At 37.4% G+C, this 57671-nt stretch carries 47 protein-coding genes, 1 pseudogene and 1 riboswitch (1 of these 49 running past the window's edge); of the genes and pseudogenes, 14 read left to right on the forward strand and 34 right to left on the reverse strand.

The window, feature by feature from the left end; genetic code table 11:
* Nucleotides 1-120: 120 nt before the first annotated feature.
* Nucleotides 121-227: riboswitch (SAM riboswitch) on the forward strand.
* A gap of 111 nt (nucleotides 228-338) precedes the next feature.
* The 5 genes from proC (at nucleotide 339) to ACFHWD_RS11010 (ending at nucleotide 6526) form a co-directional block, all read left to right on the forward strand.
* Nucleotides 339-1181, forward strand: a complete 843-nt coding sequence (gene proC, locus ACFHWD_RS10990; RefSeq protein ID WP_378061865.1) for a pyrroline-5-carboxylate reductase — start codon at nucleotides 339-341, stop codon at nucleotides 1179-1181.
* 69 nt (nucleotides 1182-1250) lie between these two features.
* Nucleotides 1251-1709: an L-2-amino-thiazoline-4-carboxylic acid hydrolase gene (locus ACFHWD_RS10995; protein WP_378061867.1), complete on the forward strand. Its 459-nt coding sequence runs from the start codon at nucleotides 1251-1253 to the stop codon at nucleotides 1707-1709.
* Between the two features lie 410 nt (nucleotides 1710-2119).
* The gene (locus tag ACFHWD_RS11000; RefSeq protein WP_378061869.1) at nucleotides 2120-4042 is read left to right on the forward strand and encodes a PrkA family serine protein kinase; all 1923 of its coding nucleotides are present in this window, start codon (nucleotides 2120-2122) and stop codon (nucleotides 4040-4042) included.
* A 4-nt stretch (nucleotides 4043-4046) separates the two neighbouring features.
* The gene (yhbH, locus tag ACFHWD_RS11005; RefSeq protein ID WP_378061871.1) at nucleotides 4047-5255 is read left to right on the forward strand and encodes a sporulation protein YhbH; all 1209 of its coding nucleotides are present in this window, start codon (nucleotides 4047-4049) and stop codon (nucleotides 5253-5255) included.
* Nucleotides 5207-6526, forward strand: coding sequence for a SpoVR family protein (locus ACFHWD_RS11010; RefSeq protein WP_150355559.1), 1320 nt, complete (start codon nucleotides 5207-5209; stop codon nucleotides 6524-6526). Before yhbH ends, ACFHWD_RS11010 begins: the two co-directional genes overlap by 49 nt.
* Nucleotides 6527-6573: 47 nt before the next feature.
* Here the strand turns inward: ACFHWD_RS11010 and ACFHWD_RS11015 are convergent, their stop codons facing one another.
* The 3 genes from ACFHWD_RS11015 to ACFHWD_RS11025 all read right to left on the reverse strand — a co-directional run bounded on the left by ACFHWD_RS11015 (nucleotide 6574) and on the right by ACFHWD_RS11025 (nucleotide 9793).
* On the reverse strand, nucleotides 6574-7410 hold the full coding sequence (locus tag ACFHWD_RS11015; protein ID WP_378061873.1) for an HAD family hydrolase: 837 nt from the start codon (nucleotides 7408-7410) through the stop codon (nucleotides 6574-6576).
* Nucleotides 7411-7480: 70 nt separating this feature from the next.
* Entirely contained in the window at nucleotides 7481-8422 is a 942-nt protein-coding gene (locus ACFHWD_RS11020) for a hydroxyacid dehydrogenase (protein WP_378061875.1), read from the reverse strand.
* Nucleotides 8423-8554: 132 nt separating this feature from the next.
* A complete protein-coding gene (locus ACFHWD_RS11025) occupies nucleotides 8555-9793 on the reverse strand; it encodes a dicarboxylate/amino acid:cation symporter (protein ID WP_150355562.1) in 1239 nt (412 codons plus the stop codon).
* 157 nt (nucleotides 9794-9950) lie between these two features.
* Here ACFHWD_RS11025 and ACFHWD_RS11030 point away from each other — a divergent pair, with 157 nt between their 5' ends.
* Complete coding sequence (locus tag ACFHWD_RS11030; protein ID WP_150355563.1) at nucleotides 9951-10802, forward strand: AraC family transcriptional regulator; 852 nt, start codon at nucleotides 9951-9953, stop codon at nucleotides 10800-10802.
* Between the two features lie 72 nt (nucleotides 10803-10874).
* Here the strand turns inward: ACFHWD_RS11030 and arcC are convergent, their stop codons facing one another.
* The 6 genes from arcC to guaD all read right to left on the reverse strand — a co-directional run bounded on the left by arcC (nucleotide 10875) and on the right by guaD (nucleotide 19313).
* A complete protein-coding gene (gene arcC, locus ACFHWD_RS11035) occupies nucleotides 10875-11825 on the reverse strand; it encodes a carbamate kinase (RefSeq protein WP_150355564.1) in 951 nt (316 codons plus the stop codon).
* A gap of 60 nt (nucleotides 11826-11885) precedes the next feature.
* The gene (locus tag ACFHWD_RS11040) at nucleotides 11886-13106 is read right to left on the reverse strand and encodes a YgeY family selenium metabolism-linked hydrolase (RefSeq protein ID WP_378061878.1); all 1221 of its coding nucleotides are present in this window, start codon (nucleotides 13104-13106) and stop codon (nucleotides 11886-11888) included.
* A 126-nt stretch (nucleotides 13107-13232) separates the two neighbouring features.
* Nucleotides 13233-14849 (reverse strand): amidohydrolase family protein, encoded by a 1617-nt coding sequence (locus ACFHWD_RS11045; protein ID WP_378061880.1) that lies wholly within the window; start codon nucleotides 14847-14849, stop codon nucleotides 13233-13235.
* 123 nt (nucleotides 14850-14972) lie between these two features.
* A complete protein-coding gene (locus tag ACFHWD_RS11050; RefSeq protein WP_150355567.1) occupies nucleotides 14973-16502 on the reverse strand; it encodes a methyl-accepting chemotaxis protein in 1530 nt (509 codons plus the stop codon).
* 81 nt (nucleotides 16503-16583) lie between these two features.
* A complete protein-coding gene (locus tag ACFHWD_RS11055) occupies nucleotides 16584-18002 on the reverse strand; it encodes an NCS2 family permease (protein WP_179978477.1) in 1419 nt (472 codons plus the stop codon).
* A gap of 27 nt (nucleotides 18003-18029) precedes the next feature.
* The gene (gene guaD / locus ACFHWD_RS11060; protein WP_229981156.1) at nucleotides 18030-19313 is read right to left on the reverse strand and encodes a guanine deaminase; all 1284 of its coding nucleotides are present in this window, start codon (nucleotides 19311-19313) and stop codon (nucleotides 18030-18032) included.
* Between the two features lie 260 nt (nucleotides 19314-19573).
* On the opposite strand from guaD, the gene ACFHWD_RS11065 reads away from it, so the two are divergent.
* Entirely contained in the window at nucleotides 19574-19873 is a 300-nt protein-coding gene (locus ACFHWD_RS11065) for a hypothetical protein (RefSeq protein WP_150355570.1), read from the forward strand.
* Nucleotides 19874-19951: 78 nt separating this feature from the next.
* The gene (locus ACFHWD_RS11070) at nucleotides 19952-20836 is read left to right on the forward strand and encodes a DNRLRE domain-containing protein (RefSeq protein WP_378061883.1); all 885 of its coding nucleotides are present in this window, start codon (nucleotides 19952-19954) and stop codon (nucleotides 20834-20836) included.
* Nucleotides 20837-20937: 101 nt separating this feature from the next.
* Here the strand turns inward: ACFHWD_RS11070 and ACFHWD_RS11075 are convergent, their stop codons facing one another.
* Nucleotides 20938-21591, reverse strand: coding sequence for an HAD-IA family hydrolase (locus ACFHWD_RS11075; RefSeq protein ID WP_378061885.1), 654 nt, complete (start codon nucleotides 21589-21591; stop codon nucleotides 20938-20940).
* A 238-nt stretch (nucleotides 21592-21829) separates the two neighbouring features.
* On the opposite strand from ACFHWD_RS11075, the gene ACFHWD_RS11080 reads away from it, so the two are divergent.
* Nucleotides 21830-22399 carry a nitroreductase gene (locus ACFHWD_RS11080; RefSeq protein WP_378061887.1) on the forward strand — a complete coding sequence of 190 codons (570 nt, stop codon included), beginning with the start codon at nucleotides 21830-21832 and terminating at the stop codon, nucleotides 22397-22399.
* A 116-nt stretch (nucleotides 22400-22515) separates the two neighbouring features.
* Here the strand turns inward: ACFHWD_RS11080 and ACFHWD_RS11085 are convergent, their stop codons facing one another.
* From ACFHWD_RS11085 to ACFHWD_RS11155, 15 genes are all read right to left on the reverse strand, one after another.
* Nucleotides 22516-23862 (reverse strand): aspartate aminotransferase family protein, encoded by a 1347-nt coding sequence (locus ACFHWD_RS11085; protein ID WP_179978473.1) that lies wholly within the window; start codon nucleotides 23860-23862, stop codon nucleotides 22516-22518.
* 26 nt (nucleotides 23863-23888) lie between these two features.
* A complete protein-coding gene (locus ACFHWD_RS11090; RefSeq protein ID WP_150355575.1) occupies nucleotides 23889-24605 on the reverse strand; it encodes an alanyl-tRNA editing protein in 717 nt (238 codons plus the stop codon).
* Between the two features lie 153 nt (nucleotides 24606-24758).
* Complete coding sequence (locus tag ACFHWD_RS11095; RefSeq protein WP_150355576.1) at nucleotides 24759-25130, reverse strand: P-II family nitrogen regulator; 372 nt, start codon at nucleotides 25128-25130, stop codon at nucleotides 24759-24761.
* Nucleotides 25131-25220: 90 nt separating this feature from the next.
* The gene (locus tag ACFHWD_RS11100) at nucleotides 25221-26450 is read right to left on the reverse strand and encodes an ammonium transporter (RefSeq protein WP_150355577.1); all 1230 of its coding nucleotides are present in this window, start codon (nucleotides 26448-26450) and stop codon (nucleotides 25221-25223) included.
* A gap of 314 nt (nucleotides 26451-26764) precedes the next feature.
* Nucleotides 26765-27250: a ferritin family protein gene (locus tag ACFHWD_RS11105; protein ID WP_150355578.1), complete on the reverse strand. Its 486-nt coding sequence runs from the start codon at nucleotides 27248-27250 to the stop codon at nucleotides 26765-26767.
* 120 nt (nucleotides 27251-27370) lie between these two features.
* Nucleotides 27371-27823, reverse strand: a complete 453-nt coding sequence (locus tag ACFHWD_RS11110) for a hypothetical protein (RefSeq protein ID WP_150355579.1) — start codon at nucleotides 27821-27823, stop codon at nucleotides 27371-27373.
* Nucleotides 27820-28629: a DUF3100 domain-containing protein gene (locus ACFHWD_RS11115; protein ID WP_150355580.1), complete on the reverse strand. Its 810-nt coding sequence runs from the start codon at nucleotides 28627-28629 to the stop codon at nucleotides 27820-27822. Before ACFHWD_RS11115 ends, ACFHWD_RS11110 begins: the two co-directional genes overlap by 4 nt.
* A complete protein-coding gene (locus ACFHWD_RS11120) occupies nucleotides 28623-29960 on the reverse strand; it encodes an amidohydrolase (protein ID WP_150355581.1) in 1338 nt (445 codons plus the stop codon). The genes ACFHWD_RS11115 and ACFHWD_RS11120 overlap by 7 nt, the downstream gene beginning before the upstream one ends.
* A 317-nt stretch (nucleotides 29961-30277) precedes the next feature.
* The gene (locus ACFHWD_RS11125) at nucleotides 30278-32125 is read right to left on the reverse strand and encodes an ABC transporter ATP-binding protein (RefSeq protein WP_378061891.1); all 1848 of its coding nucleotides are present in this window, start codon (nucleotides 32123-32125) and stop codon (nucleotides 30278-30280) included.
* Nucleotides 32122-34347 (reverse strand): ABC transporter ATP-binding protein, encoded by a 2226-nt coding sequence (locus tag ACFHWD_RS11130; RefSeq protein WP_378061893.1) that lies wholly within the window; start codon nucleotides 34345-34347, stop codon nucleotides 32122-32124. Before ACFHWD_RS11130 ends, ACFHWD_RS11125 begins: the two co-directional genes overlap by 4 nt.
* 7 nt (nucleotides 34348-34354) lie before the next feature.
* Entirely contained in the window at nucleotides 34355-34804 is a 450-nt protein-coding gene (locus ACFHWD_RS11135; protein ID WP_378061895.1) for a MarR family winged helix-turn-helix transcriptional regulator, read from the reverse strand.
* Nucleotides 34805-35202: 398 nt separating this feature from the next.
* Nucleotides 35203-38040, reverse strand: a complete 2838-nt coding sequence (locus ACFHWD_RS11140; RefSeq protein ID WP_378061897.1) for a SpaA isopeptide-forming pilin-related protein — start codon at nucleotides 38038-38040, stop codon at nucleotides 35203-35205.
* 260 nt (nucleotides 38041-38300) lie between these two features.
* A complete protein-coding gene (locus tag ACFHWD_RS11145) occupies nucleotides 38301-40271 on the reverse strand; it encodes an Ig-like domain-containing protein (RefSeq protein WP_378061899.1) in 1971 nt (656 codons plus the stop codon).
* 378 nt (nucleotides 40272-40649) lie between these two features.
* The gene (locus ACFHWD_RS11150) at nucleotides 40650-41771 is read right to left on the reverse strand and encodes a response regulator (RefSeq protein ID WP_378061901.1); all 1122 of its coding nucleotides are present in this window, start codon (nucleotides 41769-41771) and stop codon (nucleotides 40650-40652) included.
* Nucleotides 41772-41802: 31 nt separating this feature from the next.
* Nucleotides 41803-44853, reverse strand: coding sequence for an ATP-binding protein (locus tag ACFHWD_RS11155; RefSeq protein WP_378061903.1), 3051 nt, complete (start codon nucleotides 44851-44853; stop codon nucleotides 41803-41805).
* A gap of 312 nt (nucleotides 44854-45165) precedes the next feature.
* Between ACFHWD_RS11155 and ACFHWD_RS11160 the strand changes: the two genes are divergently transcribed.
* The gene (locus tag ACFHWD_RS11160) at nucleotides 45166-45747 is read left to right on the forward strand and encodes a class D sortase (protein WP_150357439.1); all 582 of its coding nucleotides are present in this window, start codon (nucleotides 45166-45168) and stop codon (nucleotides 45745-45747) included.
* A gap of 10 nt (nucleotides 45748-45757) precedes the next feature.
* On the opposite strand, the gene ACFHWD_RS11165 is transcribed toward ACFHWD_RS11160, so the two are convergent.
* A complete protein-coding gene (locus ACFHWD_RS11165; RefSeq protein WP_179978461.1) occupies nucleotides 45758-47761 on the reverse strand; it encodes an FAD-dependent oxidoreductase in 2004 nt (667 codons plus the stop codon).
* Between the two features lie 99 nt (nucleotides 47762-47860).
* Nucleotides 47861-48793, reverse strand: a complete 933-nt coding sequence (locus ACFHWD_RS11170) for a DMT family transporter (RefSeq protein ID WP_150357435.1) — start codon at nucleotides 48791-48793, stop codon at nucleotides 47861-47863.
* Between the two features lie 217 nt (nucleotides 48794-49010).
* Here ACFHWD_RS11170 and ACFHWD_RS11175 point away from each other — a divergent pair, with 217 nt between their 5' ends.
* The 3 genes from ACFHWD_RS11175 (at nucleotide 49011) to ACFHWD_RS11185 (ending at nucleotide 50455) form a co-directional block, all read left to right on the forward strand.
* Nucleotides 49011-49886, forward strand: a complete 876-nt coding sequence (locus ACFHWD_RS11175) for an SDR family oxidoreductase (RefSeq protein WP_229981161.1) — start codon at nucleotides 49011-49013, stop codon at nucleotides 49884-49886.
* A 122-nt stretch (nucleotides 49887-50008) separates the two neighbouring features.
* On the forward strand, nucleotides 50009-50194 hold the full coding sequence (locus ACFHWD_RS11180) for a hypothetical protein (RefSeq protein ID WP_150357431.1): 186 nt from the start codon (nucleotides 50009-50011) through the stop codon (nucleotides 50192-50194).
* Nucleotides 50195-50206: 12 nt separating this feature from the next.
* Nucleotides 50207-50455 (forward strand): spore coat protein, encoded by a 249-nt coding sequence (locus ACFHWD_RS11185; RefSeq protein WP_150357429.1) that lies wholly within the window; start codon nucleotides 50207-50209, stop codon nucleotides 50453-50455.
* A 148-nt stretch (nucleotides 50456-50603) separates the two neighbouring features.
* On the opposite strand, the gene ACFHWD_RS11190 is transcribed toward ACFHWD_RS11185, so the two are convergent.
* From ACFHWD_RS11190 to ACFHWD_RS11220, 7 genes and pseudogenes are all read right to left on the reverse strand, one after another.
* Nucleotides 50604-51362 carry an acyl-CoA dehydratase activase gene (locus ACFHWD_RS11190; RefSeq protein WP_378061906.1) on the reverse strand — a complete coding sequence of 253 codons (759 nt, stop codon included), beginning with the start codon at nucleotides 51360-51362 and terminating at the stop codon, nucleotides 50604-50606.
* A 50-nt stretch (nucleotides 51363-51412) separates the two neighbouring features.
* Nucleotides 51413-51664, reverse strand: a complete 252-nt coding sequence (locus tag ACFHWD_RS11195; protein ID WP_150357425.1) for a DUF3343 domain-containing protein — start codon at nucleotides 51662-51664, stop codon at nucleotides 51413-51415.
* A gap of 243 nt (nucleotides 51665-51907) precedes the next feature.
* Nucleotides 51908-53170, reverse strand: coding sequence for a double-cubane-cluster-containing anaerobic reductase (locus ACFHWD_RS11200; RefSeq protein ID WP_150357423.1), 1263 nt, complete (start codon nucleotides 53168-53170; stop codon nucleotides 51908-51910).
* 327 nt (nucleotides 53171-53497) lie between these two features.
* Nucleotides 53498-54487, reverse strand: a pseudogene (ilvA, locus tag ACFHWD_RS11205) (threonine ammonia-lyase); the annotation flags it as partial.
* A gap of 396 nt (nucleotides 54488-54883) precedes the next feature.
* On the reverse strand, nucleotides 54884-55240 hold the full coding sequence (locus ACFHWD_RS11210; RefSeq protein ID WP_150357419.1) for a hypothetical protein: 357 nt from the start codon (nucleotides 55238-55240) through the stop codon (nucleotides 54884-54886).
* A gap of 79 nt (nucleotides 55241-55319) precedes the next feature.
* The gene (locus ACFHWD_RS11215; RefSeq protein WP_378061909.1) at nucleotides 55320-55787 is read right to left on the reverse strand and encodes a hypothetical protein; all 468 of its coding nucleotides are present in this window, start codon (nucleotides 55785-55787) and stop codon (nucleotides 55320-55322) included.
* Nucleotides 55788-56224: 437 nt separating this feature from the next.
* Nucleotides 56225-57067, reverse strand: a complete 843-nt coding sequence (locus ACFHWD_RS11220) for a glycoside hydrolase family 25 protein (protein ID WP_150357417.1) — start codon at nucleotides 57065-57067, stop codon at nucleotides 56225-56227.
* Nucleotides 57068-57255: 188 nt separating this feature from the next.
* Between ACFHWD_RS11220 and ACFHWD_RS11225 the strand changes: the two genes are divergently transcribed.
* Nucleotides 57256-57671, forward strand: partial view of a hypothetical protein gene (locus ACFHWD_RS11225; RefSeq protein WP_150357415.1) — the 5' portion only. It continues 79 nt past the right edge of the window; 416 of the gene's 495 nt are visible here — the first part of the coding sequence; it begins with the start codon at nucleotides 57256-57258; its stop codon lies off the right edge, out of view.

A 57671-nucleotide genomic window follows, 5' to 3' on the forward strand; every position in this document is an offset into this window, starting at 1 on the left:
TACCTTATTAATCCATTTATGGGGAAGTAGGAAAAAATGCACCCATTGGCACAAACGCCGGTTGACAAAAAATTTATTTGCCGGTATAATTTAAGTTAATATAACTACAATTAAATACTTGCTTTATCAAGAGAGGTGGAGGGACTGGCCCTTTGAAGCCCGGCAACCAGTATTTGTGAATAATGCATTGGTGCTAAATCCTGCAGTATAGAACTGAAAGATGAGGATATTTTGTTTGATTAGCTCAAGATTTCCTTGAGTTTTTGTTTTATCTGGAGACTATCAAATTTAAGATGCAAATATTAATATTAAATAATAAAAATTTCAGGAGGATATATATGGGAACATTGAATAAAAAAATCGGTTTTATCGGAGCTGGACAGATGGGAGAAGCCATAATCAGAGGACTGCTTAAATCCAAACTTTTTTCCCCGGAGGATATCTACGCCATGGACATTTTGGACAGCAGACTGGAATATCTCAAAGAAAATTTTGGCGTGACCAATTCCAGCAGTGACAAAAGTACCGGTTATGATTACCTGGTTGACAATTGTGACATTGTGGTATTGAGCATAAAACCCCAGGTATTAAAAGAAGTTTTAGGGTATATTCAAGGATCCGGATGGAATTGTGAAAAACAATTGGTTATATCAATCGTGGGGGGCATGAATACCTCCGTTATTGAGAAATATCTAACTGAGGTCCCCCTGGTCAGGGTAATACCAAATACTCCAATGTTAGTCAATGCCGGGGCAGCAGGAATTGCACCGGGGAAAAATGCTGAACAAAGGCATACCGAACTGGTAATTAAAATTTTCAAGGAACTTGGTATAACTTTCCTGGTACAGGAAAATCTAATAGATTCCGTAATGGCTATAAGCGGATGCGGCCCTGCATATATTTACATGCTGATTGAAGCCATGGCCGACGGAGGGGTTGAGCTGGGACTTCCAAGAAATATAGCCCAGACACTTGCGGCACAGACAGCTTTAGGGGCAGCTAAGATGGTTCTCGAAACCCATGAGCATCCTGGTGCACTGAAAGACAGAGTCTGTTCTCCGGGCGGATCCACTATAGCAGGTGTCAGAACTCTAGAACAGGGAGGTTTCAGGGGAACTGTGATCAATGCTGTAGAAGTCGGCAAGACCAGCATGGAAAAGGTAGCCAAGAAATCTGAATAAAGCGGTTCTCGGGTTCAGATTCGGATAAATTTTACTTTATCAATATAACTGGAGAGAGGAAGGAAAAACATGGGTAAAATAAAAAGCACTGATGAACCAGTCGGTAGAATGGCAAAGCTTATGGCTGAGCTCCATTATTTTATGGCTGAGGAAATGATAGACAGATTAGGCGAGGAAAAGGGAAAAGAAGCTGTCAGATCCGCCATAAGAAAATTTGGCGAAGCGAGAATAGAGAGCATGCTGGAAGAAGTCCATGAAAATGGTCTCGAAATAAGTCCGGAAACTTATGCCAGAGTAAAGGACATGCCTTCCATTTCCTGGGAAAATGATCCTGACAATTCCTGTGATATAACCTACTGCCCTATGTACGACATGTGGCATCAGCTGGGCGCAGAAGACATAGGAGCACTGTATTGTGAAATAGACAGTGTAATGTACGATAAATTCGGAATAGATTTTGAAAGACCCCTGTGCAAAACCAAAGGAGATAATTGCTGTAGATTTTTAGTCAGGGACAAAAAACATTAAAATTCTTGAACATTTGAAAATACTTTATCATAAGATCTCATAAAGACAGCAACATTATAGTTTGGAAACCTGGCTCATATTCTCACAGCCGAGTTTTCAAACCATATTTTACATCTTTAACCTGAATTCACAATATACTGTGTATTGACAAAATTGAATTAAGACAATATAATAAATTGCAATAACTAAAATTAAAGCATCCCCATCATATAGTGATACCCTCTACTAATGCTTAAACCTCAACTGCTCTTCAAAATATCTTCTTAAAATTTCAAGCATACTCTTCTGAGTATTACTCAAAATTTAGTACATATTACTTTATCCCTCTAAGTCGCAGCATTTTCAACTATTATACATAATAATAATTCATCCTGCGTAAGTATTTAATATAAGTTAAAGGAGAGATAACTATGAATTTTAAGGAAATAATTGAAAGAGATAGAGAAGTTCGAAAAAAGCATGAGTTTGAAGGTACTTTTCTCGAATACCTGCAAATTGTAAAAGACAATCCCCATATAGTGAAACTGGCACACAAAAGAATGTACGACATCATAATAAACAAAGGCTATGAGGTATTGAAACCCGAAAAAAATCCAAGGATCAAAAAACTATATGGCAATGAACCAATCAGAAAATACAATTTTTTCAAAGATGACTTTTTTGGAATTGACAAGGTGATAATGAAGCTTGTAAATTACTTCCACTCTGCAGCAATGAAAGGTGAAGAATCAAGGCAGGTGCTTTATCTTGTAGGCCCCGTAGGAGCAGGCAAATCCTCTCTGGTGGAATCAATCAAAAAGGCTCTGGAAACCTCAGAACCAATTTATTCTCTAAAGGGCTGCCCCATGAGGGAGGAACCTCTTCACCTGATACCAAACCATCTAAAACCTGATTTTGAAAAAATGCTGGGTGTGGAAATTGAGGGTGACCTGTGCCCCGTATGCAAATACAGGCTAAAACACGAATACAAGGGAGAATATGAAAGATTTCCCGTTGTAACCAGTGATTTTTCCATCCGGTCGAGAAAGGGAATTGGAGTAGTACCTCCAGTTGATCCGAACAACCAGGATACGTCAGTCCTCACAGGTTCTATCGATATATCAAAAATGGATATGTATCCTGAAGACGATCCAAGAATATTTTCACTAAACGGTGCATTTAACGTTGGAAACAGGGGACTCGTAGAATTTATAGAAGTTTTTAAAAATGATGTGGAATATCTCCACACAATTATTACGGCCACCCAGGAAAAATCCGTTCCATCTCCGGGAAAAGGATCAATGATTTATTTCGATGGAATTATTCTAGCTCATTCAAATGAATCGGAGTGGAACAAGTTTAAGTCCGACCACACCAATGAAGCAATACTCGATAGAATAGTAAAAATTGAAGTACCCTATTGTATGGAATTAAATGAAGAAGTCAAGATATATAAAAAAATACTCGGCAAGAGCCAGTTCAACGCCCATATAGCTCCCCACACTATTGAAACTGCAGCTATGTTCGCAATTCTCTCAAGGCTTTCTCCTTCCAACAAGGTGGATCCTGTGACAAAATTAAAGATCTACAATGGGGAGGATATAGTTGAAAAGGGAAGCACTAAAAAAATCGACTTTGCGGAATTAAAGGAAGAAGCAGGCATGAGAGAGGGCATGACTGGAATTTCCACAAGATTTATCATCAAGGCTCTGGATGATGCACTTTCCAATTCCGAATACAACTGCATAAACCCGCTGAGCGTAATGGAGAGCCTGATAAAATCGGTAAAGGAGCTGGATATAGCCGAGGACGATAAAAAAAGATATTTGACATTTTTAAAGGATTCTATCAGAAAAGAATACAACAAGATACTTGAAAAGGAAGTGACCAAGGCATTTATACACAGCTTCAAGGAACAGGCAGAAAGTCTTTTCGACAATTACCTGGATCATGCTGAAGCCTATGTAAACAGGAACAAAATCAAGGATCGCTCTACAGGTGAAGAGCTTGAACCAGACGAGGTGTTTATGAGATCCATAGAGGAACACATAGGCATTCCTGAAAGTTCTGCAAAGGGGTTTAGAACAGATGTTACCTCATATATGTTCTACGTTATAAGAAACGGCGGCAAAATCGACTACACCTCCTATGAGCCTCTTAAAGAAGCTATTGAGAAAAAGCTCACTGTATCTGTAAAAGAACTGTCAAGAATTATAACCAAATCCAAAGTAAGGGACAAGGATCAGGATGAAAAATACAACTCAATGGTGGAGGAAATGAAAGCAAACGGATACTGCGATCACTGCTGCGACGTAATTTTGAAATATGCTGCAAACAATTTGTGGAAGGATTGATATTATGGCTATTTTCAGAGAATTCGATACCGGCGGACATCATGATAGATCCTTAGAAGATAGAAGACGTCACAGACAGCTTGTAGAGAAATCAATTAAAGACAACCTGGCGGATATAATATCGGAAGAAAGTATTATAGGTCAGAGCGGAAACAAAAAAGTGAAAATCCCCATAAAGGGCATTAAAGAATACCAATTTATATATGGAGACAACAGCCAGCAGGGTGTTGGAAGCGGCAACGGCTCCCAGAAAAGAGGAGACAAAGTTGGAAAAGCTTCCGGTAAAAAAGGCTCCGGTGCCGGAAACACAGGAGCCGGAAATGAAGAAGGGGAAGATATCTACGAGACAGAAATAACCATAGAGGATCTCATAAATTACCTTCTGGAAGATCTGGAGCTTCCTTTAATGGACAAGAAAAAATACTCGGATCTGCTGTCAAAACATTCGCTTAAAAAGACTGGCTACCAGAAAAATGGTATAAATCCAAGGCTTGCTAAGAAAAGAACCGTCATCGAAAAGCTTAAAAGACAGCAGAATATAAAAAGGGACCTCAAAGAAGCGGAGGAACAACTTCCGGATACCAAAATACAGGAATATAAAGAGAGGAAGTCAAAATTTCACTTCAGACAGGACGATCTAAGATATTTCAGGGTGAAGGAAAAACCAAAACGCGAATTAAACGCCGCCGTCATCTGTGTGATGGATACCTCGGATTCCATGGACAGTACGAGAAAATTTCTGGCAAGATCTTTTTTCTTCATTTTATATCAGTTCATAAAGATGAAATACAACAACGTGGAAGTAAAGTTCATTGCTCATTCCACTACAGCTAAAGTAGTTACGGAAAGTGAATTTTTCCACAAGGTGGAATCTGGAGGGACTTATATATCGAGCGGACTGCAGAAAGCCCTGGAGACAATCGAGGAAAACTACAATCCTGCCTACTGGAATGTCTATACATTCTATGTAAGTGACGGTGACAATTGGAGTGAGGACAATGCGAGAGCATTAAAATGCGGTGAGGAGCTGTGTAAAATATGTAATCTTTTCAGCTATGCTGAAATCATGCCCAGTTCTTACGGCGGCAATATAAAAGAAATTTTTAAAAATGGAATCAACAACAGTAATTTTACTGTTGTCACCATCAACAAAAAACAGGATTTATGGAAATCCCTAAAAGAAATTCTACAAAAAGATCTGGAAAGAAGGTGATTTCCCTGGAATATACAAATATGGATTTAAAAAATTGGTGCGATATTATAGAAAATGCTGCCAAAAAGCTAGGGCTTGATTTTTATCCCCAGGAATTTGAAATTGTGGATTACAAGGATATGATAGGGTATGAGGCATATTCAGGTATGCCTTCCCGATATCCTCACTGGAGTTTTGGAAAATCCTATGACAAGGCGGATTCACTTTACAAGTACAACATCTCGGGTCTTCCCTATGAAATGGTGATAAATTCAGATCCCTGCCTCGCCTACTTGATGAAGGACAACACCCTGCTGCTGCAGATTCTGACCATGGCCCACGTATACGGGCACAATGATTTTTTTAAGAATAACAGATTGTTTAAAGAAGGAACCAGGGCATCTTACACTATTGAATTTTTTAAAAACAATGCAGATATAATAAGGGAGTATGTAAATGATCCAAGTATAGGGTATGAAGAAGTGGAAAAAGTTTTAAATGCAGCTCATTCCATAAGATTCCAGATAAACAGAACCATCGGCATGGGAAAATCAGATGAAGAATCCAAAGAGGATCTCATAGCTTTTATCATAGAGAAGGGCAAGCTGGAAGAATGGCAAAAAAATATTCTAAATATAGTTAGAAGAGAGACTGCCTATTTCATACCACAGATTGAAACGAAAATCATGAACGAGGGGTGGGCAAGTTACTGGCACTATAAAATTTTAAATTATCTTAAACTTCCGCCTTCCCTTCATCTTGAATTCATTAAAAGACACAATGACGTGATTTCGCCCCTTATGGGAACAATAAACCCATATTACCTTGGTTTCAAGATGTTTGAGGATCTGGAAAAAAGGTACGGAAAGGATAAAATATTTGAAGTAAGAGCTCTTGAACGAGATGAATCCTTTATCAGGAGATATTTAACGGAGGAATTATGCAGTGAGATGAATTTATTTGAATATATAAAGAAAGGTGACGACTATGTTGTAAAGGAAATTTCTGATGAAAGCGGTTGGACTCAGATCAGAAGCACCCTGTGCAGCAACTGCGGTGTCAACATGATTCCCAGCATTGTGGTAGATGATATATCAAAAAAAGACGGTGCTCTTGTATTAAAGCATATTTATGAAGGAAGAGAATTAAATTCAACTTACATGGAGGCAACTTTGAAACACATCTATGATCTTTGGAAACATCCTGTAGAATTAAATACTGTCATATATGAAAATAAAACAAAGGTCTGCTGTGAAGAGGATAAAAAAATTTCCTACACCAATGTAAAGTGATCCAAAATGTAAGCTTAAAAGTGATAGATTGTGCCAATCGCAATCTATCACTTTTTCAGTAAAAAGCCGCGTTTTTGAAGAAATTTAGCCACACCGTCATCATTATTTGAATCTATAATACCTGTGGCTAGATTTTTCAACTTCTCATATGCATTTTTTACCGCATACTTTTCATCTGCAATTCTAAAAAGAGGTTCATCATTTAAATTGTCCCCAAAACAAATCATTTTATCCATTTGCAGATATTTCTTTAAAAATTCAGCTGCCCATCTTTTATTGCCCTGTGGATTCGTAGCCTCCAGCCAGAAAAAACCTCTGGAATATATCTCTTCAGTATAGTGACAGCTTACATCCAGGTTATTTTTAAACAATTCATAGGTATTGTCAAGACATCCCTTTTTTTCTATGGCAAAAATATTTATCACCCTGTAATTCACAAGAGATAAAGGCCCGTCCACCAGGGTAAGTCTTTTATCTTTCTGTGCCCTTCTGGAATCCACATATATTTTCTGGCCGCTGTTAAATATTCCCCTGTAAAATAATTTTTTACTTCCCTCTGAATCCACTGCTGATATAAAAGGGTGTATGCCCTTAGATTCATAGTATTCCAAAATAAATTTCACAGAGGTTTTATCCAGATAATTCCCCACAATATTTCTACCTGAAACAGGATCATATATAAATACTCCATTGTTCAAAATCACAGGCAAATTCAAATTCAAGGGTTTCAATATATTTTTTGAAGCCTCATAGGATCTGGCTGTAGCAACGGTAAATTTCATCCCTGACGCTATAAGATCATTTATAATTGCAGCTGAGCTTTTACTTATAACCTGCTCTGAAGTCAGCAGTGTTCCATCTAGATCCGATATATATAGATTCAAGGTTCTCCTCCTTTTAGACAATACACAGTTTACAATTTACAATGTACAGTTCACAATTAATGTTAATAGGCTACTTTACAGGCCAGGATGGTTTTTTACCACTCAAAACCTGATGTATGCCAAGGGCAGAATGAAGGGACATTCTCTTCACAGCTTCTTCAGTATGAGCTGCAGTATGTGGAGTCACAATAACATTGTCAATTTCAAAAAGCGGGTTATCCTGTGATGGAATTTCCCCGGTAAACACATCAACAGCAGCTCCTGCAATTTTTTTATTCACCAGAGCATCCACCAGGGCACCTTCATCAACCACTTCACCCCTGGCTGTATTTATGAGAAAAGCTCCCGGCTTCATAAGTGAGAATTCCCTCTCTCCTATAATATTTCTGGTAGAATCACTCAAAGGTACATTCAAGCTTACAAAATCAGAATTTTCAAGAACATAATCCAAATTATCCGTAAGTTCAACATCTTCCATCTTCACAGAATCAATGTGCCGTCTAAAGCCTATGACATTCATCCCAAATCCTTTAGATGCCTTGGAAGCGACAAGTTTCCCTATACTGCCTATACCTATGATTCCAAGAACTTTTCCTTCAAGATCCCAGCCGAGAGTCTTTCTTATACCAAAATTTCCATCTCTCAATTCCCTGTCATATACAAAAAACTTTTTAGCCAGTGCCAGAATAAGCCCAAGAGTATACTCCGCCACTGAATTTCTATTTGACTCAGGGGAGTTGGTGATCTGTATCCCCCTTTTAGCTGCAGCTTCAATATCTATATTGTCCACACCAACTCCAAATTTTGATATGACCTTCAATTTAGGTGCAGAATTTATGATATTTTCTGTAATAGAAGCCATGCGGACCAGCACTGCATCACAGTCCCTGACCTCCCTTGCAAGCACCTCCTCCCTTACACTAGAGGCTATCTTTATATCATAGCCGCACTTTTTAAGATATTCTTTGCCTTCACTGCCTATATTTTCAGTCAGCAAAACCTTATAACCCATATTAGTATCACCCCCTTAGACAATTCACAATTTACAATTTACAATTTACAATTCACAATTTACAATTCACAATTCACAATTTACAATTTACAATTCACAATTTACAATTCACAGTGCACAATGTGCATTGAATCAAAGCCACTTTTTTCCCTCTACGAGCCTGGATATCATCATACTTGATACTGTATTCCCCGCAGAATTCAATACAGTAGCCGGTGCATCTATTATAACACTTATAACTGCAATTATGGGAAGCAATTCTGGAGGAAAGCTATATACACTTAAAATGAGCATTTCACCAATCATACCGCCGCTTGGAATAGCCGCCATTACAGCTCCTACCAGAAATGCCACAAAAATTATGGACAATACAGCTGAAGGACTGGTCATGCTTTTTCCAAAAAGTGCGAACAAAAAGGTTATCTTCATGACACCTCCAATGGCAGATCCATCTTTGTGTATATTGGCGCCCATTGGAATTACAGTTTCCGCTACATCATCAGGTACCCCCATTTTTTTTGTGAATTCCAAATTAACCGGAATAGTTGCCGCACTGGAGCAGGTAGCCAGAGCAGTTATAGTGGGTGTTATCACGTTTTTCCAGAATATATTGATTGCCTTTTTTCCACCGGACATAAAAGCATATATGGTAAAGAATCCAAAATAATAGACTACGGCCAGAACCACATAGAGGATGAAAACCCGCAGATAGCCTTGAAGTATTTGAGAGCCAAGAGAGCCTATTACTGCAGCAAAATAACATCCAAGACCTATGGGAGCATAATACATCACTATTTTTACCATTTTCATAGTGACTTCTGAAGCTGCCGTCAAAAACTTTGTTACAGGTTCCGCCTTTTCCCCCAATAAAGCCGTGGAAATTCCAAAAAGTACTGAAAATACAATGAGCTGGAGCATATTGCTCTTGGAAAGCAATGAAGCAAAATCCGAGACAGTAACAGTATTCACAAGCTGTTCCAATATCCCTCCCTGCTTAACCTGCTGTGCTGCATCTCCGCCAGTAGATACGATCTTCTTCAAAGTATTATAATCTATACCTTTAGCTGGATTTACAATAAGTGCGCCTATGAACCCTATTACGGAAGCTATAAGAGCTGTACAAAGGAAAATAAAAAACGTACTGGCCATGATCTTCCCAAGTCTTTTCATTCCCTTCATATTGGCTATGGCAGAAGTAACGCTGAAAAACACCAGCGGTATTATTATCATGAACATCAGATTTAAAAATAAGTCCCCAAAAGGTTTTAATACCACAGCTTTAGGTCCACCCAAAATGCCTACCACTGCACCTAAAATTATTGAACCAAGCAATAGAGCAGAAAATTTGTAATTTTTCAAAAACGACTTCATCAACTAATACCTCCACAATTTCGTTTATATCGTGAAAACAAAATTCACCTATATTTTATTATATTCTAATTTTTTGCGGTTTTTAGTGCTAAAAATGCTTGAAACATTGCAAAAAATGCTTTAACCTATAATTATAGTAACTGAGGGGAAAGAGTAAATGTGTGAAAATAAAATTCTAAAAATAAAAAAAGGTTATCTCAACAATGATTTTGAAATATTTCATCTAAAGAATAGAGAATCCATTGATTTTGAATTTCATTATCATGAATTCAGCAAGATAGTGATCTTTCTGTCCGGTGATACCACCTATTTAATTGAGGGCAATTCCTACAAATTAAAACCCTGGGATATACTTCTTATAAACAGCAACGACATACACAAGGCCGTAATAGATCCAAATAAAATTTACGAGAGGATAATTTTCTGGATCAACCCGAATTTTCTGGCAAGACACAATGACAAATGCAATCTGTCAAGTTGTTTTGAAATGGCATCGAAGCAGCGTTTCAACCTGCTCAGGCTAGAAAATGCACACCTCGGTAACATAAAAAAATTGCTTTTTAACATGGAATCATCTTTAAAACACAGAGAATTTGGCTATAAATTGCTTGTAGAATGCTTTTTCATACAGTTCATGGTATACGTAAACAGATTGTTCTTAGGTCAAAAAAAACCAATGGAATTACCCGATATAAAATATGACGAAAATATAGGCAATATCTTAAATTATATAAATAAAAACTTAAATGGGAATCTGTCCATAGATTATATTTCCTCTAGATTCTACATGAGCAAATATTATCTAATGCACAAATTTAAGGAACAGACAGGGTATACAATACACAATTATATACTTCAGAAAAGACTTATTATGTCCAACCTGTTGATAAAAAAAGGCATGAGTATAACAGACGCCTGCCTGGAATCGGGCTTCAATGATTACTCAAATTTTCTAAGAGCATTTAAAAAAGTATTCGGCCTCTCTCCCAGAGAATATTATAAAGGCTAAAAAATTTCATGAGACAAAGGATCTTCTTTGTCTCATGAAAACACCATTGAATAATTATGGACTGCATAGGCATTATTTATTTAAAGTGATGATGGTACCTGTTTTATCTTCCAGGGCATCTACTGCCTTGTACAGTGAAGTGATTATCGCCTTATGAGAGGGATTGGCTTTTGCAAACATAACAGCAGCCTCTATTTTAGGCAGCATGGATCCTGCTGCAAAATGACCTTCTCCCATATATTTTTCAGCCTCTGCCACTGTAATATGACCCAGATCAACCTGATTGGGCTTATTAAAATTAATTGCTGCCTTTTCAACCTCTGTCAATATCATGAGTATATCAGCATTCATATCTTCTGCTAATCTTTCAGCTGCCAGATCCTTATCTATAACAGCTGCCACACCCTTTAAAGAGCCATCCTCCTGTTCAACTACAGGAATACCGCCCCCGCCAGCCGCCACACATATGGTTGAATCCCACAGCACCTTGACGGCAGGAAGTTCTACTATCCTCTTCGGAACCGGTGAAGCTACGACCCTTCTCCATCCTCTTCCAGAGTCGTCTTTCATCACATATCCCTTTTCAGTCTTAAGCTTGTCAGCTTCCTCTTTGGTATAAAAGGCTCCTATAGGTTTAGTGGGATTTTTAAAGGCAGGATCATCCTTATCAACTACTGCCTGAGTTATAAGAGTCACTACAGGTACTTTCTTGTTTCTCTTATCAAGTGCCCTTCTCAGGGACTGCTGTATATGATATCCTATATAACCCTGACTCATGGAGCCACATACATCAAAGGGCATAGGCGGTGTGATATTTTCCGCAGCTTTGGAAGCCATGAGAATTCTTCCAACCTGGGGACCATTCCCATGGACTATTGCAATTTCATATCCCTTGCAGCTTATATCTGCAATATATTCACAAGTTTTTTTTACCACTTCCAGTTGTGCCTCAGCTGTGGCAGGAGCCCCGGCTTCCTGAAGTGCATTTCCCCCTAATGCTATAACCAATTTACAAAATCCCATTATACATATTCCTCCACAAATTTTATATTTAAATTAATATGTGTCCTACAAGTTATAATTCTATTTATCAGCAAATTTATTCACATAAGCTACCGGGATAAGTGCATACATGGCAGCACATTTTACCAGTTCATCCTTCCATGTCTTTTCATTTGGTGCATGGGCTTGATCTTCGTGACCAGGTCCAAATCCAATACACGGTATATTATACCTTCCCATTATTGAAACTCCATTTGTAGAAAACGTCCACTTGTCTACTTTTGGTTCGCTTTTAAATAAATCCCTGTAGCAGTTCACCGCATTCTGACATACCTTGTGATCTTCCGGCAGCACCCAGGTCGGGAAGAAACATTCAGTTGGGTATTTAAGCCCCGTATAGGAAGGTCTTTCGTAAGTGTACATTTCTACATCAGCTTTTGCAGCTTTAACAGAGGGCAGCTCCTTGATTTGTTCAATTGCATATTTCCAGGTTTCACCGTTGGTAAGCCTTCTATCTATGGAAATTGTACATCCATCTGCCACAGCACATCTTGAAGGTGAGGAGAAGAAGATTTCAGATACAGTCAAAGTTCCCTTTCCAAGGAATGGATCATCTATAAGCCTTTCATTTAAATCCTTCAATTCATTCAATATAGGAGCCATTTTGAATATTGCATTGTCTCCTCTTTCCGGTGCGGAACCATGACAGCTTACACCGTGGGTAGTAACTTTTATCTCCATTCTTCCCCTGTGACCCCTGTATATATTAGTTGAAGAAGGTTCTGTAAGTACGACAAATTCAGGTTTTACCTTGTCCTCATTGATTATATACTGCCAGCAAAGCCCATCACAATCTTCCTCCTGAACAGTACCTGTTACTATAAGGGTATAGTCATCTTCCAGTCCCAGTTCTTTAATTATTTTTCCCGCATAAACCATGGAGGCCATTCCACCTTCCTGGTCAGACACACCTCTTCCAACTATGATCTTGTCGTCTTCATATCCCTCATAGGGATCGTAGTCCCAAAGATTTCTGTCCCCTATTCCAACCGTATCTATATGGGCATCCATAGCAATAATGTGTTTCCCATGTCCTATATATCCAAGGACATTTCCCATAGGATCTATTTCCACCTTGTCAAATCCTACTTTTTCCATTTCCTCTTTTATTCTGAGTATTACCTTTTTCTCTCCACAGCTCTCACTTGGAATTGCAGCCATGTCCCTCAAGAACCTGGATATTTCAGGCTTATATTTTTCTGCCAGCTTTAATATTTTTTCACTATTTACATTTAAAGCCATATTAAATCTCCCCCATCCATCTATTATATTTTCCAACCTCAGCCTTTACAGGTTTCAGTTAAGAATTATTTTAATAAATTAACTAGTTAATCTAATATTATAATATCATCTTTACTTTGTCAATATTTAAATAAAACATTTACAATGTCTGATAACCCGACCATAATCCCTTTTGCATAAGTTTCCATTTTCTACAGCAACTTTGCCATTCAGTACAACATATTTTATGCCCGCAGGCTCTTTCCTGGAATTGTTATAATCCTCATATCCCTCAATTTCATCAAAATCAAACACAGTTATATCAGCTGTTTTCCCCTCGGCAAGCTTCCCCCTGTCCTTCAATCCCAGGGTCACTGCCGGAAAAAGGGTACATTTATATATCCCCTGCTCAAGACTCAGGACCTTCTTATCCCTTATAAATTTGCCTATGAAGAGGGGATAATTCCCATATAGACGGGGATGGGGCACTCCTGCAGGTATGCTGTCGGATCCCACCATCTGAAGAGGATGTTTTATAAGTTCAAGGGTATCCTCTTCTGAAAATATATTTAAAGTCACTATCCCAACTCCTGCATTTTCTTCAATAATAAGCCCTGCTATAAAGTCCACCGGATGAACATTTAAATCTCTGGAAATTTCCCCTACAGTTTTTCCTATATATTTCAGGTTCCCAGGTTTTTTCACCGAGGTAATGAGTATTCCATCCCAGCCTGCTACTGCGCTGTAATTATCCCAGCCTGCATAGCTGACGGAAGTATCCTCAATTTCACTTTTTACTCTATCCAGACATTTCTCATCCTTTAACATGTCAATGAGCCTGTCTTTTCCCTTTTCCGTAATCCAGGGCGGCAGAAGCTGGGTCATCAAGGTGCTCCCCGAAAGGTAAAGATGTTCGTCAAAAGTAATATTTACTCCTGCTTTAACTGCTTTTTCTACAATTTCAATGAGCGACCCTGCACTGCATCCAAGCTCTTTGGATGCATAAGATCTCATATGAGAAACCTGAAGCCTTACCCCTGATCTCAATGCTATGTCTATAATTTCCCTCAAAGCATTCTTCATGGTATTATCGTGGTTTCTGACATGAACCATGACAATTCCATCATACTTTTCTACAACCCTGCACAGGGCAATCAACTCATCTTCGCGGCTGAAAATACCAGGCACATACTGCAGTCCAAGAGACATTCCAAAGGCACCTTTCTTCATAGCATCCTCTACTATATCACACATCTGCTGAAGTTCACCGGTATCAGGTATTTTACTGCTGAATCCGACGGTATTTACTCTTATGGCACCCTGTGAAATAAGCATACCATAGTTGTTTTTCAAGCCCCTGGAAGAAATCTTATCCATATATTCATCGACATCATGAAAGCTCCATTTCAAATCGGGATCTCCCACCACTCCCTTGATATAACTTTTCCACCCACGGTCTTTCCCGTGTACACAGGGTACAACTCCCAGACCGCACTGTCCTACAAGTTCCGTGGTAACTCCCTGCATCAGTTTCAAGCCTCGAATTTTCTCACTCATAAAAGTCACCAGATCATTGTGACTGTGGACATCAATAAAGCCCGGAGCCACTATGAGTCCAGAGGCATCGATAATCTTATCTGCAGAATCATGTATATTTTCTGATATTTCCACTATTTTGTCATCTAAAATTCCTATATCCGCATTATAGGCATCATTTCCCGTTCCATCTACAACAAGTCCATTTTTTATGAGAATATTCAGCATCCCTATTACCTCTTTTCACGATTTTTACTAACCAGTTAATCTATTTTCATTATAATTTTCCACACATTCTGTGTCAATAATGGCTATTGATCGTGAAATGATTCTCGGGTTAAATCAAAAAAATCAATCCAGTAACTTGAACAGGGAATCATAGGACAGTGCTACCTGATAGAGGAGCCTCCTCTCATAATCCGGAACAATCATAAATTTAAATAACTTTTTAGTCTGGGCACTCATTTCCAGGGGAGTAACATAATATTTATTTTTATCCTCAAATAAATATTTTCTGATATCCTGTTTTTTATTCTCAAGTATCAATTCATATAAATTAAGATCCAGCGCACTTTCTATATTGGAAAAACATATCACTCCGTCACTGCTGCATACATCGATCTCATCCACTCCAAGCTCCCCTGCCAGTTTGTCCATGGTATCAACATTTTTCTCATTCAGCTCATTATATTTTTCTTTTAGCTGAAGTGTCTTTTTATACATAAGTTTATCCATTACTGCAGAAGCAACATACTGTTTGGTCTCTTCCGAAAGTTGGGTTATTACCTGAATACTGCTGTTTATTTCTTCTATAGAGGCGTTTTGCTCCTGTGAAGCCGCAGAAATTTGCTCTGTGTCAGAGGCAGTTTTATGTACCATCTCCTGATTTCTCTCCGTAATAGAAAGCACCGCCTCACAGTTTTTATCTATCTGCTGAATTATACTTTGAATATGCTGTATATTTTCTGCATTTATCTCAAAAGCCTGGAACATTTCATCTAATGATTTTTTCATATTACCTATGACATCGGCACCTTCTGCAACATAATTCGTAACCTGAAAAACAGAACCTGAAGAAGATTTTATGTCTTTTTTGATCTCCCCAATGATGCCGTTTATTTGAGAAGCTGCATCATTTGACTGCTCCGCCAATTTACGAACTTCATCTGCCACTACTGCAAACCCCTTCCCGTGTTCACCTGCCCGGGCCGCTTCAATAGTAGCATTCAATGCAAGCAGATTTGTCTGTTTAGCTATATTTGTGATAAAGACTACAATATCTCCTATTTTTTTGGATCTATCATCTAACATTTTCATTTTGCCCCGGGTATCATAAGAAGTACTTTTTATCTTGTCCATAGTATTGACCACATCTTTTACGGACTCACCAACTTCTTTGGAAATTTCCCTGGAGTGCTGTACTGTTTCATTTGTCTTTTTTACAAATGAGGATGAGCTTATAACCATCTCTCCAATTTTCTTGAATTTATCAGTTGTCTCATCAGCCACATCCATCTGAGAGCCATTTTGGTCAACAATACTCTGGGTATTTTGAGCAACCTGTTCCGCTGCTTTTCCACATTCTTCAGCAGATGCCTTGATGTTCTGCAAGGTATTATTCAGTTTTACAGAATTATATAAAATATTTTTAAAATAATCTTTTATCTCATTGTCTTCCATATAACGTTCAGAATTCACTGTAACATGCTCACTGCCATCATTGTTTGAATTATTTTTTTTCATAAAATAAATTCCAAGTAAAACAAATATCGAATCCAGTACACCAAACAGCAAAATGCCGCCAATACCGGATATTCCAACAATGGTAGTAATTATAAAAGCTATTAAAAATGAAACCACAATTATTATAATACTACCCATCAAGACTCCTTCTTTCCAAGAAATAAAAATAATTTCCGGGGAAAGTTATGTCTTATTCCCCCTAAACTGCCGTACACGCCATCATTCAAAAGGCAGCATTATAAATCTCAGTACAAACAATATTCCAAGTATATACACTATGGGATTAAGCTCCTTATACCTGCCAGTAGCTATTTTTACCACAGGATAAACGATCATGGCAACTGCAATTCCATTGGCTATACTATAACTGAAAGCCATAAGTGAAATGGCAAAGAAACACGGAAGTGCCTCTGTAAAATCATTGAAATCTATATTTTTGATTACACCCATCATCAGAGCTCCCACTATAATAAGTGCCGGTGCCGTAGCCTGTGCAGGAACTACACCTACGAGGCCTGAAAAAAACAGCGAAAGTATAAACAATATACCTACTGTTACAGCCGTGAGTCCAGTTCTTCCACCTTCTGTGACACCTGCAGTGGATTCTACATAAGTTCCCACAGTACTCGTCCCTAGAAATGAACCTGCAGTTGTAGCTACAGCGTCACATATAAGGGCTTTTTTCATCCTGATCACTTTTCCATTTTCATCTATCATTCCAGCTTTTGTAGCAGTTCCAACAAGGGTACCTATGGTATCAAAGAGATCCACAAGGCAGATGGTTATTACAACCATTACAAAGCTGAGTATTGCACTGGCTACAGTAGTTCCACCTTTTGTCAGAAGGCCTGCAAAGTCAAATGAGGCAAAAGTAGGGGCCAGTGAAGGAGGAGCACTGAATACATGCAGATTTGCAAGTGAAGTGATCTTAAAGGGTATACCCAGAATAGTGGTTATAACAATACCAAGTAAAATAGATCCTTTCACATTTCTAGCCATGAGTACTCCAATTACCAGAACCCCTATTATAGTAAGGAGAGTACCTGGATCTGCAAAATTTCCAAAACCAACGAGGGTCGATTTATTTGAAACTATTATTCCCCCGCTCTTCAGTCCGATAAGTGCAATAAAGAGTCCCACACCTGCTGACATGGCATATTTCAAATTCTCCGGTATGGCATCTACAATCTTTTCTCGTATGGAAGTAACAGTAATAATTATAAACAAGATACCTGAAGTAAGTACTGCAGCCAATGCCTGACGCCAGGTAAATCCAAGTGTAAGACATACAGTGTAAGTAAAGAATGCGTTGAGCCCCATTCCCGGAGCCTGCGCGAAAGGCAGATTGGCATAGAATCCCATTATAAAAGTTCCAATAGCAGCAGCCAGACAAGTTGCCACAAATACAGCAGACACAATAGGATCACTGCCTACAGCAAATTTTGAAGCTGCATCACCCACCACACCAGCTGAATTCATGCCTGCCACCCTCAGCACACTTGGGTTTACAAATATAATATAGGCCATTGTAATAAAGGTGGTAATTCCCGCAATGATTTCCGTCTTAGCATTTGTATTGTTTTCTTTCAGTTTAAAAAACGACTCCAGAAAAGATTGTTTTTCAACCTTGGTTTCCATATAAAATTCCCCCTAATAAAATTATAATTAATAGAGTATTGGTTCCTTTACCTCCCTTCCGCTTACATATCTCACTTTTATATTTCTGTCATCCCCTGTATAGATAAACTTCTGCAATCTTTCCTCTAAAGACAAAGATCTGAATATAGATAGATTGCTGTCATCAATGACAAGGGCATCAAATTCATATCCCCTTTCAAAGCTTCCTACCCTTCCAAAAAATTTTCCCCCTCCCTTAGTGGCCATGTAGAACAATTCCGCCGTAGTAAGAGGTTTATCTACTCTGCTGCTTTGAAGCCATTTCAGGTTGGACACCTGACCGCTGTTTACGATTACATTCATCATGGAAAGACTATTTCCAGCGGATATGTCACTCCCAAGCCCTACAGGAATGCCTCTGGAAACAAGCCTTCTAATGGGTGCAATACCGCTTGACAAATTGCAGTTTGACAGCGGGCAGTGAGCTACAAATACGTTATTTTTCCTCATCAGTTCAATTTCATCTTCATCTACCAGAATGCAGTGGGCCATGACAGTAGGCATCTCTCCAAAAAGTCCAGCACTTTCATATACGCTTGCATAGTTATCATGATCGGGATGCAGTTTTCTTACAAAATTGATTTCATCACAATTTTCAGACAGATGAGACTGCACCGGTACCCTGTACTCCCTGGCCAAATTCCCCAGACTCTTTAACAATTTAGGACTGCAGCTTGGAACAAATCTCGGAGTGATAATGGGTTTTACAAGTTCATATTTGCTTAAATACTCTTTTAATATTTCTTCTGTATCCTCTATTGAATTTTTCGTGTCTTCCACCAGATATTCGGGAGAGTTTCTATCCATATTCACCTTTCCCACGTAAGCCGACAATCCAGATTGTGCGAGCAAATCCATAAGGAGTTTAGTGGAATCCTTATGCATAGTTGCAAAGATACAGCATCTAGTAGTGCCATACCTCCATAATTCCCTTATCAAAGCTGAGTACACTTTTTTCGCATATTCTATATCAGAATACCTTGCTTCTTCAGGGAACGTATAGGTTTCAAGCCACGGCATCAACTCCTTGTCAATTCCAAGTCCCAGATTGCCATACTGGGATGCATGTAGATGGAGATCAACAAATCCCGGAATTATAAGTGAGTCCCCATAATCCACAATCCTCACTCCGCTGAATTCTTCAGGAAGATGTCCACAAACACCTTTAACAAGTTTACCCTCGACAACAATATATCCATTTTCAAGCACTTCAAATTTACCAAAGGCTTTGGTGAAAATAATATTACCTTTAACTGCATACACGTTTTTCATTAGATCGCCTCCTATGAGCTTTTTACGTTCAGGCAGTTAAATTAGAATAAAAGATCTTCAATTACCAAATGTTTAACAATCAAATTTTTATTAACTAGTTAATCTATTTTTATTATAATTTTGAATTTTCTCTCTGTCAATAGGACTGTGATATTTGCATTTAAATTTACCCAGTAACAATTTCATAAATTCTAAATACTATATTTATTAGACAAAAGTTTATATCTATAATAAATGAAAACGAAGGAAGTGAATAATATATGGCTGCATTGCCAGTAGATTTTGATACACCACAGACTGCTTCTGGGCAATTAGTTACAGTAACAGGGACTGTACCCGCAGGAACTAGTTTCGTTGAAGCAATTCAATTAGATGTTCTTAGGACTGACTCAAGTCATGAGTACTTCTCTATTGCTACTGTTTATGACAATTCAGCAGGTACAACTCCATTAGATGTCAATGACACTCTTAACCTTGCAATTGTTCCAAAATTAGAAACAGGCGAAACTGTAACGTTAACAAGTTATGGGTCATTAAAAGCTGAAATAGTTCAGTCATAATATAATAATATAGATGGCCAAGGCATGAAAATGTTATTGGTCATCTATCATATTCATTTTAGATTGGAGGTAATATCCTTGGATACATTTATGATTCCAGCAAGTAAAAGCCTCACATTAACTGATAAAATTCCAAATGGAAATATTCAAGACTACAGGATAATTGTAGGATGTGATGGCAATTTTGAGTATCATGGTTTACTTTATTTCAATATCTCTTCATTACCAAATAATATTATAGCAACCAAAGCTGAATTAACATTATTTAAATGTGATAGTTTTCATAACGATAAAAGTATTGAATTTATAATATATCCAATATATGACCATTTTAGCTTATACACTACTTATTCTAGAATTCCATCAGCAGATAAATTTAACGGAATTAAGTTTTATCCAATGACATCCAAATCAGCAGTTACTATAGATATAACTCATATAGTTTCTCCATGGATTAAAAACGCTTCATCAAACAAGGGTATAATGGTTTCCAGTATATGGAACAACTCTGTAGCAAGTTTTGGCTCGGCATTATCAACAAAACAACAGATAGTTCCTTTTATAACTATCACTTATAAACATAACGATACCACACAAAATGACAAACCGCATTGCAATCATGATTTCCATCTATCAGTACAAATAGTTAATAGCCATAACCCTGTTACTTCTCCAGTTCCTTCAAATCCCAGCCTAACCGAAGTCACAGCAACCGGAGCAACTGAACGGCATTCCATATTCGTAGTAATGATAGAATTAGTTATAACAAGAAGTAATGGTGCCATTGATAAATATTATGTTTCAGATGAATATATTAATTCGACTGACGAATCACTGAATATTAATAAGACATATTCAATTCCTGTAGTACCTGCACTTAATACAGGTGATTTAGTAACAAGTGCCAATATCTACGGTGCTTATAGAGGTATCGCCAACATTTCCCGGCAAACCTCAATCTAATATATAAATTAGCTATTTTAAGCCTTTAAATATGGTAATATTTTTCAAGTTTTTTCGGTACCATCCAGGCACTGCAGATCTAAATAAAATAGAACTATTTCCTACACGGAAATAATTCTTTGAAATAGTTCATTCACATCATGAACAATATAAGCTGCCTTTGCATTTCTAAGTTCTTCAACAGAACCATATCCATAAGCAACTCCTATACAATCTATGCCATTTTCCAATGCCCCTATGACATCATGCCTCCTGTCACCCACCATAACTACCTGCCGGTTATCGCCTATATTATACTTATCTATGATATACCCGATCACTTCCTCTTTTTTACATCTTGTCCCATCTAAATTGCTGCCGACAACAGTGTCAAAATATGAATATAAATTAAAATGCTTCAATATCCTTTTGGCAAATTCCGTGGGTTTTGAAGTAGCTACTATCAAATTCAATTTCAACTTCTTCAGCTTTTTCAAAAGGCCTTCAATGTTTTCATACACTTTATTTTGAAATATTCCCTTTGTCTCAAAATATTCCCTGTAATATCCAATTGCATGAAGCGCCTGTTCTTCACTAAAATTGTAATACTGCATAAATGAATCCTTAAGCGGCGGGCCTATGAAGACTTCAAGTAAATCCAAATTCTCTACAGCAATATTATATTTTCCCAGGGCATATTGTACCGACTTTGTTATCCCCTCTTTGGAGTCCGTCAGAGTTCCATCTAAATCAAAAAGTACATATTTATATCTCAATTCATCTTCTCCCTTTCTTTAACGTATATAATACATTTCAAATATACAAACTTGCAGAAACTGAAGCTTTAACTTTTTCACTCACAATATGTATTTTATCATATATAATGCTATCAATCTATAATAAATGGGGAGCAGCCAAAATCCTAAGGTGTTTAAATAGTTGACAATGGTTTCATATTTAAGTATCATTCAATATAAGAAGAAACTGTTTTATACCATGGAGAGGAGTCCTATTATGAATATCATTGAAAGAATAAATACAAGAAGAAGTACAAGATCCTTTAAGGATCAGGAGGTGGATTCAAATACAATTCATGAATTAATCACGCTCGGGACAAAAGCTGCTACCGGTTCCTACGGCCAGCCCTGGGGATTTGTAGTCATAACAGACAAATGGGAAATAAAATCCCTATCGGATGAAATCAAGAAATATCTGGTGGAAAACATAGCAGATTATCCTTATTTCAAACAATATGAAAACTGGCTTAAAGATGAAAACTTCAGCGTTTTTTACGGTGCTCCCTGTGTAATAGTAATTTACGGTGACACATCTTCACACTGGTGTACTTATGACTGCTCCCTGGCAGCAGGCAATATCATGCTCTCTGCCAAAGAATTCGGTCTGGGAACCTGCTGGATTGGATTTGCAGAATGTATATGCAGTACTCCTGAATTCAAATCAAAACACAATGTACCCGATTCCTACAAACTGGTAAGCACCATGATAGCCGGCTATCCCGATGAGAAGCAAAAAAATCAGAAACCTCCCAGAAGAAAACCAGCACTTATTTTCTACGAAAAATAAAGCAGAGTACTTGAAAATCAAAAAATCCCTGTGATAAGCGGGCTTTTTACTTTCAAGTACTTTTATTACAGAGATTCACCACAAAAACCGGAACTGAATTCCAGAGACATTTTTTATTACCATCCCTTTATGGTATTCAGTACTTCATCTGGTATATTTCCCTGCAGATAATCTTCAATGGAGGATTTTATAATTTCCAGGGCTTTAAACATTTCATCCTTCGTAATAATCAGAGGCGGTTGAATTCTAAGTACATTTCCATTTAGAGATATGAGGATAACTCCCTTTTCATAACACCTGTAACATATCTTCAAGGTGGCTTCCGTATTTTTCTCCTTGCTCATTTTATCCTTGACCAGTTCCACCCCTATGGATAATCCAATCCCTCTCACATCTCCTATAATAGGACATTCATCTTTCAAATTATTCAAATAATTTCTTGCAAAATTTCCTATTTCATTAACATGTTCTAAAAATCCATCTTGGGAAATTACATCTATAGCACTTACAGCAGAGGAACAGCATACAGGATTGGCAGCTGTTGTAAATGTATGGGCAGGAGGATCAAGGCTCTGCATTATCTCTTCCCTTCCTACAATCGCACTTAAGGGCAGTCCTCCGCCTATGGATTTTCCAAGAATAACTGCATCCGGGATTATGTCAAAATTTTCAATGCCAAACCACTTACCGGTACGGCCGAAACCCTGCTGGACCTCTTCACTTATAAACAAAATTCCATTTTGAGCGCACAGTTCATAGAGCTTTTTCATATATCTTCCGGGAGGAACTATAATTCCAGCATCTCCCTGGATGGGCTCAATTACCACTGCCGCCACTTCATCAGAAGGCAAATAGCTGTCAAAGGCAATTTGAATCTGGTGGAGGCACTCCAAATTACAGCAGTTTTCTTTTTTGTCGTAATTACATCTATAACAGTTAGGATAGGGGAAGCTGTAAACCCCAGGTAAAAAAGGTCCGAGTTTTCTTCTCATCTTTGTGGTAATTGCAGACATGGACATGGATCCATAAGTAACACCGTGATAGGCTCCAATAAAAGTGATTATGGAGCTTCTTCCAGTATAAGCCCTGGCAAATTTAATAGCTCCGTCATTGGCATCTGAACCCGAAAGCCCAAAGGCAACCCTTTTGGGAAATTCCCCGGGCGTAATTTTTACAAGTTTTTCTGCCAAATCAATCATAGGTTTGTTGTAAAGATATGCAGGAGTATAGTGGACATATTTATTCACCTGTTCAATTATGGATTTTTTGACATTTTCATTGGCTCCCCCTACATTTATTGAACCGGCACTGCACAGCAGATCTATATATTCATTCCCATCTATGTCCTTTACAGTGGATCCTTCTATGCTTTCTACAACTAACGGAAAGTATGGAATTCTACAGGCCCTGGAAACAACTCTGCTGTCCCTTTCAACTTCCTTGATACACTTATCTATTTTCATAATCTATAACCCCCTTCTATTATATCTTAATCCTCTATCTCCACATATATTCTCTTATTTATTCTCCCCTTACTTTTAAACCTAACTACTTTTATACTGCCGACCTCTGCAGTATTTTTTACATGGGTGCCCCCATCCGCCTGAAGATCCAATCCTTCAATTTCAACAGTCCTTATTTTATCAATACCTCTCGGAAGAAGATCTTCTTTTGTTTTTATTAAATCTGGAATCTTGAGAGCTTCTTCTCTTTCAAGAAAATTAACCCTGATATCTCTCCTACATTTTATTTCTTCATTAGCTTTCTTTTCAATTTCATCCACTAATTCTCTGTTAAAATTTTCGAATTCAAAATCCATCCTCGCACTTAGGCAGTCCATATCTCCGCCGGTCACTTTAGCTTTATAATCCCTCCACGCAACAGCACATAAAATGTGCATGGCAGTATGTGTCCTCATAAGTTTATACCGGCGGTCCCAGTCTATCTTCCCCATACAAGTTTGACCGGGTTCTGGAAGTCTCCCATTTATATAGTGGTATACAGAATCCCCTATCTTTTTAGTTCTTTCAACAGTGTATACATTTGACTCTCCTTCTAAAATCCCTGTATCATAGGGCTGACCCCCGCCAGCAGGGTAAAATGCGGTTCTATCAAGTACAACTGCATTTTCGGTTTTATTTACTTCAGAAATGCTGCATTTAAATTCCTTCAAATAGCTGTCTTTTTGAAACAACAGTTCACTCATCCTTATCCCTCCCTATTTATATACCAAGTAATGGTATTATATCTATTGTATCAAAAGCAGCATTTATTTCAATACAGTACTCTGTCAAAATCCAGGGTAAAAAATAAAGGATTGTTTCAAAATTTTATTGAAACAACCCTCAGCTCTTCCACTTTATTTATCTTTATCACTGTACTGCAGAGCTACTCTTCCCTCGTCTCCCGTACTTATACGTATAACATTTTCCACATTGTAGACAAATATTTTTCCATCGCCCATTTCTCCTGTATGAAGCACTTTTTTAGCAGTTTCCACTACCAGATCCACAGGCACTTCACAGACCACTATCTCAATCTTTACTTTCGGTACTAAATTTATGTCCATGGTAAGGCCCCTATAATATTCCTTATGTCCCTTTTGCATTCCGCATCCTAACACGTTGGTAACTGTCATTCCCGAAATTCCAATGTCTCCCAGGGCTTTTTTCAGTTCTTCAAACTTGCCCTTAGATGTAATGATATCCACTTTAGTAAGTTTATCAGCCATTATTTTACCTCCTTATTAAACATAATTTACACCCATATATAAATTTTACATCATTCTGCCAAGGCCTATCAACTATATTCATAATATTTTCTACATCTGAATTCCGCCATAAGCCTCTTCACCATGTTCCGTGACATCCAAACCTACCTGTTCTTCTTTTTCACCTGCTCTTATGCTGCTCACGGCATTAATTACCTTTATTATAATAAACGTGACAACCGCAGAGTACACCACACTGGACAAAACAGCTATTATCTGAATTCCCAGCAATTTTGGATTACCATGAATCAATCCACTTGCACCAGCTGAATTGATTGCTTTCCAGGCAAATATTCCAGTGGCAATTCCTCCCCATATTCCACCTACACCGTGACAGCCAAAAGCATCAAGTGCATCATCATATCCCAATTTAGCTTTAACGAAAGTAATACATGAATAACATACAGCTCCTCCTACCAGCCCAATGATCAATGAAGCTAAAGGGCTGACAAAACCAGCACCTGGAGTTATAGCTACAAGACCTGCAACTATTCCACTGGCAACTCCGAGAGAAGTTATCTTCTTTCTATAGGCAAATTCACAAATACTCCAGCTTATGGCCGAAGCTGCTGCAGAAGTATTGGTAGTGATAAAAGCATTCACCGCCACATCATTTATAGCAAGTGCACTTCCTGCATTGAACCCATACCATCCAAACCAGAGAATGGCAGCTCCCAAACAGGTTATTGGAAGATTGCTAGGTTTTCCCACATTTCTCCTTTTTCCAAGCATCAATGCTGCAATAAGTCCGGACACACCTGAACTTATGTGAACTACATTACCACCTGCAAAATCCAGTGCTCCAAGATTTTTCAGCCATCCTCCTGCACCCCACACCCAGTGAGCAATTGGATCATAAACCAACGTTGTCCAACATATTAAAAATACTATCCAGTGTGTAAATTTCATTCTTTCTGCAATAGAACCGGATATAAGTGCAGGAGTTATTATGGCAAACATAAGCTGAAACAGCATAAAAACCTGTTGTGGGATCGTACCTGCATAATCTGCATTTGGTGCAAAACCGACTCCCTTCAATCCTGCAAAATTAAAGCCCCCTATCAATCCACCTATATCTGTCCCAAAGCACAGTGTATACCCTATGAGTATCCATTGAATAGATATTACCGCCAATGCCGAATAGCTATGGAGAGTACTATCTAGAGTATTTTTCCCTCTTACCATTCCTCCGTAAAATAGAGCTAATCCCGGAGTCATTATCATTACTAATGCTGCGCATATTATTACAAACACAGTATCTGCTCCGTTTATACTATTCATAAAAAAATACCTCCTCAATTTTAAGATCTAATGTTATAAATATAAAAAACCTTACTCCCCGGGGTTTTAAAAAAAACTTATTTATATAATACTAAGTTTTAATCAATTTATCAATAGCAATATTAAAATTTTATTAATTTATTATTTTTTTCAGCTATATATTATTATATATACTTTTAGGCACAAGCAGGGATACAATCGTTTCCAATTTGTCTTAAAAAAAATCGAAAAATAAGATGCGTTACATAGAGAGTCATAATATTCTCTTCAACGCATCAAATTCTTCATATTTTCAATTTTATGATATAAACTTATCAATCTACTATATCCTTAAGTAATTTTGAAAAATATGCCACATGTCCTTTTTCTTCCTCTAATATAACGGACAGTATATCTTTTGCATCTTTTTTAGAAATTCCCTCATACATATGGGAATATACCTGAACCGTAAGTTCCTCCGTTTTAACTGCATGCTGTATAGCAGTTTTCAAATCCTTAAATGCATCCTCAGGCTGCTCGCTTTTATCAAAAACCCTGTCTTCAATAAGTCCCTTAAGATATCCAGACACTTCACTGTCCAGAAGATATTCGGATTCAATTTCTTTATTCTGAGAAATTTTATCATAAAGTTTTTGAAATTTTTCCTTGTGAACAAACTCCTGGCCTGCAGCAACTTTCAAAAATTTTTGAGTTTTGCCAGTGGTGTGGTTAATACCGTTAGTATAAAATTTATAGCCTTCTTCTTCCATCAATACAGCTATTTTAAGCATTTCAAGTATACTAAAACTATTGTTTGCCATCTACGCCTTCCCCCTTCTGATAATCATTTACCTTCTCTGCTTATAATATCACGTGAAGCACATATTTTCAAGATGGGGACTGACCCCCTTACAAAAAATGTAAGGGGGTCAGTCCCCATTCTATATTTTACCGGTAATTTTTAAAACAAATTGTGCAATTAAGGTTGCAAATACAAAAGTTCCGGTGTAAACAGTAAGGGCTACAATTACTATTTTCCAGCTCAGTTCTTTGAAAAGTTTTAAATCTTTTCCAAGAGATAGACCTGCAAAAGCCAAAACCGGTGTTGTAAGGGCCAGCATATTTACTTTGTCAAGATATTGCTTATCCAGATAGGCACCATAGGGATTGAGGGGGCATGTCACCAAAACAGCTACTATAGATACCCAAAATACCATAGGCAGATTAATTGGAATAATTTTTTTTATGATAATTCCAGCCAGAGTAATGCAAATCAATATGAGCATTCCAATAAATCCAACTCCTAAAGGCACTTTATCATTTATACTATTTCCAATAAGCGCAATTATTCCAACTCCCAATAAAATAACGGCTTCCTGAATAAATTTTTTCATTTTAATCTTCCCCCACTCTTTTTTCTATTTCTTCCAATTCTAGGCTGCAGCCAATCATAGAACTTATTTGCAACCGGTAGAGAGATAAATAAGGTAAAATATATTCCTATTATAGTAGTAAGTAAATTGGAAGCTGCTGAAAAGCTGGCTATTTCCTTGGCTTCTGATGGAAACACAGCTGCAATAGCACCCGAAGCTGCTGCCATCATACTTCCGGATCCCACGCCTGAACCCATGGCAAGAGCCAGGGGATTGAATATCTTAAGAGATCCCATATAACCTGCAAGAAGCCCTATATAAGCTGCACCAAACAATGTTCCACAGATATATATTCCCATAACTCCACGGCCTTCGGGAGAATCCATGCCATATCTTTCTGAAATTATAGCAATGTTGGGCTCACGATCAATCGAAAAAGTAGCTCCTACGGCTTCACGTCCAAGTCCCAGCAAAACAGCAATTGGAAGGCCCAAAACAACGGTACCAAAGAAATGACCGAGCTCCTGAAAACAAAGTGCCCAGCCTGATTCTACGAGTGCAACAATAGAAGGTCCCATTGTAGCACCTATTTTAGCTACGAACAGTATTACAGCAATTCCCATAATCTCATTTGACAAACTCATTTCTTTATCAGAAATAATCTTCAATTTGGGAAGACTTATAATAAGCCCCATGATCAGGGCAAAGAGCATGGGCAAAAATACCAGATATCCAGGTCCAAACTTAATTTTCTTCTCTCCTATGAGCTCGGCTATTACAACCAATATAAAAGCCAATACAAAAATTTTGACGTACTTTTTTAACATTTTTCCCCTCCTATTACTTTATTGAATCCATTTAAAATTTTTAAATATTCTTCCTTGGATAATTGAGGTTTAAAATTCTTGATTACGTCTTTACCTTTTTCTGCACTGCCGGCCAGCAGATCTACTATGAGCATTGCAAATAACTTTGCAGGAAGTACACAGGCCGCATAATAATCTTCCACATTAAAATCTTTTTCATGGAGGCTGCCGCTGACTCCACCTATATAAGGGTGTATACTTGGAATCAATTGAGATACGTCACCCATGTCTGTAGAAGCAAAAAAATGTCCTCCTTCCAGCACACCGCTTTCAGGTAAAAGTTCACTGCAATTTCGCCTGTACATATCATTTAATTCCTGTGAACATTCAAGAGGCAAATATCCCGGTATGGTCCTGATAACAGTTTTTGCACCCACTGCATCTCCCCCGGCTTTAAGTGCCCTGTCAACTTTTTCATTTGTCTTCACCATGGCATCTATAGTCCTTGCACGAACATAACTTTCAATTCTGACATCATCGGGAACACTGTTTACTACATCTCCACCTTTTGTAATAATAGGATGAAATCTTATATAATCTTCGTCTTTAAAAGTTTCTCTAAGGGCATTTACGCCCATAAGCCCAATCATTGCAGCATTTAATGCATTTATCCCCTGTTCTGGTGCCTCAGCTGCATGGGCTGCCTTTCCTATATACTGTATGGTTTTGGCTAAAAATCCATTACTAGATTTTCCCAAAAGTACAGTAGGATTTGGACAATTTTTCATGGAATGCATCATCATGGCTATATCTACATCGTCAAATTCACCTTGATATATGAGTTCCTGTTTTCCACCTAAAAAATGAATTTTTCCCTGCTGTATTAGCTTTTGTCTGTAGGCAAATTCAATACATTCTTCCGATGGCACTGCCATAAAAGTCACATTCCCATTTAATTTATCTGCAATTCCAGATAACTTCAAACCTATAGCCGAGCCAATCAAAGCTCCCAACTGCAGATGATGTCCGCAGGTATGAGCCGCCCCTGTTTCAGGATCTGTATTTTTATTTCCCCTGCATATGACTGCATCCAACTCTCCGAGAACAGCTACATTTATACCATCATGCCCATCCTTCAATTTTGCCTTTACTCCAGTAATAGCCAGTCCATCTCTATGCTTCAGGCCTATGCTGTCAAAAATATCCCTTACCTTTTTAGATGTCTTTTCTTCTTTAAATCCCAGCTCTGGTTCTTTCTCCACAGATTTTGAAAAGTCTATTATCTTTCCGGAATTGGCATCGATAGTTTTACATACCAGCTGCTTTAACTTTTCAATTTCTTCAGTGCTCATATAAAATAGCCTCCCAATCTTTTTTTATATATTTGCTGCCAAATTCATCATGAATATTAAAAATACATTTATTCATAATTGTTTGAGTATGGCGGATATGCAGTATTTGAAATATGTCCGTCATATATGAAAATTTACAAATATATATAGGCATATTTTATTACTAAGTAGTATTTTTGTCAAAATTTTTGTTAAAATAATTAAAATACTTTAGTATATAGATAAGTACACATTATACAGTAAATTCAAAAAACTGCATAAAGTTAAAATTAATAAGGCCAAGAAAGTCTACTGAAACTTTTCTCGACCTTATTAATTTACGCAGTTTCAAACTGACTGTTGTAGAGATCTGCATACACTCCGTTCTTTTTAAGAAGTTCAACATGCTTTCCCTGCTCAACAATATCACCGTGATCCATGACAAGTATCAGGTCGGCATCACGTATTGTAGAAAGGCGGTGGGCAATTATAAAACTTGTACGGCCTTTCATGAGATTATCCATGGCCTTTTGAATCTGCAATTCCGTACGGGTATCCACAGAGCTCGTAGCCTCATCCAAAATAAGTATCCTGGGATTTGCAAGTATTGCCCTTGCAATGGTGAGCAGCTGTTTCTGTCCCTGGGATACATTTGAAGTTTCTTCATTCAGTATCATATTGTATCCATCTGGCAGAGTGTGAACAAAGCTGTCCACATGGGCCGCCTTTGCTGCTGAAACAACTTCTTCATCAGTTGCACCAATACGTCCGTAACGAATGTTCTCCATTATACTGCCATTGTAAAGCCATGCATCCTGAAGCACCATGCCAAATATGGATCTGAGATCCTTTCTCGTAAAAGTCCTTATATCATGGCCGTCCACAAGAATCTGTCCGGCATTTATATCGTAGAAGCGCATGAGAAGTTTAATGATTGTAGTTTTACCAGCTCCCGTAGGGCCTACGACTGCAATTCTCTGACCGGGCTTAACAGAAGCTGAAAAATTATTTATAACAATTTTATCCGGATCATATCCAAAATGAACATTCTTAAATTCTACATGACCCCGTATATTTTCAGGTTTAACTGCATCAGAAGTTTCAGGAGTTTCCTCTTCCTCCTCCAGGAATTCAAAAATACGCTCCGCTGATGCTGCTGTCTGCTGAAGTATATTTGAAATATTGGCAATCTGTGAAATAGGCTGGGTAAAGGATCGAACATACTGGACAAATGCCTGAATATCACCTACTTCAATAGCCTTCTTTGCTGCCAGCCAACCTCCCAAAATACATATTGCAACATACCCCAGGTTGCCTACAAAGTTCATCATGGGCATCATTATACCAGATAAAAACTGAGATTTCCAGGCTGATCCGAAAAGCCTTTTATTCATCCTGTCAAATTTTTTAATACTGTCTTTTTCACCATTGAAGGCCTTCATCACAATATGACCGCCATACATCTCTTCCACATGTCCATTTAAATTTCCAAGGTAGTCCTGCTGCTGTTTGAAATACTTCTGTGAATATTTAACAATGAGCATTATGAGTCCCAGAGATACGGGAATTATACAGAGTGCCACAAGGGTCATCTGCCAGCTTATACTGAACATCATGACCAGCACTCCTAAAACCATGGTAACAGAAGTGATGATCTGTCCTAAACTCTGATTAAGAGTCTGACTTAAAGTATCCACATCATTGGTAACCCTGGACAGTACCTCACCATGATTCGTCCTGTCAAAATATTTTAAAGGCATACGATTGATTTTCTCCGAAATATCCTTTCTGAATTTATAGCTTATCTTCATGGACACTCCAGACATTATCCAACCCTGAACATAGGCGAACAATGAACCAATCGTATATAAGACTGCCAGCAGCACAATTATTCTCCCTATATAGGCAAAATCTATATTCCCGGTACCAGATATCTTTGCCATAACACCTTCAAATAATTTTGTGGTAGCTTTTCCCAGTATCTTAGGTCCCACTATGGAAAATACAGTACTTGCAACAGCAAAAATAACTACAACAGCAATTGATATCTTATATATACCCAGGTAACCCATGAGTTTTTTCATAGTACCTCTAAAGTTGTGGGCTTTTTCCCCGGCAATTATCATACCTCTCGGTCCCCTATTTTTCCTCAAAGAAGGTTTCCGTCTGTTATTGTGTTCACTCATGCCAATTCCTCCTTAGACAGCTGTGATAATGCGATTTCCCTATAGGTTTCACATTTCTCCATTAATTCACCATGGGTGCCAACTCCAACTATCTCTCCCTTTTCAAGCACTACTATCTGCTGCGCATTCTTGATTGTGGAAATACGCTGGGCAACTATAAGAATGGTGCTTGACTTTGTCTCGGTTTTAAGAGCCTTTCTAAGATCAGAATCGGTCTTAAAATCAAGTGCGGAAAAACTATCATCGAATATATAGATCTTCGGCCTTTTCACAAGGGCACGGGCAATAGACAGCCTCTGCTTCTGTCCTCCCGATACATTTGAACCTCCCTGGGAAATTTCACTTTCAAATCTTTCCGGTTTTTCATCAATAAATTCTTTCGCCTGGGCAATTCTCGCCGCTTCTTCCATATCACTGTCCGACGCACTATCTCTGGCATATTTCAAATTGGATTCAATAGTACCTTTAAACAATGCACCTTTCTGGGGTACATAACCAATTAGATCTCTAAGCTCACGCTGTGCAACTTTTCTTATATCAATTCCATCAATAAAAATCTGTCCCCCGGTTACATCATAAAAACGCGGCACCAAATTGACAAGAGTGGATTTACCTGAACCGGTGGAACCAATAAAGGCTGTTGTCTGACCTGGAAGAGCCTTAAAGCTTATGTTCTTTAATACATCTTTTTCTGCACCTTCATATCTGAAAGAAACATTTTTAAATTCTATAACACCTTTAACTTCATCAGGAAAGTGCAGGGGCTTTTCTGGATCTACAATGGAGGGCTTTACTTCCAGAACTTCATTGACTCTCTGGGCAGATACCGAGGCCCTTGGTATAAGAATAAACATAAAGGACATCATGAGAAAGGCAAATATAATCTGCATGGCATACTGCATGAATGCCATCATATCTCCCACCTGCATACTTGAACTTGCAATCTGATGCGAACCAACCCAGACTATGAGTATTGTGACACCATTCATTATGAGCATCATGGCTGGAAACATGGCAGACATGACACGATTTATAAACAAGTTTGTATCTGTCAGTTCCTGATTTGCCCTATCAAATCTTTTCTCTTCAAACTTTTGAGTATTAAATGCCCTTACCACCATCATTCCAGACAGATTTTCACGGGTAATGAGATTCAATTTATCTACCAGTTTCTGCACAATTTTAAATTTTGGGAAGGCAACTGCAAATATGCTGCCGATTAAGCCCAATAGAATCACCACCGCCAGGGCAATGATCCAGGTCATGGAGGTACTCTTGCTTAAAACCTTCAAAACTCCCCCCACACCTAAAATAGGTGCATATATAAGCATTCTCACTGCAAGAAAAACAACCAGCTGTATCTGGGTGATGTCGTTGGTAGTTCTTGTTATAAGCGATGCTGTTGAAAATCTATTGAATTCCTCACTGGAAAAGCTCTCCACTTTGGTAAACAGATCTCTACGCAAATTTTTTGATAATCCCGCTGCAATTCTAGCCCCTATAAGCCCTACCGCAATGGTACAGACTGCACCAAGCAGAGAAATTAGAAGCATGATTACACCCATATGGACAATATATCTGCTCTGAATTTTATCAGTATTCATTCCTATTTTCTCATATTCATCCCTGATTGAGGCCGATGAGGCCTGTATTATCATGCTGTCACCCATTGAAGTAAATTTTTTATTCATACTTTCACTTATTTTCAGCCGCTGCGTTTCAGGGAGTTTTGAAAACAGTGCAAATAGATCCGTATTTGCAGGTATCTTCTGCCCGTTAAAATTTATAACTCCATTTCTTGCACTATCTTTAATTTTTTCCACACCGGAAACAGCCAGGAAGGCCTTTCCCATTACAGGATTCATCCTGTCAATCTGCGGCTCATCTATATTTTTTAAAACATACAGGGGTTCACTTTCAAGTCCTGGATAATCCTTGAGATATCCACTGTAATTGAGGCTGGATTTATTCACAAATGTATAATTTTTTAAGATCTGCTGTCTATCATTTTCATTCATAAATACTAAAAGTCTGTTCATTTCACTTTCTCTCACTGCTTTCGGCACTGCATTTTCGATACCGCTCTGCTGTATTCCTACATTTACAATATTAGACATGTAGTCCGGCAGGGCAAGATCACACATTGCCTGTATGAAAAGTAAAATTACTGCACTTATAACAAGCACAATAAACGGCTTCAGGTATTTCATCAATTTAAGCATTATGTCTTCACTCCCCATTCATTTTCTGTCTATTCATTACTTTTTCCAATGTATACAACCCCCTGCTTATTATATCCATTTCCTCCGGGGTAGCCACATCCATCATGGATTGAAATATCCTATCAACTTCCTCATGCTTGGCATCAGCAATCTTTTTAAATTCGGGAGTAACACTCACATAGACTATTCTCCTGTCCTCCCTGCTCCTTGCTCTTTTTACAATATTCTGCTTCTCCAATCTATCGATAATTCCCGACACAGTGCTATTGGACAAACTCATCTTTTCACCCAGATCACTTATCTTCATTTTTCCATGACGCATAAGATTCATCACCACAAACAATTGTGGTCCAGTTAGATCAAGTTCCTTAAACCGCCTCCCCATAATCCTGTGTGCATTCTTCATCACCCTTTTTATTGTTCTAAGCAGCTTTATTCCATCTTCTACATCACTCATGTCCTCTCTTCCTTTCAGAATATTCTTATGTTTCGCATAAAAATATTTCGTATGCAAAATATATTTTACTGCATTGTCCTGTTCTAGTCAAATATTTTTTTATAAGTTCAAAATTTGAAGCAAAAAATTAAGAGTGAAAAATCTTCATTAATTTTTCACTCTTCACTGAAAACTTTCAACTATCAATGTCAACCTTTAAGTTGTTTTATATATTCAGTTATGGCATTATCTTTTTCCAGGTATTTTAGGTAAAGTCCAGCTCCCTTTTTTAATGTTTTAAGATAAATCCTTTCAGGCATGTATCTGCAGATCATGACCTGTTTATAAAAATGTATTATATAAAAGATGGTGCTTCCCAATATCCCGGGAAACACCATCTTCCTGTCACTTAATTTCGCCTAGATGTTTTTTTCTGATCTTTTACTTCTCATCATCATCCAGATCCCTGCAAGAACTGCCATCATTCCAATTACCAGCAGTACTGCAGTATCTACCATACTCCCCGTTTTAGGAAGTCCCTTGGAAATATTTTCAGACGGAGTTCCGCCTGGATTGCTGGGATTAGGAGTTCCTCCCGGATTGTTCGGATTCGGGGTCCCTCCCGGATTGTTCGGGGTTGGAGTTCCACCTGGATTGTTCGGATTCGGGGTCCCTCCCGGATTATTCGGATTCGGGGTTCCCTTTTCATCCACTACGGTAAACTGATATGTCTTCGAAGAATCCACATTGACACTCAATGTCTTCCCGTTCAAATCATATCCGGCAGGTGCCGCTGTCTCTTTGATAGTGTAGCTTCCATAAACCACATTGTCAAATCTTGCAATTCCGTCCTGCCCGCTGACTGCCGAGGCCGTTTCCACACCGCTGTTGTACAGTGTGAATTTGGCTCCGCTGAGTGGATTTCCGCTGGCATCTGTCTTCTTCACTTCAATGGAGGCTGCATTTTTAGTATCTTTCACAGTTCCGATGTCATAGGTCTTGCTCATGTTTATTTCCACAGGAATTACCTGGGAAGAAAGCACATATCCTGCAGGAGCTGTGGTTTCCTTCACAGTGTATTTCCCCGGCTGTACTTTGGTAAACCGGGCAGTTCCGCCGGCATCTGTAGTTGCAGTCTGAACCGGATTGCCGCTGTCATTATAGAGTGTAAATACCGCACCGCTCAAAGCATTTCCGCCATCGTCGGTTTTCTTCACACTTATGGTTCCCTGAATACCTACACTGCCGCCGCCCGGAATCTTCGTATCTGAAAGGCTGTATACACCCGTTCCAGTATCTCCTTCAGGTCTTGCATATACAGTGCTTCCGTCAGCAGTTATACTTGCATCCAGCACTTTGGATGAAAGGTAATATCCTGGAGGTGCTTCAGTTTCCTTTATTACATAGCTGCCATACTCGATATTGCTAAATATCACATTGCCAGTTGTAACAGCTGCACCCTCTGCATCATCTGCACCGCTTGCTGCAGTCAAATCCTTGCCGTCAGCATCCTTCACCGCTGTAAGAGTTTTACCGTCATCACCAATTCTGTAAAGTGTGAATACCGCACCTTTAAGAGGATTTCCACTCTGATCTGTCTTTTTGAACTGTATGTTTCCCCTTATCTTGTTGTCGAAAAGTACACTTGAAGGATTTCCATCTGCATCATTATACACAGCATCTACAGTCTTTCCATTGTCATTATCTCCTATAGCCGCAGTCAGTACCTTATCAGAAGGATTGTAACCTGTTGGCGGAGCGATCTCTTTTATATAATAGGTACCATATGGAACATTAGAAAATGTAACACGTCCATTCTCTTCGCTAGCTGCAGTTACACTCTTGCCCTGGGAATCTTTAACAGCATCATTGCAACTTGAATCTTTATACAGCCCAAATACTGCTCCGTTTAATCCCGCCTCATCTGCATCTTCTCCAGTTTTGGTGAACTGTATATTGCCTCTGATAACGGTGTCCCTGTAATTGTAAGTTGCCTGACTACTGTCACTTCCATCAAATTTAAACACTCCATCTTGAGAGTCATAATTGTTTTGATCACTTTTATTAAGCTGGAATTTATATTCCGTGCTATTGAGGTTATACCCTGTAGGAGCCGTTATTTCTTTAATATAATAATCTGTGTCATACAAAAGTCCATCAAAAACAACAGAACCATCATTTACTGTAGCTGAAGAAGTTGCCTTGACGTTTCCGTACTGATCCAGAAGTTGGAATACTGCCCCGCTTAACGGCTGGGAATTATCACTATCGGACTTTACAATTTTGATGCTTACCGGTGTGCCAGTTACCCAGACACTTCCGCTGACATACTTTACATATCCAGAATCATTTGTGGAATTATAAGTCTTTCCCTTAAATGTAACAGAATTCGCATAGGTACCATTTTCAGTAACATTGGTTACAAATTTAAGTACAAAAGGCTTATTATCCGAATCATCCGGAAAAGTAAATTCAAATAACCTGGTATCAGGATCATACTTCACGTTATCCTTGGTAAGCTTTATCTTATCTCCAATTGGACTGAGAGTTCCATCAGAAGAATTTACCGTAGCATTATATAATTCTACGGAATCCGTATTTAATGACAGTCCTTCCTGTAAAGTATCACTTATAATTGCATTGGACAAATCTACAACATTATTGGGAGCTATGTCCAATGTCCAGTTAATATAGGACTTACCATCAGGATGATCGGCAGTTTTAGTGACTATCGGATTGCTAATGGTTTGACTGCCTGAATCCGTTACTGTGCCATATATTCCCTCTCCAGTTATATAAGCACTATTTGTTACCTCAGGATTTCCCGGAGTAGTAAAAATACTTAAATCTACAAGCTCCGTCTGAAACATTATAGTATAGGTATTACTATTGGAAGAATCGGGAAATTTATAAGTGAGAGTTCCATTATTTCCGGAATCCCCAATTTTTCCTGCTGAACTATCATCAATTGGCTGCGGTTCATTAAAACTTCCCCCCGCAGAAGTGCTGGGAGTTGCACTGTCTAGATCTCCTGAATAATTTCCGTCTATTATTTTTGCAGAACCAGAAACATACTTCAAACCCTTTGGAATATTATCAGTTACAACAGCACCGGTTACAGACATCTTATTATCATTTATCAGTATTTTCCAGGTTATCAGTTTAGAGTTATAATCATATCCTGCACCTGATTTGTCAATTACATTACTTTTTACATCTACAGATCCATTGGCATTTTCGTCTATTACACCGGGCACTTTAATGTTGGCAGCATTAGTATATTTTTTACTGGAATTTGCCTGATAATCACCCTTTTCAACTACCTGCGTCTTAAAGGTTATATTATAAGTTTTATTAAAATCGCTAGTAAAGGTATAAATAATCTGATTATCCGATAATGTAGTAAACGCTCCATTTGAACTATCATCTATACTTGCAGAACCAGATACATAAGTCTGATCTACAGGAATAGTGTCCGTAACAACTGCACCGGCAGGAACAGTCGTCTTATCACCATTTATAGTAATTGTCCAGGTAATAATACCGCTGATGCATCATATGACCCGCTTTTGCTGATGATACTGGTGGGTACAGGAACAGTACCAGTACCGGGAGTTCCTTTTCCAGTACCACTCTCATCCAATATACCGCTTCCGTTTATATAGGCAGTGTTAATATATTGATTGTCCTTTTCGTTATTGTGATTGTAGACTTCCGGATTTACAGCAGTCGAAAATTTAATAACCCTGGGGCCCGTTATTTTCCCCAGGCTATGACTAAATGTACTTTCAGTTGCATAATCCGTAAAAGTATAAGAAACTGTTGTAGGTGCAGCAGCATCAGCACTCTCAGAGGTATCTCCTACTTTTATAGTTTCGGGATCCAGTTTCAGCCCGGCGGGAATAGTATCAGTGACCACTGCATTGTCAATTGTCCTTCCACTTTCATTTACAGTGATTGTCCAGTTAATTTTCTTATTAGCTTCGTCGTAAGTTCCAGTTTTACTTATCAGTTTTACAGGTACAGACACTGTAGCAGGTAAAGAAGGCAAAATAATAGGATTATTAATATCTTCTCCATATTTTAAAGTAGCTTCATTACTATAAGTATACGTACCCTGACCTTTGGCAGCCAGATCATCATGTATACTGGTCCTGAAAGTTATAATCTGCTGCTTTGTTATATTGACCAAGTTAAAAGTCAACTTTTCAACTCCGTCTGTATCAGTATATGCATTTACGTCAGGTACACTTTGGGATGGATTATTACCATCTTGAATAGTAATAGAGCCGCTGACAAATTTTTGCCCTTCATTTTTATTAATGGTATCTTCCACTACAGCATTGGCCACATTGACATTTTCCTTGTTTACTGTTATTGTCCATGTGATTTCATCAGTTGCTGGATCATAATGCCCACTTTTTACAATTGTTGGTGATGGCTGGTCAAAGTCTATATTTACAGTAGTACTTCCCACACCAGGAACGGTAAATTCAATTGGAACCGGGTTATTTGTCCCTATTTCATCCTTGTTAAAATAGCAGGCTGCAGAAAGTCCTCCAGTAACACCTTTATAGCTATTTACAGCATCTGTAAATGTAAATCTGACTACATTTCCAGTTTCTACAGAGATATCAGCCAGTGTATTTCCACCATAATCAATTTGACTAGGCAAAGATGCACTTGTAATCTCAATTTGTTTTGGTATTGAAATATCATAATAATCACCAGCAGTAACAGTTACATCATCAGGAATTCCCCATGTATAATTAACATGGACTTCTGAATCTTTAGGGACATCAACATCATCATCCAATTTATTGCCATCCTTGTCAGTCAAGCCGCTGAATCCCGTAATAAAATGAAATGAATCTGTGATATCACTGCCAGTAGTTGTATCGGCAGATGCTGAAACATCACCTGGAGAAACTGTCTGCCCAATTGTGCTGGAAGAGCTAGTATCCTCTGATGACGTATCCTGCTTGAAATTCACCGTCACAGGACTTTGTCCATCAATTTTAAAATCAATGGATGCAGGATTTTCTGTTCCCACTTTATCTTCATCGAATCCGGCGGATATGGCAAAACTGCCAATTACATCAGAATCAGAAGCTGCTGTGCCATTGAAAGTAATCAATGCCTTATCTGATGTATCCACATCCAGACTTGCTATTGTATTGCCGTTAGAATCTTTAATGCCCTCTGTCTGTTCACTTGAGATCTTAATCTGCTCAGGAAGCTGCAGTTTGTAGGTATCCCCCTTATTTACAATTGTACCTCCCGGGATTAAGAATTTATAGTTTACATTAACTGCCGAACTTTTGTCCACATTTTCTGCTTTACTGATATCATTTCCCTTTTCGTCTGTAAGGGTGACTCCGGTTATAAATTTAAATGTACCTGTAAGATCTACAGGAGCTGCCGGATTTGAGCTTTCATCTGCCTTTACACTTCCTATGGGGCCAAATGATGAAAATATCTGCAGCACAAACAATATTCACTGCAATTGATGAAAATTTTTTCTTTTTCATTTTCTCCCTCCTTTCTGAAATAAAAATATAGACCCTTACAATAATAAAAATAAAGTTTTTTGGATTATGATTTTATAACTTTACTGCTTTATTGTTCAAAGAGCCCTATAAAGTAAGAACAGATACTAATTAGTATTCATTTTTACTTTATCTTTTTAATAATACTCTATTCTTGTCACATAAACTTCACAAATCACTCACAAATTACTCACAAAAAAGATGGGAGCTCCCGGTTTAAAAGATCTGCCATCTTTTTTAATAAATTACTTGCAGTGTAAAATTATAGTTAAAAGTGCTTTGACCTTTAACTTCATTCAGATTGTGATTTGAACTTCCTACAATTTTATAAGCAGACTTTTATAGAGCTTCAAGGTTGATTCTTTAGGCTTTATGTGGAGCTCCTTCTGGAACAAATCACTTAATTTTTTATAGTGTCTTACCAGAGCTGTCTTATTTCCCATATAAAAATAAATCTGCATCATGAGATCATGGGCCTTCTCGTCAAAAGAATTTGCCGCAATTGCCTTTTTCAAATATTCCTCTGATTTACTGTAAATTTTCATCTTCATATAATATCTGGCTATATTTTTGGTGCTTAGGGAATAGTATCTCACCAGTTTTTCATTTAGTTCCATATCCCATAGATAATCGTCATTTCCAAAAAGCACTCCCTTATAAAGTGCCGTATTTTTTTCCCAGTCACCTATATTCCTGTCATCAACCGAGGAATTATTTTCAATAAAACTTTCGAATTCCCAGCTGTCACAGTAAAAACTTTCAAAATCCATTCCATATTTTCCATTTTCACAGTATACTGTATTTTCTATTTCTGCTTTATTGAGGACAGTTTTTAACCTGTATATGGTACTGTACAGGTTGTGTTCAGCTTTTTTAGAATGGAATTTGGGCCAGAGTATGTCACAAAGCTCCCATTTACTTGTGCACTTTCCCTTCTTATGTACAAAATATGCAAACAGCTCCTGTACCTTTGAAGTGGACCATCTGGTGATTTCCCTTCCGGAACTGCCGTATACCCTGAAGGATCCCAAAATAAACATTTTGTTCTTTTTGTCATCTTCAGAGCTTTTCACTGCTGCATGCCGGTTTTTAAGAAGCCTGTCTACTGTTGCATTTAAATCCTCTTCCGTAATGGGTTTTAAAATATAGTTTACCGCATCTACCTTAAATGCATCCAGAGCATATTTTTCATAGGCGGTTACAAAAACTATCTGGATATCTTCATTGAAATTTTTTATTTTTCTCGAAAGTTCAATGCCATCCATAAAGGGCATCTCCACATCTACAAAAACAACATCCGGCAAAAGTCCCGGTATACCTTCCATGGCCTCCCTGGAATCAGTGTACTGTCCCACTATTTCAAGATGCCTGTTTCTGCCGATAACCAGCTTCATCAGCTCCAGTATAGGCCTTTCATCCTCTACAATTACAGTTCTCATCAATTATCCCCCCGCAAGACATATAAATTATTCATAAACTTTTAACAAACATATCAACAATTGTTCCTTTTCCCTCAATACTGTGTATATCTATATCTCTCTTTTGAAGTTTTCTAATTCTCCTGCTGATATTTGAAAAACCAACCCCATTATTGTAAACTTCACTATTTCTAAGTTCCTCAAGTTTCTCATCATTCATGCCAATGCCGTTGTCCTTTACTGAAATATGAATTGTATTTTTTTCCTTACTGGCAGAAACATATACGGTTCCGCCTTCCCTTTTCCCCAGGAGGCCGTGCTTTACAGCATTTTCCACTAAGGGCTGAATGCAGAGGACGGGGACTTTTTCTCCCATAATCTGATGCTCAACGTCATATTCGATGTGAACCTTGTCGCCAAAACGTGCCTTCCCTATTTTAATATAGGCATCCACCATTTCAAGCTCATGTCTTAATGGTACAAGCATCATCTTATTGTCTATATCAAAATTTAATCTGAGATATCTGCTGAAATCGGTGAGGAGCTGAGCTGCCTTTTCTCCATCGGTATAACAAAAGGAAATTATGGTGCTTATGGTATTGTACAGAAAATGCGGCTTTATCTGTGCCTGAAGAAAAGCCATCTCATTTTTCAGCGCATCTTCCATGAATTTTTTCAGCTGAATCAGTGTCCTCACCCTGGCAGTGATTTCCCTTTCCTCAAAAGGCTTGGTTATAAAATCATTGGCCCCTGCCTCAAAACCCAGGAACAGATCATAATTCACGTCTTTCAAGGTGGATATGAGTATGGGAAGTTCTATAAGAGAGTATTTTTCCCTGATCTTCCTGCATACATCTATACCGGAAATTCCCGGCATCATAACATCAAGAAGTACCAGGTCCACTTTATTGTCTTCTACTTTTTTCAAGGCCTCTTCTCCCGAGAGTGCAGTTAAAATATTATATCCTTCCCTGTAAAATATGTTGAGGGCCGTCTGTACATTGAATATTTCATCATCTACTATCAAAATAGTGCCTTCATTTTTTCTGCCCTGTACTGTATCAGAATAATCTGTAGAAGACAGGCTGTGGAAATACTCTTCATTCCTCTTCCTGTTCTCCTCATAGACATCATTTTTTTCTTTTGAAACCGGCAGTGAAAACACAAAACGGCTTCCCCTGCCCTTCTCCGACCAGTCCAGATATATTTCACCCTTCATGAGTTCCACCAGCTGTTTTGTTATATACAAACCCAGCCCGATGCCCTCTGGATTCAAAGATTCATAGGGCATAAAAACCTTATGCTGCTTGTCCTCAGGTATTCCTGGGCCTGTATCCTCCACCGACACATATACCATGTCACCTTTTCTGCTGCAGCTTATCTTTATAGTACCTTTGTCCATATTTTTTACAGCATTGCCCACCAGATTGAATATCACCTGCTGTATCCTGCTCTCATCTGCCTTTACCAATACCTCTTCCCTTATATTGTTGATGATATTTATGTTTTTCTTCTGTAATATGTACTTGTAGCTTTCCACCACTATACTCGCACAGACTTTTACATCCACCGTGCATATGCTTATCTTCAGCTGTCCATTTTTCAGCAAAGTTATGTCCAGTGTGTCATTTACGATATTTGTCAGCTTCAAAGCCATATCTTTCAGTATTATTATATCTTTGACATTTTCATCTTTCATATAACCGCTGTTCTCTTTGATTATGGTCTCAGTTATGTTGATTATTCCATAGAGGGGAGCTTTGAGTTCATAAGAAGTCCTGGCAATAAACTCATTCTTCACCTTATCCATTCCTATGAGCTCCCCTGACATTTTTTCCATATTTTTATAGGCATTCAAAAACCCATTGGATAAAATAGTAAATAAAAGTACCATAGATCCGCAGAGTGCTGCAGAACCCACAAGTTTGGTGCTTGTCAGATTCAATTCATATAAAAAATTATTCACCAGGCAAATACTGATACATATTATAGCCTCCAGAAAAAGGCCGGCTTCTTTTTTATTCATGGAACCACAGGTATCCTTTATGTTCATAACCGTAAGTTTTAAAATTATCGTGATCAGAAACGCCGTGATAACTATATATTTGGGTAAATCCAGGTACATGTACACAGGATAGCTGACAGTTAAAACTACCAGTACATAAACTATACTTATCACATTGACAGCTTTGACAGTGATTTTTGACAATATGTTTTTGTTGAATTCCCTTACAATCCAGGCCAGGGATGCTATAGTCAGTATTACTGCCATTTTCTTAATCTTACATTCCAATTCAAATGGAATGACCGGGAATAACTGTACAAGCAGTTTCTCTCCATTAAAAAGCAGGTCGACGGCAAAGGACAGAAAGCTTATTCCAAGGTATAAAAAACTTTTGTCCTTTTTCCATGCGGCATATACATACAAGCTATAAACGGCAAGCAAAAACATCAATATGGTTCCCGCCAGTTCAATGGAAGAATTGGTAGTAGTCATGAAGCTGATATTTTTTTGAAGTCCGAAGCATATTTTATACAATGTGCCCTTAAGAGGATACCCAAAATTGGCAGACTGGATAATTATTTCAGCTCTACTTCCCTGAATATTAAAATATGTATCATAAGGAATCATTCCAGCATGGTATCCATTATTTTTTTCAGCAGGGTTTCCACTGAAGCCCCTTAAAATTCCATTTACAAATAATTTATTGCTCGTCCGCACATTCTCAAGTTTAAGTCCAAATACTTTATCGGAAGGTTTTACTTTCACAACTAACCTGCAAGTTCTCACTCCTTTGGGTTCCATAAATTTATTATTTTTATCATTTTGCCTGGTGGAAGTAAGTTTGATATATCCTGTCAATCTTGGCTTTACACTGCTTTTTCTTGTAAAATTTTCTGGAGCAAGCAATTGATGATCATACAGCTCCCACTGTCCATCAAGATTTACAGGACCGTTTTTTTTAAAATTCCACTTTGAAAGATCCATTTTTCCACCAAGTGCAGGATTAGGTTTTTTGATGGAGATTACATCTGAAAATGATATAAAAAATGAGATTGACAGCATACCCATAATTATTATAAATCTCAATATATTTTTCATTAAATGCCAGTGCCCCTTTTAAACATTTGATAATTTTATAATTATTAGATTACATTTTATTACAAATAATACATCTTTTCATTTTTTATTTATAATTTTATTATATACTTTATAGTGGCGTTAATCATTTATTTATAATAAATATATATTGACTAATTTATTGTCGAATATTACTATATAGTATATAATGTAAATTATATTACCTTAAATTTGATAATATTAAATTTATAATTAACATGGCTTATATAATTATTTTTTTAATATAATTGTTATTTTATTTAGAATTTACGTTAATATTTGGAGGGAAGTCCATTGAAAAAAGTAAATATAATAGGCTTAATACTCATTCTTATAGGCATTTCAATACTTGTATATGCCTTTGGAACTAAATATTGGACAAGATATACACAGAATAATATGGTAAAAAACTACGAGCAGAAAATTAAAGAACATAAAGGAAAGGTCAAAATTTCCAAAGACAGTGCCGATTCTTCTGTAAATTACGGCACGGTTGGTATTCTCATCATACCAAAAATAGATTTGAAGGTAGCAGTAGGAGAGGGAACTGACATGAATACATTAAGGTATGCCGTGGGACATTTCAAGGGAACTGCAATGCCCGGAGAAAAGGGAAATTTTGCCTTAGCAGGCCACAGGAGCTATACTTTCGGGCAATATTTCAACAGATTGGATGAACTTACAACAGGTGATGAGATCAGGGTGAAAACGGTGAAGGGATCCTATAAATACAAGGTATACAATACAAAAGTCGTTCTTCCTGATGAAGTAAATGTACTAAATCCCACCAAAGATGCAACTATGACTCTCATCACCTGCACTCCCATAAGGGTGGCCACACACAGGCTTGTAATAAGTGCAAGACTGGATAATTAACAATTAATAGTTAACAGTTGAGTCCTATTTCATTTCCGCTCCAGATTGCCTCCATTATATTGGCAGTTTCATAGGCATCTCCCACAAGGTATAAATCCGCTATCTTACCATTGAGTTTGTCGTAGAGTTCTCTGTCAGACCTGAAGCCAACGGCAATTATAACGGTATCCGCAGATACATTTTGTTTCTTAAAACTGCTGTCAATAAGAACTGCACCGTCTTCAGTCACTTCCAGCAGAGAATTTCCCGTAATAATTTTTATATTATACTTTTTCATAAGATCAATCAGCATTATTTTATTCATGTGTGGAATCGGCTTTCCTGCATTTAGTACACTGTCTCTGGCTTCTACAATTGTCACCTTTTTACCCTGTTTTGCAAGGTAAAGAGCAGTTTCACATCCTACAAGTCCGCCGCCTATCATGAGTACATTCTCTCCTGACTGTTTACTGCCGTTTAAAATTTCAACTGCTGTTGAAACTTTATCTTTTTCTATGCCAGGTAATTTGAGTCTAATATCTTTCGCTCCCGTTGCAATGATCACAGCATCAGGCTTTTCCTTCTGCACCATATCCTCCGTTACCTTAGTGTTAAATATTATTTTAACTTTAAGTTCTTTCATCTCATTTCTATACCAGTCAAGCAGCCTCCTGTCATCCAGCTTAAAATCCGGTACAGATCCTGGAATAACTTCTCCGCCAAGTTCATTAGTGCTTTCATAGAGTGTAACATTGTGTCCTCTCATAACAGCAACTCTGGCCGCTTCCATTCCTGAAATTCCTCCTCCTACAACCATGATCTTCTTGCTTTTAATTGCAGGCTTTATTTCATAATACCTCTCTCTTCCAACCGCAGGATTTACGGTACAGCTCAATGGTTTCCCCTCAAATCCTCTTCCAAGGCATCCTGTATGGCATCCGATACAGGGACGAATTCTTTCAGGATGATTCCCAAGAGCTTTTTTCGGCCAGTATGCATCACAGAGAAGAGGTCTTCCGAGCCCGATCATATCCGCAGAACCATCATCAAGAGCTCTCTCCGCAAGATCCGGATTCCCAAGTTTGCCTGCAACTATGACGGGAATATTAACAGCTTTTTTCAATTCCTTCGTATAAGGCAAATATAATCCATCTTTTTGATAGAGAGGCGGATGTGACCAATACCAGGCATCATATGTACCCAAATCAGTGTTAAGTTCATCGTATCCCGCAGTCTCAAGTATTTTTGCAGCCTCAATGCCTTCTTCCAGATCCCTGCCTTTTTCAATATAATCTTCCTCCGGAAGTCCACCCTGCCTCCAGTCCTTTATACAGCTCTTTACACTGTATCTCAGACCCACAGGAAAATCATCCCCCACTTCAGCCTTTATTCCCTGTACTATTTCTACGGGAAGTTGAAGCCTTCCTCTCAGATCACCACCGTATTTGTCAGTTCTCCTATTAAATATTGAAAGAGTAAACTGATCCAGCAGATACCCCTCGTGCACTGCATGTATTTCAACTCCGTCAAACCCTGCCTGTCGTGCAATTTCAGCACCTTCAACAAATTTTGTCACTATCCATTCAACTTCCGAAGTAGTAAGGGCTCTGCAGGTGACAGTAGGATCCCAGTAATTAGGAATATCCGATGCAGATACAGGCTGTGCTCTCAAAAGTGTACCTGGTGCACCGCTTCTTCCGAAACCCATGGTAAGCTGCAAAAATATCTTTGAACCGTAGGCATGAACCCGCTCCGCCATCTCAGAAGATGTCATCAAAAATCTACCTGGATTTATTGATATAATGGGAATTATACCAGGTACCACCTTATCCAGTTCATTTTCCACTTTGGTAATACTTGTTATAATAAGGCCCGTTCCGCCTTTTGCCCTCTCCACATAATAGTCTATAGCTCTCTGGTTATAACACCCTTCATTATCCACAAGCCCAAAAGCTCCCATGGGAGCCATGGATATTTTATTTTTTATTTCCACCTTTCCTATTTTAATAGGCTGAAACAAGGATTTGTTTTTCATATTAATTTTTACCTCCTACTTATATATTTAAACTCTATTTTATATTTTCCCTCTTTAGTTTAAATATACTGTAGAATACTAATTTTATAACCACAATACCTAATCTTTTGCCAAAACGCTTTTACCCCTCCAGCCGACTGAAAAATAAGATCCAATCAAAATAAAGCATATTCCAATTGTAGTATTTGCAAGTATTGTCTCTTCCAATACAATGAGTGCAAAAATTGGTGCCAAAACCGGCTTAATAAAGAAAACCATGGAAGCCATAGATGCTGAAGTCTTGTCCATTGCAAGGAAATAAAACATATATCCCATCCCGGTTACTACAATTCCAAGAAACATTACAGGAATTATATTGACAGAACTTATTCCATAAAAAATAGGAATGTCTGCCATAAACCTTAAATTTTCATTAGTACCTATGAAATTTATAATGACAGGCATTTTGGATATCAGCATTAGAAAAAACATGATTATATCTCCTGTCAAAAAAGTCATGCAGTTTAAAACCATGCACCCATATCTCTCCGATCTCAGCTTTCCTATTACAGCATATATTGAAAAAGATACTGCAGAGAGAAAGGCAAATGATATTCCCTTCATATCACTGTTTATCCCAAAAGGATTCAATATAAAAACCATGCCTACTATACTCAACACAACTGATATAACAGTTCCCCTGTTCATCTTTTCCTTTAAAACAAAATAAGCAAGGATAATTGTAAATACCGGATTAGTACTAAAAATTATTGCTACAGTAGATGCTTTTGTATATGTAACTGCCAGCTGGAAAAATGACATGCTGACTACCACGCATAAAAATCCTGTCATCACAAAGTAGAGGAAATCCTCTTTCTTAAGTTTGATCTTCTTATATTTCATGGATCTAAGAGCAAAGGGCACTAAAAATAAACCACCTATTAAAAACCTTAAAAAATTCAGCTGAAGCGGATTTACTCCAACTATAAGTTTTCCCGTAATCTCCATGGTACTGAAAATCACCGCAGTCAAGCCAATAAAAATATATCCCAATTCACGTCTTCCTTTCAAATATAAATGTCAATCAACAAATTCGAACACATTTTTTAGAGTATACCCGTCATGATAAATTGTCAACTTACATTTGAATTCACTTGAATTGGCCTTACAGGATGAAAACATTTTTATATGCACTATTCTGGTTAGGATATTATTCTTACAATTATACATACTATTATTGAAAGTTTAAATTAGGAGGAAGTTTTTAAAGATGAACAATGATTTTTATTTAAATTTTACAAAATCCATTCCACAGCAGAAACAAATCAAACAGCCCGGAGTGGAATCCGAGATGAATCCAAAGCCAATAAGCGAAAACCCTGAATATAAAGGTTCGGATAAACTGAAGGATAAAACAGTTTTAATTACAGGAGGGGACAGTGGAATAGGAAAAGCGGTTTCCATAGCTTTTGCTAAAGAAGGTGCGGATCTGGCAATAGTGTACTATAATGAACATTCAGATGCGGAGGATACAAAAAAAATTATAGAAAATTCAGGAAGAAGATGTCTTTTAATTCCCGGAGATGTTTCAGATCACAATTTTTGTAAAACCGCCGTTGAAAAAACCATAGAGTTCTACAGCAAAATAGATATACTCATAAATAATGCAGCAGTACAATTTCCACAAAACAGCATCGAAGATATAACAGAGGAACAGCTGGAAAAAACATTCAAGACAAATATCTTCAGCATGTTTTATATTACCAAGGCAATAATGCCATATTTCAAACCAGGCTGCTGCATAGTAAATACAGCTTCCATAACAGCCTACAGGGGGAGTAAGGACCTAATCGACTATTCTTCTACAAAAGGTGCAATTGTGTCCTTTACCCGTTCTCTGGCGCTGTCACTTATAGGCAGTAATATAAGGGTCAACGCCGTAGCACCGGGGCCTATATGGACACCTCTCATACCCTCTTCCTACAATGCACAAAAAGTTGGTGAATTTGGTTCTACTACACCCATAGGCAGGCCAGGTCAGCCGGTAGAGCTGGCATCCGCCTACGTATTCCTGGCGTCATCCGAAGCTTCTTACATCACCGGTGAAACCATACATGTAAATGGCGGTGATTTTATAGGAGGCTGATCTATATGTACATAAAATTTCTAAAATTATCCCCGCTAATTTTTTATACTTCTGCATAATTAAATTAAAATTAAAGATAATAGATATTGGTAAATAAAAATATGAAAGGAGAAATATACACTATGTCACAGTTAAATCAACAGGAACTTCAAAATCTGAGACATCTCATTGGAGCTCACGAAACAGCTTATGAAAAAATGCAGGCATACATGCAGAATTGTACTGATCCACAGGTGAAATCATACTTTCAAAAATCAGCACAAGATGCCCAAAAAACAAAACAACAATTAATGTCATTTCTAAATTAGGAGGTAAAAAACATGCAAGACAAAGTAATGATAAACGACGCACTTTCCATGGCCAAAGGTGAATTAACAACCTATGCCAATGTAATAGCTGAATGTGCTAATCCCAATCTCAGATCAACTATTCAACAGATTAGAAACAACTGCGAAACATCTCAATATGAACTCTATAGGCTTGCCCAATCAAAAGGCTATTATAAGCCTGCAATGATGGCTGACAGCAGTGACGTTCAGCAGGTAAAATCGCAGTTAATGGGACAATAGCACTGCTCTGCATCTTAATTTTCAAAAATTCAGTAAATTCGAGCAGCGACAAATATCAAAGATAGCAGTACTCCCTAAAATTATAATCATTTGATAAGTATCAGTTTTCACTGATACTTATTTTTACACAGAAAGTTAACTTCACAAATCAAAGCTTCAGTTCCCCTGCTGCAAGAGCTGCTCCAATGGCTCCTGCATATCTTCCATATTTGTGGCTCTTGACAGGCTGCTTAAGTTTTTTAGAAAGACTGTCCATTATATATTCGTTATTGCTCAAACCCCCTGTTAAAAAGTAATTAAACCCCTCTCCATGTTTCTGGCAGAGAGATTTCACCTTACTTGTGATAGAATCTATTATGCCAAAAGCTATGTCCTCTCTTTTACTTCCGCTGCTTATCAGTCCTATTATTTCGGATTCGGCAAATACAGTGCACATGGAACTTATGGTTATCCCATTTCCATGTTTTGCCCTTTCGCATAGTTCTTCTATTTCCAATCCCAGAGTGCCTGCCATAAGTTCCAGGAATCTTCCCGTGCCAGCAGCACATTTATCATTCATTGTAAATCCGGTGACTCTACCGTCTTTCACAGTAATCACCTTGGTATCCTGCCCGCCTATGTCGATCACAGTACAGTCATTTTTAAAAAGATAGAAAGCTCCCTTTCCATGACATGTAATTTCAGTTATTGTCTTATGGGCATATGGAACAGATACTCTTCCATAACCTGTAGCAACTATTTTACAATTTTCCTCTGTAAATCCGATGTTCTTCAGATGGAGTTTTATATCGCCGGCAACTTTAACACTGCTCCATCCTGTGGGAAGTACAAATAATTTTTGGATTTTTTTATCAAATATGCAAACTTTTGAAGCCGTAGAGCCTATATCTATTCCTACACAAGTCATAAAATACCACCTTTATCTACAAGAATATCATTTTACAGTAACCTTCACAGCTATAAATAAGGATTTACTATTTTTTTATTTACAGAATGTAATCCAAGGGTTTTCACATTATAATTGTATATCAATTCCTTTATTTTTTCTTCGTCTTCTTTATTATACATTATAGATATTCCACAGCAAGATGAAATCTCTCTTGGAGTAGGTACAATTGTATATCTAATTTTATTTTTCTTTAACAATTTTTCCATTTTTATACCTTCTGTATGGCAGGGAAACAGTATATAATATCTTACAGTATCCACCCCATCAACTCCTTTATTAAAAAATTCAAAAAATGCCTGAAGATTCTCTTTTAAAAAGCTTCAGGCATTTTTTTATCCGAACGCTACCATTGCTAATACTCCAACTTCTTAAAGCTTACGATAAGTACTGCTACGCGCCTGGATAAGTTCTTCTAAGGTTCAGATGGAGTAAGCATTCCTTATAAGCAAACTCTATCTGAACCTAAGAATCACTTGATCTTTCAGCTACACCGCGCAGTCAATCTAAATCATTTCCAAAAATGCCTCAACTCTGGTCTTTATCTGTCCGGAATCCTCTGTGGAATAATCTGTTTCTATCTGCATAACAGGTATGTTTTTCTCTTTTAATGCTCTTTCCACATCCCTGTGTTCTACAGCATAAGTATGACAGAAAGAAAGATTGGCATCTATTACTCCATCTGCATTGTATTCACCTGCATATTTTATTATATCATCAATTCTGCCCGTATTGGGCGTAAAACAGGCACAATTTATCTTCATATACCTGTCTGCTATATTTTTAATCAAATCTTCCAGGGTTTCTCCCTTTTCGTCCACTTCATTTTCGAAATATCTTGTGCCGGTACAGGTCTCTTCAACTACTATCTGCGCATTTAAGCTCTCTACAATGGAATGAAGTTTCCAGTTGGGAAGTCCCATAGGAGTTCCTGTTATCATAACCCTCTTTTTACCTTCATCCTTCATCCCACTTTTTACTCTCTCGTCCAATTCATCGCAAAGCTCATTTAATTTTTCTGTGAATCTCTGTGGATCATCAAAAAATGCAACCTGAGATATCAAAAGTGCATCTAGTCCGCTTATTGGAGAAGGTTTATATTTTCTCAAGCCATACAATCTCTTCAATGCCCTTCTCTTTAAATTGATAATTTTTATGCCTTCTCTTAGGCTCTCAACAGTAACCTTATTTCCGGTAAGTTCTTCCATCTTGCCTATAAAATCCTTTATTTCCCCTATCCACTGATCATAATTCTTTTCCCTTTTCATCTGGGGAAGTTCCATAACATGTACCGGCACATAATCATTCAATACTTCCCAGGCTTTCTTTTTTCCATCACAGGTTGTCTCTCCAATTACCATATCGCAGGATTGAAAATAAGGACATGTTCCTCCCACTTTTGCCCCCATGAATGCTTTGATCAAAGGACACATATTCCTAGGTAAAACCTTTTCACCGTCTTCAACCCAAAATTGAGATCCTGAACAAAGCCCTACTCCTATTGCATTTGCTGCAAGTATAACTTCATCTGGTACAAATACACAAAAGGTTCCGACTACTTTCCCGCCATTTTTCTTATGCTCGTCCAACTCTTTAATTCTAAATCCATGTATTTCAGCCAATACAGAATTAAAATAATTCATCCTCTCAGGTCTATTTTCTTGAGTGAGATATGTTCCCTCATATAATTTTGGCAGCACAGCACACAACTCATCATGCTTTTCCAAATCGACCCCAAGTTTGCTCCAAAGTTCCCTATAATCAGCCAATATTTATTCCCTCCTCTATTTAATATAAACTAACTTCTTCACCAGGTATCTCCCGATGTCTTACTGGATATAATTCGGTACACTTTTATGGTATCATAAATAATCATCTGCATTTATCATATTATATTATAGACATATCATTGATCATTAATTTTAATTATGTCAAATTTTTGTTAACTATACAACTTTCACTATTAGCTTTTTACTGTACTCAAAGATCACCTGATAAACTACAAGACATCAGGAAAGAATTTTCCTGATGTCTACATACCTGCCTTTAATTAAAATAAAATGCTATATAGAGTACTTATTCCAACAAATCTAAGAATATTGCAATAAGCGACTATTTTTCTCCAATTCTTTTTCTATTATTTTTGCAACAGTAGCTATATCTACATTTCCACCGCTTACAAGCCCTACTACATTTTTGCCTTCTATTCCGCTTACTTTTCCAGCCAGTAAAGCTGCCAGGGGCAGTGCACCAGCACCTTCAGCTATCAGTTTGTTTCTTTCCATTAACGAAAACATTCCAAATGCTATTTCTTCCTCACTCACAGCTACAACTTCATCTACGTACTTTTGAATATATTCAAAACATTTATCTCCAGGGGCACAGACAGATGTACCATCAGCTATGGACTTTGCACCAGGGAGTGTGACTACTTTTTTCTGTTCCATTGAAACTTTAGTAGAAGCTATGATCTCAGGCTGCACTCCTATAACTCTTATGGAAGGTTTTATGGATTTAACTGCCGTAGCAACACCTGATATCAATCCACCTCCACCTATTGGAACTATCACTACATCCGCCTCAGGCAATTTGTCCAATATTTCGATTCCTATAGTTCCCTGACCTGCCATTACATCCACATCATTATACGGATGAACAAAAGTAGCTCCCGTTTCCTTCTGAACTTCTACTGCCTTAGCATAACATTCATCGTAAACCTGGCCTGCCTGAATTACTTCAGCTCCATAACCCTTAGTAGCTTCAACTTTTGCTTTAGGTGCAGTAGCAGGCATAACAATTGTAGATTTTACTCCAAAAGCCGTCGATGCATAGGCAACTCCCTGAGCATGATTACCCGCCGAAGAAGCTATAACTCCCTTTTTCTTATCCTCTTCACTCAGATTAACCAACTTGTTATATGCACCTCTTAATTTAAAAGCTCCTGTTTTCTGTTTATTCTCACATTTCAAGTACAGATTACAGCCGCATTTTTTGGAAAAAGTACTGGTGTAAAAAAGAGGAGTTTCCCTTACTACATCTTTAATATTTTCTTTAGCCTTTTTGATCCTTTCTAGATTTAGTTCCATAACTCATTCCCCCTGTCAATATTATTTTAATTGTTTACGTACCTTCATATATATGTAATTTATGCATAAAAAAATTCATTTATTTAAAAAAGTCCTGTAAATATATATGATTAGGTATTTTATGTGATAAACGTTTTCATATCTACAATATGTTTGTCGAATTCTTACACATATATGAAAATGTAATTTATGCACATATGAATCATTATTTCAAGTCTATAATAACATATTTTTTTATTTTATACAATTTAATTTTGTAGAATTTAATTAAATTATTTGAATCATATTTTAAAGTTAATGAATAAAATATTTCTCAGATGCTTTAATTTCGACATTAAAATAAGCTATCTTAAAAAATTTCAAGATAGCTTATAAAAAATATACAATACGCCATTTTTAACTCTCTTCCAATGCCCATCCTCTTACATCTTCATACAGTTTATCTATAGTTTCAGGTATAACTTTACTTTTTAGATATTCCATTTTTTGTTCAATATCATCTCTGCTTTTTAAATTTTTATACTTGTCACAGTCAATTCTTATAATTTCCAATTCAGCTTCATTTGAATCTTCCTTTAATACATATTCCTTATTTTCGAAATATATATCAATATTACCGTCAGCACCAATGCTTAGAATTCCTTCTCTTTCTTCTTCATGTTTTCCTGAAACCACCTGTCTAAATAACTCATTGAGCCCATTTTCCACTTTGTCTCTATTTTCTTCTAGAACCTCCAACCATTCCCTATACATATTAAACCAACTCCCTCCAAGCACTTTATTTAATTCTACCACAAATATGTTCTCATCTCTACGGATAAGCTCTTTATTTTTACTGTTGACGTAAATTTTGTGTATTAGCTATAATCTGTTTTAAGCGTAAATTCTCCTGTTGTAATTGTGTTAGCTGCTGCCGCAATTTAGATTGTGTCTCTTTAAGCTCCTCCAATTGAAAGGATTGCTGTTTTACTTTACTATCAGCACTGATACATACCTGTTTATTTATAGCATTCAATTCATCTTGGGTAAGACAGGGTAATAGCTGCAGCAATCTTTTATCCATTTCGCTTTTCTTAATATCTCCCGATTTTTGTACAGAACTAAATTCGTCTTCTAAAACATAGTACATTCCCTTTGCTACAGTAAGAGCATGATTATAATTGTCCATTCCTTTTCTAGCTATAAAAGATTCTCTTTGTTCTTTCACTACATCAGAAATCTTCTTAAGTACATAACCTCCTATAATTCCAACTATACCTAAAATAAACTCCACAAGTAAACTGAGCAATTGCTCTTTCATTATATAATACCCCCAAACAAATACTTTTAATACAGAATATGCTGATTCAAAACAAAATAAGCATCCTAAAAAAACGGATGCTTATTCTGCAATTTATAATCTTAAGGAGTTCAATTGAATAATATCTATATGAATTTTCATCTATCTCTTTATATCATATTTGTTACCTCTATTGTAAAATCACCGATACCTAAAATTACCGGAATAATAATTTGCTTTTTGCACATTCTATTTATATAAGAATATCAATGTATTTAGATTATAAAATATTTAAAGTTTCATATGATCCAAAATATTTGTCATTCAGTACATTGGTATTTACTTTACACCGGGGATGATGAATTTCCGGTGTTTAAATTTCAATTAAACTCATATTATAATAACCTCATTCCAGGGATTTTCATCCCTGGTTTTTTTCTTACTCATTTAATACTCTATTACAAATCAACGGCTTTTTTTCTTTTTTTTATAAAATCAAGTACACGTTCTGCTGTTTCATATCTATCCGTACCGCTGATAAGTTCTGTTAAATAGCTTGTATACTGTTCCTTCTTGCCTCCAACAGCATAAACATTTTTCACTTGAGAATAATCAAACTTTCTGGCATTAGAAATCGTAGGACAATTTAAAAAATCAGCCAGTAATTCCGCAGAATGCATATCAGCACCGTAGTTATATATCACAATAGCATCCACTTTTTTCTCACCCCTTTTTAGAGAATTGTAGAAATCCTCCGCCATATAATTAAGGTCCACATATCCGGACATACCCGATATCTGCCCTTTATTCGTATACTGCCATATAGCATATTTGCTCCACAGCGTAAAATCTGGAGAACTTGTCCCATAATTGGCAATCCAAAGAGGATACTTTGTTATTTTGGAATTTAGATGTGATTTTATATAGTTTGGATTGCAATAAATCACCGCCGGCGCTATAGAAGATATGGCATCCAGAAATGCCAGGCAGGCATCCGTCATGTCCCCGCTGCACTGCTGTTCAAAATCCAGAACTACAAAGTCAAGATCAGTGCCTGCAACAGTGGATTTAAAAAAACTGGCTTCCTGGATAGCTTTTTCTTTAGTCGTAAATCTGGCAAAATGATATGCTGCAGTGACAAGCTCCAGTGCCCTGGCATCTTTAATGCTGCTGTTATAAAATTTGTCCACAAAGGTACTTCCCTCAGTGGCCTTTGCAATTACAAATTTGTGTCCTGTATTTTTGACAAGCTGAATATTAACTGAACCATTGAGATTGCTTATATCAACACCTTTCAACATAAAACCCCTCCTTTATTTTCAATATATTTTTAAACTGCACTTTTTGACATTGTCGATATGCAATTCAGTTTCCTATTTTAAATTTTAAATGTGACTTTTATAATTTTCTAGTATAACTATTTTTATAATGCACAAACTTTAATTATTACCAAACAAATATTCATATAAATTACAAGGAGTGGATATAGATGAAAAAAACTTTTTATGTGATTACAGCATCCTTACTGATTACAATAAACTTAATAGGCTGTGGAACTCAACAACAATCTAACAATGTTAAAAACAAAACACAAAATATAGAGAACAAAGCTAAAAACGACTTAGCAGAATTGCCTAAAAATTTGAAGACTGACATGGGTCCAGGCAAATTTTATATATCTCCATCATCTAACACCTTTAAAGATGGAAATGTTCCGATTATAAATATCAAGAAAAATACTTCATCTCAAAAAGTTGAAATAACCCCAAGTGAATTCAATAATAAATATATGAGCTATATATTCATAGATGGTGTTTTCAACTCTAAAAAACAATTATCCAACAGTAAGACAAATATGGAACTAAAGGGAAATGATATCAAAACAGGTAAACATAAAGTAGATAT

The sequence above is a fragment of the Clostridium sp. MT-14 genome, assembly GCF_042436595.1.
GTDB lineage: Bacteria > Bacillota > Clostridia > Clostridiales > Clostridiaceae > Clostridium_B > Clostridium_B aromativorans.

Excerpts from the sequence above, each read along its gene's own strand:
- proC (WP_378061865.1), top strand. The coding sequence starts at position 339 with ATGGGAACATTGAATAAAAAAATCGGTTTTATCGGAGCTGGACAGATG.
- ACFHWD_RS10995 (WP_378061867.1), top strand. The coding sequence starts at position 1,251 with ATGGGTAAAATAAAAAGCACTGATGAACCAGTCGGTAGAATGGCAAAG.
- ACFHWD_RS11000 (WP_378061869.1), top strand. The coding sequence starts at position 2,120 with ATGAATTTTAAGGAAATAATTGAAAGAGATAGAGAAGTTCGAAAAAAG.
- yhbH (WP_378061871.1), top strand. The coding sequence starts at position 4,047 with ATGGCTATTTTCAGAGAATTCGATACCGGCGGACATCATGATAGATCC.
- ACFHWD_RS11010 (WP_150355559.1), top strand. The coding sequence starts at position 5,207 with ATGGAAATCCCTAAAAGAAATTCTACAAAAAGATCTGGAAAGAAGGTG.
- ACFHWD_RS11020 (WP_378061875.1), bottom strand. The coding sequence starts at position 8,422 with ATGGGTTATAAGGTTTTGCTGACTGAAAATATAGGCAGTGAAGGCAAA.
- ACFHWD_RS11025 (WP_150355562.1), bottom strand. The coding sequence starts at position 9,793 with ATGAAGTCGTTTTTGAAAAATTACAAATTTTCTGCTCTATTGCTTGGT.
- ACFHWD_RS11030 (WP_150355563.1), top strand. The coding sequence starts at position 9,951 with ATGTGTGAAAATAAAATTCTAAAAATAAAAAAAGGTTATCTCAACAAT.
- arcC (WP_150355564.1), bottom strand. The coding sequence starts at position 11,825 with ATGGGATTTTGTAAATTGGTTATAGCATTAGGGGGAAATGCACTTCAG.
- ACFHWD_RS11040 (WP_378061878.1), bottom strand. The coding sequence starts at position 13,106 with ATGGCTTTAAATGTAAATAGTGAAAAAATATTAAAGCTGGCAGAAAAA.
- ACFHWD_RS11045 (WP_378061880.1), bottom strand. The coding sequence starts at position 14,849 with ATGCTGAATATTCTCATAAAAAATGGACTTGTTGTAGATGGAACGGGA.
- ACFHWD_RS11050 (WP_150355567.1), bottom strand. The coding sequence starts at position 16,502 with ATGGGTAGTATTATAATAATTGTGGTTTCATTTTTAATAGCTTTTATA.
- ACFHWD_RS11055 (WP_179978477.1), bottom strand. The coding sequence starts at position 18,002 with ATGGAAACCAAGGTTGAAAAACAATCTTTTCTGGAGTCGTTTTTTAAA.
- guaD (WP_229981156.1), bottom strand. The coding sequence starts at position 19,313 with ATGAAAAACGTGTATGCAGTTAAAGGTAATATTATTTTCACCAAAGCC.
- ACFHWD_RS11065 (WP_150355570.1), top strand. The coding sequence starts at position 19,574 with ATGGCTGCATTGCCAGTAGATTTTGATACACCACAGACTGCTTCTGGG.
- ACFHWD_RS11080 (WP_378061887.1), top strand. The coding sequence starts at position 21,830 with ATGAATATCATTGAAAGAATAAATACAAGAAGAAGTACAAGATCCTTT.
- ACFHWD_RS11085 (WP_179978473.1), bottom strand. The coding sequence starts at position 23,862 with ATGAAAATAGATAAGTGTATCAAGGAAGTTGAAAGGGACAGCAGAGTT.
- ACFHWD_RS11090 (WP_150355575.1), bottom strand. The coding sequence starts at position 24,605 with ATGAGTGAACTGTTGTTTCAAAAAGACAGCTATTTGAAGGAATTTAAA.
- ACFHWD_RS11095 (WP_150355576.1), bottom strand. The coding sequence starts at position 25,130 with ATGGCTGATAAACTTACTAAAGTGGATATCATTACATCTAAGGGCAAG.
- ACFHWD_RS11100 (WP_150355577.1), bottom strand. The coding sequence starts at position 26,450 with ATGAATAGTATAAACGGAGCAGATACTGTGTTTGTAATAATATGCGCA.
- ACFHWD_RS11105 (WP_150355578.1), bottom strand. The coding sequence starts at position 27,250 with ATGGCAAACAATAGTTTTAGTATACTTGAAATGCTTAAAATAGCTGTA.
- ACFHWD_RS11110 (WP_150355579.1), bottom strand. The coding sequence starts at position 27,823 with ATGAAAAAATTTATTCAGGAAGCCGTTATTTTATTGGGAGTTGGAATA.
- ACFHWD_RS11115 (WP_150355580.1), bottom strand. The coding sequence starts at position 28,629 with ATGTTAAAAAAGTACGTCAAAATTTTTGTATTGGCTTTTATATTGGTT.
- ACFHWD_RS11120 (WP_150355581.1), bottom strand. The coding sequence starts at position 29,960 with ATGAGCACTGAAGAAATTGAAAAGTTAAAGCAGCTGGTATGTAAAACT.
- ACFHWD_RS11125 (WP_378061891.1), bottom strand. The coding sequence starts at position 32,125 with ATGAGTGAACACAATAACAGACGGAAACCTTCTTTGAGGAAAAATAGG.
- ACFHWD_RS11130 (WP_378061893.1), bottom strand. The coding sequence starts at position 34,347 with ATGCTTAAATTGATGAAATACCTGAAGCCGTTTATTGTGCTTGTTATA.
- ACFHWD_RS11135 (WP_378061895.1), bottom strand. The coding sequence starts at position 34,804 with ATGAGTGATGTAGAAGATGGAATAAAGCTGCTTAGAACAATAAAAAGG.
- ACFHWD_RS11150 (WP_378061901.1), bottom strand. The coding sequence starts at position 41,771 with ATGAGAACTGTAATTGTAGAGGATGAAAGGCCTATACTGGAGCTGATG.
- ACFHWD_RS11155 (WP_378061903.1), bottom strand. The coding sequence starts at position 44,853 with ATGAAAAATATATTGAGATTTATAATAATTATGGGTATGCTGTCAATC.
- ACFHWD_RS11165 (WP_179978461.1), bottom strand. The coding sequence starts at position 47,761 with ATGAAAAACAAATCCTTGTTTCAGCCTATTAAAATAGGAAAGGTGGAA.
- ACFHWD_RS11175 (WP_229981161.1), top strand. The coding sequence starts at position 49,011 with ATGAACAATGATTTTTATTTAAATTTTACAAAATCCATTCCACAGCAG.
- ACFHWD_RS11180 (WP_150357431.1), top strand. The coding sequence starts at position 50,009 with ATGTCACAGTTAAATCAACAGGAACTTCAAAATCTGAGACATCTCATT.
- ACFHWD_RS11185 (WP_150357429.1), top strand. The coding sequence starts at position 50,207 with ATGCAAGACAAAGTAATGATAAACGACGCACTTTCCATGGCCAAAGGT.
- ACFHWD_RS11190 (WP_378061906.1), bottom strand. The coding sequence starts at position 51,362 with ATGACTTGTGTAGGAATAGATATAGGCTCTACGGCTTCAAAAGTTTGC.
- ACFHWD_RS11210 (WP_150357419.1), bottom strand. The coding sequence starts at position 55,240 with ATGTATAGGGAATGGTTGGAGGTTCTAGAAGAAAATAGAGACAAAGTG.
- ACFHWD_RS11215 (WP_378061909.1), bottom strand. The coding sequence starts at position 55,787 with ATGAAAGAGCAATTGCTCAGTTTACTTGTGGAGTTTATTTTAGGTATA.
- ACFHWD_RS11220 (WP_150357417.1), bottom strand. The coding sequence starts at position 57,067 with ATGTTGAAAGGTGTTGATATAAGCAATCTCAATGGTTCAGTTAATATT.